We start from the raw sequence: 54016 nt of genomic DNA, 5'->3' as shown, positions 1-54016 counted from the left end.
GATAATGAATACACTCACTCCGTAACCACACAAATTATCGTAAACGCTTCAACACCCGGCACAGTGCGTCGAGCGCGCCGGCGAACGCGTGCTCGGGCGGGGTCCCGTAGCCGACCACCACCCCCTCGCGCCGTGCGTCCGCGGTGTCGGGGTGACGGAACGCCGACAGTGCGCCGAGCGCGAGGCCCTCCTCGGCGGCCGCAGCCAGGGCCCGCCGCTCGGTCCCCGGCGGCACCTCGACGACGGCGTGCAGCCCCGCCGCGATCCCGGATATCCGCACGTGCGGTGCCCGCTCGGCGAGGGTCGTCACCAATTGATCTCGGCGCCTGCGGTATCGCGTCCGCATCAGCCGGATCTGGCGGTCGTAGCCGCCGCGGGCCACGAAGTCGGCGAGCGTCAGCTGGTCCGGCCCGCTCACCCATCGCTCCCACACGCCCTTGGCGGCGAGCACCGGGTCGACGAGCCGGTCGGGCAGCACCATCCAGCCCAGCCGCAGTGCCGGGGACAGGCTCTTGCTCACCGACCCGAGGTACGCGACCCGGTCGGGGTCGAGGTCCTGCATCGCACCGACGGGCTGCCGGTCGTAGCGGAACTCTCCGTCGTAGTCGTCCTCGAGGATGGTCCCGCCGGTGTCGCGCGCCCAATCCACCACCGCCGCACGGCGTTCCGGATGCAGCGGACCCCCGATGGGGAACTGGTGAGCGGGCGTGAGCAGTGCACCGGCGACGGCGACCGAGGCGAGCTCGGCGACCCCCGCGCCGTTCTCGTCGACGGGTAGCGGCACGGTGCGCACGCCCGCCGCGGCGAGCTGGTCCCGGTGCACGTGCAGGCCGTACGACTCGACCGCTATCGGCCCGCCGAGCACCGGTCCGAGCAGCGAGATCGCATGTGCGGTGCCCGCGCAGACCACGATGCGGTCCGGGTCGGCGCGGACGCCGCGTGCCCGGGACAGATAGTCCGCCAACGCGTTTCGCAGCTCCGGACGGCCTCGCGGGTCCCCCGGACCGAAGGCGTCGCTCGGCGCCTCGGTCAACGAGCGGCGGGCGGAGGCGAGCCAGGCGGCGCGGGGGAAGGACGCGGCGTCCGGGGACCCGGGCATCAGGTTGTGGAGGGGCCGCGGCGGCGGGTTCGGCCTCGTCGACAGCCCGACCGTCGTGGCCGCGGCGCGCGCCGCCACCCGGGTTCCGGAACCCTGCCGCGCGGTGAGCCATCCCTCGGCGACCAGCTCCGCATAGGCGTCGGCCACCGTGTTGCGGGCGACCCCGAGGTCCGCGGCCAGCGTTCGGGACGGCGGCAGGAGCACCCCGGGGGCGAGCCGGCCGGTGCGCACGTCCTCGCGGAGCGCGGCCGTCAGTGCCGCGCGCACCCCGGACCTGCCGCGAAGGTCCAGGTGCAGATCCAGTCCGAGATTGGCCCACGATGTCACTGCTCGATTGAACCATTTGCAGGGACCATTTACGTCCTACGGTTGCACCATGACGACAACCGAGACCGCACGACGTGTCAACCTCTTCGAAGCCGCCCCCGAGGTCTACAAGGCGATGGTCGCCCTCGACGCCGCCGCGAGGAAGGGCCTCGACCCCGTTCTCGTCGAACTCGTGCTCACCCGCGCCTCGCAGATCAACCACTGCGCCTTCTGCCTCGACATGCACACCCGCGACGCCCGCGCGGCCGGCGTCAGCGAACAGAAGCTCTACCTGCTCAGCGCATGGGAGGAGGCGACCGGGCTGTACTCGGATCGCGAACGCGCGGCCCTGGCGCTGACCGAGGCCGTCACGGTGCTGACCGACGGCTTCGTCCCCGACGAGGTGTACGACCGGGCGGCCGAGCACTTCGGCGACCAGGAGCTGGCACAGCTCATCAGCGTCATCTTCACGATCAACGCCTGGAACCGGATCGCGGTGAGCACCCGCCGCGTCCCGCCCGTCCGCTGAGGGCCCGGGTCCGGCGCGGTGGCGGAGGTGTCACTCCCCGACCGCGCCGGGCGGCCGACCCCAGTCGGCGCGTCAGCCCCTGAGGCCCTCGTAGTAGCCCCGGATGTGGTCGAGGATCCGTCGCTCGGCCAGCGCGGGATCACCCGCGACGACGGCCTCGACCAGCCCGCGGTGCTCGTGCCGCAGCCGGGTGCACGTGCTCGGCCAGCTCGCGACGTCCACCCCTCCGATCACGTACGACTCGATGGACTCGCGAAGTCCCGCCATCATCGCCGCCACCACCTGATTGCCCGCCGCGTCGGCCATCGCGACGTGGAACTGCGCGTCGAGGACCAGGAACTCGTCGGCGGACAGGGCGCCCTCGTCCATCGAGTCCAGCAGCTCGAGCGCCAGATGCAGGTCCGGCGCCGGGCTGCGGACGGCGAGGGTGCGCATCACCTCCGACTCGAGCACCATTCGGGTCTGCACCACGTCGGACACCGGGAACCCTTGCGCGGCAACCTGCATCCGCATCAGCATCGCCATGCCACCGGTCGGGCGGGCGACGATCATCGCGCCCGCGTTCGGGCCGGACCCCGTCTGCGCCTTCAACAGTCCCAGCGCCTCCATGACCCGCAGGGCCTCGCGCACCGAGGACCGTCCGACCCCCAGGTCCCCGGCGAGCACTCGCTCGCCGGGCAGTCGCTGGCCGGGCCGGACCTCGCCCGAGACCAGCATCTGCTCGAGCCGGCTCAGCACCTGCTCCCACGCGCGGGGGCCGGACTGCGACGACGACTCTTCAGACATGGCACGAGAGCCTATAGTCGCCCGCTCACGGCAGCATCCAGCCCAGCACCGGCGTGGACTGCAGGTAGACCAGGGTGCACAGGATCAGCAGCATGCCGAGGCTGTAGCCGATCACCTTGCGCAGCAGGATCGACTCGCTGCCCGCCAGCCCGACCGCCGTCGCCGCAATGGTCAGGTTCTGCGGGCTGACCAGCTTGCCGACCACACCACCGGAGGTGTTGGCCGCGACCAGCAGCGTGGGATCGATGCCCGCGGTCTGTCCGGCGGTCTGCTGCAGCTTCGCGAACAGCGCGTTCGCGGAGGTGTCCGAACCGGTGACCGCCGTCCCGAGCCAGCCGAGGATCGGGGAGAAGAACGCGAAGATCGCGCCCGTGCCGGCCAGCCAGGTGCCGATCGCCACGGTCTGGCCGGACTGGTTCATCACGTAGCTCAGGCCGAGCACGGTCGCGACGGTGGCGATGGACAACCGCATCTTCACCAGCGTGCGCCCGAAGGTGAGCGCCGCGAGACGACCGCTCATCGAGAACCGGCCACCGCTGGTCCAGGTCGCGTACACGAGGGTGACGACGATGCCGCAGATGAGCAGCAGGGTGCCGGGGTTGGAGAGCCAGGAGAACGTGTACACCGCGCTCGACGACGGGGTCCCGGTGCCGGTGAGCAGGTTGCCGTACAGCCCGGGCCACTGCACCTTGCGGTCGGTACCGGAGAGCCACGCGGGCAGGTCGAACCCGACGGTCCACAGCTTGGCGACGCCGAACACCACGATGACCAGCAGGTACGGGAACAACGCCAGGAACACCCGGCCCGCGCCGAGCTCCTCCGGCTCGACCTGTGAACGCTGCTCGTCCGGAGTGGTCGGCGCCCAGACGCGGAGCATGAGCACGGCGGCGGCGAGGCCGGCCAGCGAGGCGACCACGTCGGTGAGCTCGTAGGAGAAGTGGCTCGAGCACCAGAACTGGGTGAACGCGAAAACGACGCCGGTGACCAGGGCGATCGGCCAGACCTGCCGGAACCCGCGGCGCCCGTCGACCAGGAACAGCAGCAGCAGCGGCACGAACAGGGCGAGCACCGGCGTCTGCCTACCGACGACGGCGGCGATCTCGGTCGCCGGGATTCCCGTCAGGCTGCCCGCGGTGGTGATCGGAATTGCCATGGCGCCGAACGCAACCGGTGCGGTGTTGGCGACGAGCACGGTGACGGCGGCGCGCACGGGCGGCATGCCGAGCGCGATGAGCATGGCGCCCGTGATCGCGACGGGCGCGCCGAACCCGGCGAGCGCCTCGAGCATGCCGCCGAAGCAGAACGCGATGAGCATCGCCTGCACCCGCATGTCGCCGCGGCCGATCGAGTTGAACACCCGGCGCAGGTCCTCGAAGCGGCCGCTGACCACGGTCAGCTCGTAGAACCAGATGGCGGTGACCACGATCCACATCACCGGGAACAGGCCGAACGCGATGCCCTGGGCGGCCGACAGAGCGGCGAGCGTGACCGGCATGGCGAACCCGACGGTCGCAACCACCACCGCGACCGCGAGCGCGCCGAGGCCCGCGTACCAGGCCTTGAGTTTGCAGCCCGCGAGCAGGACGAAGAACGTCAACAGCGGGGTGAGGCCGACCAACGCGGAGATCGTCAGGTTGTGCGCGACGGCGTCGGTAGCCGGGGTGAAGGTCACCGCGAGCAGCTCGGTTGCCACATGTAACTCCTGTGATTGCGCCGCTGGTCGCGGCGGTCTGGACGACCTGTGTGTGGTCAGACCACAGCAAGGTACACCATGACCGGGGTCACAATCGAGACCTGACCCGAGATCCGGGCGGATCTTGCGAAATCGCGCTGACCGTGGGTTACTGTGGTCAGACCACAACGACGATTGCGGAGACACCATGCGAATCGCGCTGTTCGCCACCTGCCTCGGGGACACGATGTTCCCGGAGGCCGCCAAGGCCACCGCCCTGCTCCTGACCCGGCTCGGCCACGAGGTCGTGTTCCCGCCGGGCCAGACCTGCTGCGGCCAGATGCACGTCAACACCGGCTACCAGCCGGACGCGCTGCCGCTGGTCGCCAACTACGCCGACGAGTTCGGCGACTCCTCCTTCGACGCGATCGTCGCGCCGTCCGGCTCCTGCGTCGGCTCCGTGCGGCACCAGCACGAGATCGTCGCCTCCCGCTACGGCACCCCCGCGCTGTGCGATCGGGTCGAGACGGTCAAGGCAAAGACCTACGAGCTCTCCGAACTGCTCGTCGACGTCCTCGGCGTCACCGACGTCGGCGCCTGGTACCCGCACCGCGTCACCTACCACCCCACCTGCCACTCGCTGCGGATGCTGCGGGTGGGAGACAAGCCGCTGCGGCTGCTGCGAGCGGTCCGCGACATCGACCTCGTCGAACTGCCGGAGGCCGACTCCTGCTGCGGGTTCGGCGGCACCTTCGCGATCAAGAACGCCGAGACCTCCACGGCGATGCTCGCCGACAAGATCCGCAACGTCGTCGACACCGGAGCCGAATCCCTGTGCGCCAGTGACTCGTCCTGCCTCATGCACATCGGCGGCGGCATGTCCCGGCTGCAGACGGGCACCCGGACGGTCCACCTCGCCGAGATCCTGGCGTCCACCGAGTCGACGGTCGGAGCCCGCTCGTGAGCCGCGTCGCCCTGGGCCTGCCCGCCGTCCCGCCGCGCGCGCCCCAGGGGGTCGGGTTCCTGCGCGGGACCGAGACGTTCCCGCGGGCCGCGCACCACGAACTCGCCAACGCCCAGCTGCGCCGCAACATCGGCAAGGCCACGCACACCATCCGCGCCAAGCGGCTCCACGTGACCGGCGAGCTGCCGGACTGGGAACAGTTGCGCGACAGCGGGTCCGCGATCAAGTCCGACGCGATGAACCGGCTGCCCGAGCTGCTCGAACAGCTCGAGGCGGCCGTCACCGCGCGCGGCGGGGTCGTACACTGGGCCGCGGACGCGACCGAGGCCAACGCGATCGTCACCGACCTGATCCGCGCCACCGGGTCCACCGAGGTCATCAAGGTCAAGTCGATGGCAACCCAGGAGATCGAACTCAACGAACACCTCGAGACCCAGGGCATCACCGCCTACGAGACCGACCTCGCCGAGCTGATCGTCCAGCTCGGCCACGACAAGCCCTCGCACATCCTGGTGCCCGCGATCCACCGCAACCGGTCCGAGATCCGCGAGATCTTCCTCCGCGAGATGTCCGGCGTCGACCCGCAGCTCGACGACAACCCCGCCCACCTCGCGGCCGCGGCCCGAAAGTTCCTGCGGCACAAGTTCATGACCGTTCCGGTCGCGGTGTCGGGCGCGAACTTCGGGATCGCCGAGACCGGCACCCTCGGTGTCGTCGAGTCCGAGGGCAACGGCCGCATGTGCCTGACGCTGCCGCAGACGCTGATCACGGTGATGGGTATCGAGAAGGTGCTCCCCCGGTTCGCCGACCTCGAGGTGTTCCTGCAGCTGCTGCCCCGCTCGTCGACCGGCGAGCGGATGAATCCGTACACCTCGATGTGGACGGGCGTCACCCCGGGCGACGGACCGCAGTCGTTCCACCTGGTGCTGCTCGACAACGGCCGCACGGCCGCGCTCGCCGACGAGATCGGCCGGCAGGCGCTGCACTGCATCCGCTGCTCGGCCTGCCTGAACGTGTGCCCGGTGTACGAGCGCACCGGCGGGCACGCCTACGGCTCCACCTATCCCGGGCCGATCGGCGCGGTGCTCACCCCGCAGCTGGCGGGCATGGACGCCCCCGACGACCCCAACGCCACCCTGCCGTTCGCGTCCAGCCTGTGCGGGGCCTGCTTCGACGCGTGCCCGGTCAAGATCGACATCCCGTCCCTGCTGGTCGAACTGCGGCACCAGAAGGTGGAGAAGGCCGGGCTGACGGCGGAGCGGGCGGCGATGAAGGCGGCGTCCGTCGCGATGTCCTCCGCCCGCCGATTCACGCTGGCGCAGAAGGCCGCCGGGCTCGGCCGCCTCGTCGCCGGCCGGAAGGGGAAGATCGAGGTCCTGCCGCCGCCGCTCAACGGGTGGACCGCCGCCCGGGACATCCCGGCGCCGCCGAAGCAGACCTTCCGCCAGTGGTGGGACTCCGAGGAAGGGCGCGCCACGATCGCCACCGCGAGTTCGAACCCACAGCCCGAGAGGCCGGAGGAGGACCGATGAGTGCACGGGAGACGATCCTGGGCCGCATCCGCGACGCCCAGACCCTGGCCCCTCCGGCGCCGCAACCGATTCCGCGTGAGTACCGGACCGGCCGCGACCTGCCCGACGACGAGCGGGTCGAGCTGCTGGTCGACCGGCTCGTCGACTACAAGGCCCACGTGCACCGGTGCTCGGCCGCCGAGCTGCCCGGCACGATCGCGCGGGTCCTGGACGGGATCGGCGCCCGCACCGCGGGAGTTCCTGCCGGACTGAACGATTCGTGGACATCGGTTTTCGGCGGCGACGTCGTCGTGGACTCGTCCGACGTCCCGGCCCCCGAGCTGTCGCGGCTGGACGCGGTGGTGACGGCGTCGACCGTCACCTGCGCGGAGACCGGCACCATCTTCCTCGACGGCGGCGCCGACCAGGGCCGGCGGGCGCTGACCCTGGTCCCGGACACCCACGTGTGCGTGGTGCCGCTGGACACGATCGAGGTGGGGGTGCCCGAGTCGCTGGCCCGGCTGGTCCCGCAGCGGCCGACCACGATGATCAGCGGGCCGTCGGCGACATCCGACATCGAGCTGGAGCGGGTCGAGGGCGTGCACGGCCCCCGCAACCTGCACGTCGTGATCGTCGACCAGGCGGTCGGCGGCGGCCACCTACCCTGACGTCCAACCCGAGAGCGGGGCCCGTGAAAGTCCAGGCACGACAGCCTCGTAGCCTTCCGGTGGCCGAAGCCTGGCGCTGGCAAATGCATGCGCAGTGCCGGTTCTTCGGCAGCGAACTGTTCTTCGCCCCGGACGGTGAGCGACACGGCGCCCGGGTCAGGCGGGAACGCCAGGCCAAACAGGTCTGTATGACGTGTTCTGTGCGGATCGAGTGCCGCGGCTTCGCCTTCGACGGCGCCGAGATGCACGGGGTGTGGGGTGCGATGTCGGAACTGGAGCTTCGTCGTAGCCTCGGGCAGCACTCGCCGGGGCCGACCGAATCGTCCGTGTGATGCGGATTCGGCGGCTCGTGGGCGAGATGACCTGACCGCGTGAGGGCCGGGCGTACACACCTCGGACCTAGCCGGGTCACCAACCCGAGCGGCTTCGATCACGCCGCGGCGAGTTCGTCGAACGGCCTTGAAGTGCAACGCCATACGGGGGTGACGCGAAACCGTCCCCTCGTCGTCCGCGTCGATCAGAGCGGTCGACGAAAAGTTGCATACGAGCACAATTCGGATGAATCGGGAGTTACTTCCCGATTCATCGACAGGCCATCCCGCGGCCATCTGTCGGTGTCGTCACGGACCTACGGTCCTCGCATCCCTGACCACCACATGGAGGTATCGCGCGTGACTTCATCACCGCTCAATCGCCGCACTTTCCTTGGGCGCACTGCCCTCACCGGGCTCGGGATCGGGCTCGCGGGCAGCGTCGACACCCTGTTCCGGCCCGCGCTCGCGTACGCGGCCCCCGGCCAGGCGATCGGTTACGGTCCGCTCGTTCCCGACCCCGACAAGATCCTCTCGCTGCCCGCCGGATTCTCCTACACGGTCGTCTCCCGTTCCGGCGAGACCAAGCTCGACGACGGATCCCCGGTCCCGAGCGATCCCGACGCGATCGGCGTGTTCGCGAACCGCAACGGGTCCACGCTCGTCACCAACCACGAGGTCGGCAGCAACGAACCCTTCGGCGTCCCGGTGGTCGACGGGCTCACCTACGATCCCGGTGCGCGCGGCGGCACCACCACGACCACGATCGGCCCGAACGGGGACCGCCAGGGCCAATACGTCAGCGTGGCAGGCACGGTGAACAACTGCGCGGGCGGCGTCACCCCCTGGGGCACCTGGCTCACCTGCGAGGAAACCGAGGTCCGCGCCGGGTCGAACGGCTTCACCCGCGACCACGGCTACGTCTTCGAGGTCGACCCGGCGAGCCAGGCCGCGAACACCGGGAAGAGCCCGATTCCGCTGAAGTTCCTCGGCCGGTACCCGCACGAGGCGGTCGCGGTCGACCCGAGGTCGAACGCCATCTACCTCACCGAGGACGCGGGCAGCCCCAACGGCCTGTACTACCGCTGGACACCGCCGACGGGCTTCCGTGGGGGTCCGGGTGCGTTGCACGCGCTCGCCCAGTCGCCTGGCGGGGACACCGCCGGCACCCTCCAGGCGATGAAGTGCTTCTCGGGCGGTGTCCACGTGCCGGACCTGGCGCAGGCCAAGGAGCCGGGCATCCGATACACCGTGCAGTGGGTCGACGTCCCCGACCGCGACGCGAAATCCAAGTCGGTGCGCAAGCAGTTCACGAACGACCAGGTGACCCGCAGTCGCAAGCTCGAGGGGCAGTGGTGGGGCGACGGCGGCGTCTACTTCGTCGCCAGCTTCGCCCGGACCAGCGACGGCAGCGTCGCCGAACACGACGGTCAGGTGTGGTTCTACGATCCGGCTACCGAAACCGCCGAGCTGAAGACCCTCTTCGGCGTGAACCCGGACCCGGCCGCCGACACCGGTAACTACGACGGTCCCGACAACATCACCGTCTCGCCGCACGGTGGCGTGATCCTCGCCGAGGACGGCGAGGGAATCAGCCACCTCATCGGGGTGGCGGACAAGGGCGATCCGTTCCCGATCGCCCGAAACGAACTGAACGACAGCGAGTTCTGCGGTCCCGCGTTCAGCGCCGACGGGAAGACGCTGTTCGCGAACATCCAGACGCCGGGACTGACGCTCGCGATCCGGGGGCCGTGGCGGCGCCCGACGAACCTGCCGTTCGGCTCGTCCGCCGGGTCCTGACTTCCTTGGCGCGTGGGGTCGGCATTGGCGATGCCGACGCCAGGCGCGAGGGACCGCATCGCGGATCGCGTTACCGGCGAAGCACTTTGACGCGCTGTGAGTGATTTTCACCCCGGTTGGGGTGAAAATCACTCACAGGCTGCGGAGCCACGGTCAGCGGAGGGTGACCTGGCGTCCGCGCAGTCCGTCGCGGCTGCGCCGCTCGTCGGAGGTCAGCGGCGCGTCGACCGCGAGGGCCTGGACCAGACGCTCGCCGAGCTCGGCGGTCGCGGCCGCCCACTCCTGGGCGTGCTTCTCGGGGTCGAGGTCGAACACCGGCACCAGCAGGCCGTGGGTGCGGAACGAGCCCGCGTAGCGCGACCCCTCCCCCAGGTGCAGACCGCCGGCCGCGTGCACGCGGGCCAGCGCGAGCATCAGCTCGTCCTCGTCCTCGGGACGCACCCAGCGCAGGTGCGCCTTCTCGCCGGCGTCCACCCACCAGGCCGCGACGACGCCCTCCGCGTCGAGTCGCGCGGACGGCATGATCACCGAGTTGGCCTGCTCGACCGTCGCGGCGACCTCCGGCGCGGGCGTGACGCCCTCCGGGATCCACCAGTTGAAGTCCTGGTGCACGGTGATCTCGAGCTGCGCGGACGCGTCGATCACGTCGACGAGCCGGGCGCCGTCGGCGGCCTCGGCGGCCGTCAGCGACTGCCCGGGCTCGGCGGAGACGGCCCAGTTCACGGCGGCGGCGAGGTCGGCGGACAGGTCCGTCGACGGGGCCTGCACCTGCAGGCCGACGAAGCCGGTGGCCGCGTCGGTCTCGGCACGGACCAGCGCCGCGACCGCGCCGGGCAGCACGGTGGCGGCGACCACCGGACGGTCGCCGGCGCCGGTCAGCGGCAGCGGCGCCGTCGCGGACGGGACGAACTCGCGCAGCGCGACGATGTCGCACTCGGCCGCGAGGCCCTCGAACGGCCGGGGCAGCACGGTCGCCGCCGCGGTGTCCTGGGCGGCACGCCGCTCGGCGAGCTTGGCCGCGCGGTTGCTTCCGGGCTTGGGACCACTGTTTCTTTTGCTCTTACCCACGACCGGAAAACCTACACGCACCGACTAGACGGCGAGCCATTCCTTGGTCCGGCCCGGGTGATTGGTGGCGATCCAGCCCACCCCGAGGTCGCGGCACAGCTCCACGTCCGCGCGATCGTCGACCGTCCAGCAGTAGGTGGCCCGACCGGACGCCGCCGCCCGATCCACCACCTCGGGGTGCTCGCGCAGCGTCTTGATCGACGGCCCGACCGCCGTGGCTCCGACCGTCGTCGCCGCGCCGCCGCCGAGGTACCGCGACGACTCGCCGAGCAGCACCGTCGGCAGCAGCGGCGCCGACCGCCGGATCCGCCACACCGCGGTCGCCGAGAACGACATGACGACCGCGCGCGAGTGGTCGGCCGAGGCGGGCGCGGACAGCCCGAAACGCGCCAGCTCGGCGAGCACCTTGCTCTCGACCAGCCCGCCGTAGCGCACCGGGTGCTTGGTCTCGATGAACAGCTTCGTCGGGCGGGCGGTGAAGCCGAGCACCAGCGTGATCAGCTCGGCGAGGGTGAGCACCGGCTCGCCGTTGCCGCCGAAGTCGAGCTCGCTCAGGTGCTGCAGCGTCATCTCGCTGACCACCCCGGACCCGGAGGACGTGCGGTCCACGGTGCGGTCGTGCACGCACACCAGGTGCCCGTCCCTGGTGAGCCGGACGTCGCACTCGAGCCCGTCGGCGCCCTGCTCGAGGGCCAGCTCGTACGCCGCGAGGGTGTGCTCCGGCAGCGCGGCGGACGCGCCGCGGTGCGCGACGACCAGCGGTCCGCGACGGTCGGGGCTCACGGCGCGACCACCCACCTGGTCAGCTCCCGCGGACGACCGGCGAGTCCGAGACCGTCGACGCGGCGCATCACCGCCAGGGTCAGCCCGGCTACGGTCGCCGCGACCAGATCGGTCAGCGCGGCGATCAGCACCGCGTTGGCACGCGCCTGCAGCGAGTCGTGCGAACGCAGCGCCAGGTTCAGCACCAACAGCGCGCCACCGACCACCCACGTCGCCCACCACAACCGAATCAGGTTGCGCGTCTTGGCATCCGACTCGCCCAGTTCCGCGAGGTACAAACCCGGCAGCACCAGGTTCACCACCGGGACGAGGCAGCCGAGGATCAACTCGGCGGGCCGACGGGGGTCGGTTCGCCCGGTGCGCGCGAACGCCGCCGCGCGCGCCCCGACCAGCCAGGACGCGGACGCCGCGGCGGCGCAGACCGCGACGACCGGGGCCATCACCCCGGCCGTGGAGACCAGCGCGTCCGAGACGGCGAGCACGGTCGGCGAGATGAGGCTGGTGCGGTTGCGCACCAGCAGCGCGTACCGGATCAGTTCGGCAAGGGCACCGACCGCGAACAGCACCGCCGTCGCCACGAGCAGGGTGGGCGCGAGTTCGGCGAGCCGTTCGGTCCTGCTGCTCGCCGGTTCACCGTCCGCCTCCGGCGGTGGGTCGAGCAGCCCCCAGCGCGGCATCTCCCGGTAGGACGGCGTGGGCGACGGGCCGGGGGCGCCGCGCCCGGCCGACACGATCCGCCCGCCGGGCCGACGGGCGACCCAGCGGAAGTTCCGGCGCGACCGTGGTTCGGGCCGGGACGGGTCGGTCGGGGACAGCAGCACCCCGTGGCAGCCGGGGCACCATTGGCCGGGCGCGGTGCGCACCGGCCAACTCGCGCCGCACCGGGCACACATCTGCACGGCCGCCATCTAGTAGATCTTCGCCGTCACGCCGGGAGCGGCGGTCAGCGGCAGGCCCGACTGTTGCCAGGCCACCATGCCGCCGCTGACCATCACCGCCTCGAAGCCGATCCGGTTCAGGTACTCGACGACGGTGACCGACCGTCCACCGGACCGGCAGATCACGTACACCTGGGCGTCGATGTCGATCTCGTCGAGCCGGGCCGGCACGTCGACCATCGGGACGTGCCGGGCCCCGGGCGCATGCCCGAGGTCCCACTCGTCGTCCTCACGGATGTCCAGCAGAATCACCGACCCGTCCAGGTCGGCGGGTACGTCCCCGACCGGCACCGACGGCACGTCACCGAAGCTCACGCCTCGATACTGTCACGTTCGCCGCCGACCCGTCACCGGTCGCCGGTCGGCGATCCCCAACCCGCATTCCACAGGCTGGGGAAACTCGGTCCGGGGGTTATCCACAGGCCAGGGCCGGACGAATCCCAGCACTTGTGACGTGGACCACAAGTTGTTCACCGAGTTATCCACAGTATCCACAACGTTGTCCACAGATAGTGCACAACGCTACGTCCACTGCTGTGAGCTCGCCGATAGGGCACCATTGGCGGTCATGGAGCTGAGAATCTTCACCGAACCGCAGCAGGGCGCGACCTACGACCAGCTGCTGCGCGTCGCACAGTCCGCCGAACAGCTCGGGTACGGGGCGTTCTTCCGCTCCGACCACTACCTCGCGATGAACACCGCGGGCCTGCCCGGGCCCACCGACGCCTGGATCACCCTCGCCGGCCTCGCCCGCGAGACGTCGACGATCCGGCTCGGCACCCTGGTGACCTCCGCGACATTCCGCTACCCCGGCCCACTGGCCATTGCGGTCGCCCAGGTCGACGCCATGAGCGGCGGCCGCGTCGAGTTCGGCCTCGGCGCCGGCTGGTACGAGGAGGAGCACCTCGCCTACGGCATCCCCTTCCCTTCGGTCAAGGAACGATTCGACCGGCTCGAGGAGTCCCTCGCGGTGATCACCGGGATGTGGAAGACGCCCGTCGGCGAGAGCTTCTCCTACGACGGCGCCCACCACCGGGTGGTGGACTCCCCGGCGCTGCCCAAGCCGCACCAGCACGCGGGGCCGCCGATCGTGATGGGCGGCATGGGCAAGCGGCGGACCCCGGAGCTGACGGCCCGCTACGCCGACGAGTTCAACCTTCCGTTCGCCTCGCCCGAGGACACCGCGGTGCAGTTCGACCGGGTGCGCGCCGCCTGCCTGGCGATCGATCGTGACCCCGCCGAGCTGATCTACTCGAACGCCCTGGTGCTGTGCTGCGGCCGCACCGAGGCCGAGATCGCCTCCCGCGCAGGGCGGATCGGTCGCGAGGTGGACGAGCTGCGTGCCAACGGCGCCGCCGGCTCCCCCGCCGAACTGGTCGACAAGATCGGCCGCTACAGCGAACTCGGGACGACCCGGATCTACCTTCAGACCCTCGACCTCGACGACCTCGACCACCTGGAACTGGTGGCCTCGGAGGTCATGCCACAACTGAGCTGACCGCGGGGGTGGTCGCGGGGGGCCCTCGACCTACCTCGCGGGCGCGGTGCCCAGGAACTCGGCCAGCTCCCGCGACCACTGCCCGTCGCGCCTGCGATTCAGCAGTGCCCGCGCCGAGGCGACCACGGCCGCGGCCGCCATCATCGCCGACGTCCAGGCGAACAGGCCGACGACCACCGCGGACGTCGCGGCGGCGGAGGCGGTGATCGGCGCCGCGGCCTTGTCGCCGTGCGCGTCCACCCAGATCTGCACCTGGGTGCCCGCGGGCGCGTCCCGGTCCACGCGGACGTCGCCGCGCCGGCTCTCGTGGCCCCACGACCAGGTCGCGGGCGCGGTCTCGACGGGTACCGCCACGTAGTCGGTCGGGGCGGACGCGCTCGCCGCCGCGCCGACGGTGGTCGCGGTGACCATGCTGTACTCACGGGCCTGGGCCCGGGCCAGATCGCGTTGGCTCTCGCCGGACCGGCCGCCGAGCCACACCGCGACCGGGATCAGCACGATCGCGAGGACCAGCAGACCCACGACCAGCAGTGCCTCGACACGGTCCGACCGCCGCAGCAGCGGATCGGCACGCGGTCGCAGCGACCGCCGCAGCAGTGCCGTGTGCCCGTGCATCTCTCGCCACATCCGCATTCGCCCCTCACCCGACGCAGGTCCTCCACCCCCAGGTTCGTCCGCGCGGGGGTCGAGATCAAGCCCCTGCGGCCACCGTCACAGCCCGGACGGCGGCAGCGTCACTGGGGCGGCAGCACGTCCGTCTGCGCGGGCACCTCGTCTTGCGGGAGGAGACCGACCGGACAGCTGACCCCGGTCGCGTGCACCGGGCAGTATCCGCCGGGGTTCTTGGCCAGGTACTGCTGGTGGTAGTCCTCGGCGTAGTAGAAGGTGCCTAGCGGGGCGATCTCGGTGGTGACGGCGCCGTACCCGGCCTCGGTCAGTCGCGCGCCGAAGGCCTCGGCGGTGGACCGGGCGGTGGCGACCTGCGCGTCGTCGGTGGTGTAGATCGCCGAACGGTACTGCGTGCCCTGGTCGTTGCCCTGCCGCATGCCCTGCGTCGGGTCATGGTTCTCCCAGAACTGTTGCAGCACACCGGCGTAGGGGATCACCTTCGGATCGAACACCACCAGCACGACCTCGGTGTGCCCGGTGCGACCCGAGCACACCTCCTCGTAGGTGGGGTTCGGCGTGAAGCCGCCGGCGTAGCCCACCGCGGTGCTGTACACGCCGGGGAGCTGCCAGTACTCCTTCTCCGCACCCCAGAAGCAGCCCATCCCGACCACGGCGGTCTGCATGCCGTCGGGGAAGGGCGGGGTCAGCGGGTGTCCGTTGACGTAGTGGGCCGGGGGCACCGGCATGGCCCCGGCGCGCCCGGGCAGGGCCTGTTCGGCGTCGATCAGGGTGGACTTCGCGGATGCGCGGCCGAGGATCTCGTCGTACCAGGACATGCCCCGATGCTACGCGCGGCCGGTGACCTCGACCGCTGCCTCGCGGTCGGCGGCCGACCTGCCCATCCGCGCGGACCTCGCCGAGATCCACCGTCCGGCCGGGACCTCCACCGCCCGGTAGAGCAGTTCCGCGGCCACCGCGGTGACGGCGAGGAACACTCCGATCGCGGCGGTCTTGCCGACGTAGCCGACGGTCAACTCGTACGTCCGGTACAGGATCAGCGTGTGCAGCAGGTAGATGGCGTAGCTGCGGGTCGCCAGCCAGCGCACGAGCGGCCACCCGGACACCGGGCCGTCGTAGCGGGCCAGCAGCAGAACCGCACCGGCGACCACCACCATCGTCCACATGTAGCGGTCCCCGGCCCAGTAGGCGCGGACGTCGGTCGCCAGGCGCACCACCTCCGCCTGGGCGATGCCGGCCACCACCACCCAGCGCCAATCGGCGAGGCGAGCCCACCCGAGATAGATGATCTGTCCGAGGAACACCGCCGGCAGCGTCGCGGCGACCTTGCTGAGCATCGGAACCGAGAACGGCATCGGGACGAAGCGGTTGTAGAGCAGGATCGCCGCGCACAGCGCCGCGCCTGCGATCGGCACGGCGATCGGCGTGGTGCGCAGCAACGGGCGGGCCGAGACGCAGTACAGGTAGAACACCACCTGCACCACCAGGGTCCAGGTCACCCCCAGCACCGCGACCTCGGGGGTGAGGAAGAAGCCGCCGAGCACGAAACTCAGTGCCGACTGGGCGTTGGTGATGCCCTGCTGCGGGCCGAACATGCCGTTGACCCCGAGCTTGACCAGCACGATCGCCAGCGCGATGGCCACCCACAGCGCGGGCAGCAGCCGGCCGATCCGGTTGAACAGGAAGCGGCCGGGCGTGTGCCGCACGGCCGAGGCGGTGAGCATGAGCCCGGTCAGCATCATGAAGACCGCGACACCGAGGAACGACAGGTGCTGGTTGAGCCCGGCGCCGACGACGAACACCTGGTAGACACCGTCGATCAGCCACCACCCGGTGTGCAGGTCGTCGATGAAGTACAGCGAGATGTGCGAGTAGAGGACCGCGAGGACGGCGAGCGCCCGCAGCAGATTGGCTCCGCCGAACTCCATCCGCGACGCCGGTGCGGCCGTCTTCGCGGAGTCGTGTCGGAGGTCGGGCACGCCGCAATATTAAGGTTTCGTTCACCGGTCGGACGAATTCCCGTCATTCGCGGGGCGCCCTGGAAACGAACCGGCGGCGCTGTTGCGCGTGCGCCCGCCTGCTTACATCTCTTGCGGACGGTGTACCAATGAGATTGGGTTATAGCCCGAGAAGGATCAATCAAGGTACACGCCGGGCGCACTCCCGCCCGTAAAGAAGGGACCCTCGTGTCTGTCTACTCGCTGCCTGAACTGCCCTACGACTACGCAGCCCTCGAGCCGCACATCTCCGGCAAGATCATGGAGCTGCACCACGACAAGCACCACGCCGCCTACGTCGCCGGCGCCAACGCCGCCCTCGACAAGCTCGCCGAGCTGCGCGCCTCCGACGCCCTGGCCCCCGTGGTCAACCTGCACGAGAAGAACCTGGCCTTCCACCTCGGCGGCCACACCAACCACAGCGTGTTCTGGAACAACCTGAGCCCGAACGGTGGCGGCAACCCCGAGGGCGAGCTCGCCGCCGCGATCGACGACCAGTTCGGCAGCTTCGACGCCTTCCGCAGCCACTTCTCGGCGAACGCCAACGCCATCCAGGGCTCCGGCTGGTCCATCCTCGCCTGGGACTCCATCGGCCAGCGGCTGATCATCGTCCAGCTCTACGACCAGCAGGGCAACATCTCCATCGGCCTGACCCCCCTGCTCATGCTCGACATGTGGGAGCACGCCTTCTACCTCGACTACCAGAACGTCAAGGGCGACTACGTCAACGCCTTCTGGAACATCGTGAACTGGCCGGACGTCGCGGCACGCTTCGACAAGGCCCGCACCCAGACCGCCGGTCTGATCGTCTAACGCGGCTCCGCCGCCCGTGCGCGGTTCGCACCCCGACGGGGTGAAAATCACGCACAGTCCGACCCACTCCGCCGCGCCCGGCCTCCGGGCGCGGCGGAGTCGTTTCCGGGCATGATCGCGGGGCGCTCGGCACTGGGTCATTTCCCGGAACGGTCGTATCGTTGGAGGCGTGACCATGACCGTGGACACGCTCGTCGACGGACTCGCCTTCCCGGAGGGCGCGCGCTGGCACGCCGACCACCTGTGGTTCTCCGATGTGTACGCGGGAGCGGTGCTGGCCCTCGAGCCGATCGGCGGGGCGGTGAACACCGTCGTCGAGGTGCCGGGCATGCCCTGCGGGCTCGGCTTCCTGCCCGACGGCCGGCTGCTGATCGCCTCTGTGCAGGACCGCACCGTGCTGCGCCGCGAGCCCGACGGGTCGCTGGCCGTGCACGCCGACCTGTCCGGGATCGCGACCTCCCTGCTCAACGACATGTGCGTGGACCGCCGCGGGCGGGCGTACGTCGGCAATTACGGCGACGACAGCACGCCCCCGGCACCCCCGCAGCCCGCTGACCTGGCGATGGTCGAGCCGGACGGGACCGTGCACGCCGTGGCGACGGACATGCTGTTCGCGAACGGGATGGTGGTGACCGCGGACGGGTCCACCCTCGTGGTGGCCGAGACCCGCGCCACGCCCGGCCGGCTGACCGCCTTCACCATCGAACCGGACGGCAGCCTCGAGCAGCGTCGCGCGTTCGCCGAGTTCGAGGACGGCGTGGCCCCCGACGGCCTGACGATCGACGCCGAGGACGGCATCTGGGTCGCCTCCCCGCTGGGCGGCGAGCTGATCAGGCTGAACGCCGAGGGGACGGTCACCGACCGGCTTGCGGTCGCGAACCCGTACGCCGTCGCGCTCGGCGGGGCGGACGGTCGCGACCTGTTCGTGTGCACCTCGGGTTCGTGGATCGTCGAGGACGCGCTCGACGAGCAGTCCGGCGCGATCGTGCGGCTGCGGGTGGACGTCCCGGCACCAGGGCACTGACCGGCGTCGGCACTCGACCCGGGTTGTCTGCCAGCGCTGTTCGGCGCATCCTGGAGGTATCCGGGGCGGAACGCACCGGATACCTCCACGGGCGGGGGCGGACATGGACAGGAACGGATACATCGGGGTCTCGCCCTTCCACGCCTCGGGCGCGTTGCGGGGATTCGTCATCTCCGGCCGGTGGCCGGACACCACCAGGGAGTGGACCCAGCTGCTCGTGCTCGCCGTCCGGGTGGCCTCACTTCCCGGATTGCTCTCCACCTCAACAGTTTTCGGCGCACACGAGGAACTTCCCGACGATCCCCCGCCGGACACCGTGGGACTGGTGCTCGCGGAAGGTCCGATCATCGGCGAATCTGCCGTCACCCCAGGGTGTTTCGCCGACCATCAGCCGCCCGCCCTGCTGGTGCTGCATCCGCCGTCCGAGACGGTGCCCTCGCTGCCGGAGTGCACCGGGGCCGCGTCCGGCTGCGTCCTGCTGCCCGGACTGCCCTACCTGGGGCTCGACCACCGGGCCGCCTGGGTAGAGGCGGAGGCCGACGGGACGGTGACCTCTATGGTCAGCCGGGTTCGCCTCGACCCAGCCTGCGATCCCGACACCGCGATTTTGGCGATGCTGCTCACCGCCTGAGCGGTGCCGCAAGAACAAAGTTCGGTTCGCCAAACTTGTTGTGCGCTTTGCTATCTCGCAGATTCAGGGGTAACCTTGCGCACAGCGAAGGGGAGTAGCCCCCAATCGCGCAGTCGACATACTGGCCCGAACCGCACACCGCGGTCGGGCCCGGCTGCGCGAACCGGCGATGTCGATCGTGACGATCGACCCCGGTGGGCGAGACCTTCGGCCGTCGACGCACCCGCGTCGGGGGCCGGAGGAAGGTTCCCCGACATCCTCCGAATCGACGAACGGAGGATCCACGTGTTTGCCGCCCTACTGCTGAGCTTCGGCGTCATCTTCGTCGCCGAGCTCGGCGACAAGTCCCAGCTGATGGCCATGACCTTCGCGCTCCGCTACAAGTGGTGGGTCGTGATCGGCGGCATCACCGTGGCCACCACCGTCGTGCACCTGGTGTCGGTCGGCGTCGGCCACTACCTGGGTGTCGCGATCCCCGCGAGCGTCATCAGCATCGTCGGCGGGGTCGCGTTCCTGGTCTTCGCACTGTGGACCCTGCGGGGCGACAGCCTCAGCGAGGACGAGGAGAACAAGGCCGCCCGCGTCGGCACCTCCGCGTTCCTGGCGGTGGCCTCGGCGTTCTTCCTCGCCGAGCTCGGCGACAAGACGATGCTCGCGACCATCACCCTCGCCGCGGACAACGACTGGGTCGGGGTGTGGATCGGCTCGACGATCGGCATGGTCGCGGCCGACGCCCTCGCGATCGTGGTCGGCGCGGTGCTCGGCAGGCACCTGCCCGAACGGTTCATCCAGCTCGCCGCCGCGACCCTGTTCCTGGTGTTCGGCGTGATGCTGCTGCTCGAGGGCCTGTTCCCGGGCAGCGTCGCCGCACCCATCGCGGGCGGGTTGATCCTGGCGGTCGCGATCGTCGCGGGTGTCGTCCACTACGTACGGTCCCGGCGGGCCGCCGCCCTACCCGCCGAGGCGGACTCGGCATCCCTCGGAGATCAGGCGCTGTAAACAGCGGCCGAACGGAACGAGATCTGGAGCGATGTCGGAGGTCCCGGTGGGCACAGCCACCGGAACCTCCGGCACCCCATCCGACCCGCACCCCACTAGCTGGAACCGGCGCCACTCCGCAACCAGTCCAGGAAGACCTCCTTGTAAGTGGGTATCGGGGAAGGGCAGTTCGGCGGCATACAGCCGACGAAGGAGAGGTCCTCGGCGTCGATCGACCCGCTCTGAAATCCCCCGACGAGTAGGGCGCCGAAGACGAGCTGCTCGACGGTGCCAACGGGGTCCTTGGCGGAATCCTGGACGGAGCCCGCGAAGTCACCCCGAGTTTCCTGGTCGGCCGACGCCGTGCCCCCACCGAGGGCCAGACCGCCACCGAGCAGAGCCGTCGCGACGAGGACGGACGCGCCACGGCTCGCCAGAGTTCGAAACATGCAGATTCCTTACGTTCGAGGTGTGACGGGAAGACCGCACACGGCAGGTCACAGCGTTGAACGAGACGAGATCGACGGAAGCCACCCCACTCGGCGAACCCCGTTCCGCGTCGATCAGCCCCTCCGAGACCGGATCCGGTCGAGGAGTCTCGCGAACCCCTCGACCGGCAGGAGCCGCCGGGCTACGAGCCACCACCACCGGGCATGGGGTACTGCTCGTCCGAGTCGTACTTGCACGGAGCGACCACAGTGGTGTCGTTGCCGTCGAGCACCGGCCAGTCCTGGGGTGCGAGACCCGTGACGGTGACCCCGAAGCCACCGTCGAGCACCGAGCCGGCCTTCGCCGTCAGGGGCAGGCTGTACTGGACGATGAACCGGCTGTGGACCGGCCAGCTCCCGGTAAAGGTCACCGCCCCGGTCGTCTTGTCGACGGACGTCACGGGCTCGGGTCCGGGGATCACCCACGGGGTGCCCGCTTCGATCCACCCGGCGTTCACGGACAGGAACTTCGACCCCGCCGGGAGGTACGCGGTGACCCGTTCGACCGTTTCGGAGTCGGCGACCGATTCGATGCTGATCGTCGACTGGACGACTTCACCGGGGAACGCCCTCATCTTGGCGTACCGCTTCGCCGTCACCCCCGAGAACTCCCGGACTGCGATGCCGTACGCACTGTCACAGGTCGGCAGCTCCGCACCCACCGAGCCCGCCGCCAGTCCCGGGACGAGTCCCGCGAAGGCGGGCAGGTAGTCGGCCGATCCCGCGTCGGCCGCGGCTGTGCCTGCGCCCATCGTCAGCCCGCCGATGGCGACGGCGGCGAGCAGGGCGGCACTCCGCCGGATCCGGTTGTTCGAGCGTGTTCGCATTCGTGTCTTCTCCGTTCATCGAGGTTGCACACCCGTCGCGTGGTCGTCACGGGCGTGGTCAGGAACCGGAACTTCCGCTGGTCCCGAGGCCCCAGGACGCGGGGAGGACGCGGGTGTTCCCGGTCGCCACCCATCCCTGCGACGCCGGCACGCCGGTTCCGGTGAAGGTGAATCCGCTGGCGCCGTCGAGGGCCTCGTCGGGCGCCGTGTACTCGAGGGCGAGGGACACGGAACCGGTCGCGAACCTGCCCCCGTTCCAGCCCGGCCGGATCGGCCAGCCGCCCTCCGGCGCCGTGACGGTGACGTCGCCGGTGACGGGATCCACCACGGCGGTCGAGTCGAAGGTCACAGCGGGCCAGGGTGTGATCGGCTGGGGTGTCCGGCCGGTGACCTTGACCCCGACGAAGGTGAAGCCCTTCGGCGCGTGGTGGGTGACGCTGGTGACGTCCACGTTCGCCTCCGGGTCGGCAACCCGGAATGCGGCCTCGTTCGCACCGACCGTCGCGTAGAAGGTGGTCCTGGCGCCCGCACCGGCCTCCTTGACACCGCTGTACACGCCGAAGTAGTTGCCGAGCGTCCCCGAAGTCGCGAAGGTGTTGCGGTAGCAGGGGCGTTGATCGGGGAACTGCCCGCTGTAGTCCTCGCAGGGCGGCAGCAGGTTCTGCAGCAACTCGTCCGGCAACCACGACGCTCCGGCCGCGCTTCCCGTCGACGAGGCGCCCGCGCCTCCCGCACCCGCCAGTGCACCACCGGTGACGATGGCGAGTGCCGCGAGCACCGCCCCACCCCGGCGCACAAGTCTTCCGTCCATTGAGAGTCTTCCTTTCGGATTGCCGAGCCCACAGCCCTGATCGGTCCGCGGCGGAAAGCAGCACGGGCGCGAGGTGGGGCACCGGGAAACAGTTCGTGGCGGCGGGTCAGTCCCGCCCGTTGACGGACCCCCCTCGGCGACTGGCAGGCAGGGCGAGGATCGTGCTCAGCTACCCGAGCTGCCGAACCCCCCGAGACCCTGCGGGCCCGCGTCGACCCGCGTGGTCCCCGTCGTGACCCAGCCGTCCGAGGCCGGGACATCGGTACCGGTGAAGGTGAGGTTGCTGACGCCGTCGCTCACCGACTTGGTGGCGCTGTACCGGAGTTTCACGATCACGCTGCCCGTTCGGGTGGTACCGGGCTCGGTGGCGTCCGCGATTCCCGGGATTGCCCAGCCGCCCTCCGGCGCGGTGAGCGTGAGGTAACCCGTGACCGGGTCGACGGTGACAGACGCGTCCAACGGGGTCATCGGGTACTTGCCGGGAGTCCAGTCGTAGGCGGTCACCTCCGCCCCCGTGAACTCGAATCCCTCCGGTGCCCGGTGCGTGACCGTGGCGACCTTCACGTCCGGCATCGGGCCCGGGCCGAAGTGCCGAGCCACGAACTCGGCCGTGAACGCGACCTGCTGGCCCACGACGACCGAGCCGGGCCCGCGATAGTCCACCAGGATGTCGCCGCGGTACTGGTAGTCGCGGAAGCTGTCCTGGGTGCAGGTCGCACACGCTGCGCCGGAACTTCCCATCCCCGCCGCGCCGGCACTTCCCACACCCGTCACCGCACCGGCCGCGACGATGGCCAGCGCAGCGAGCACCGCGCCGCCCTTGCGCACCCGTTGTCCGACCATTGGCAACACCCCCCTCTATGGAGCCGACCCCATGCCCGCCCCAAACGCTCGCCAAGAATAGGGCGGGAAGCGGCGCGGCATCGCAGAATCGAGTACAGAGTTTGCGCAGTTCAAAGCGTTAAACGCCCGCGGGTGCGGTCCGCCGGCATCACAGCCTCGATTCGGGTATCGGAACCGCGCGGTTTCATGTTGAACCGTGCATGACGCTTCCTGAATCGGGCACCGCCTCGCCGCGTCAGCGGATCGCCGCCGAGCGGGCCGAGGCCACGCACCGCATTGACTTCCTCACCGCCAAGCTCGCCGACATCATCGAGGGGTCTCACCTGACCACCGACGACGACGAACACGACCCCGAGGGCGCGACCGTCGCGTTCGAACGAGCCCAGGCGGCGTCACTGCTCGCCGAGGCCCGACGAGACCTCGACGAACTCGATGCCGCAGAACGCCGCCTCGACGCGGGCGCCTATGGCGTCTGCGAGAAGTGCGGGCGCCCTATCGGCCCGGAACGCTTGGAGGCCCTCCCCGCCGCGCGACGGTGCATCGACTGCGCGTGACAGCGTCGCTGCGGCCCCCGCCGACGGGGACCGTGCCGACATCTCCCGATCGGACAGAACACCGCTACGTGCGAGCGCGGTGGTGGTCACGGCCGTCCCGGGCGGCGACAACCACCGGTTGGTCAGGAGCCGGTGCTGCCGCTGGCGCTGCCGAACGGGTCCTGGATCGGCGTCACCGTCGTCGTCCCCGTCGCCAGCCAGTCCCGCGTTTCCGGGACACCGGTCGCCTCGAACGTGATGCCGCTGATGCCGATGTCGAGAACCCCGTGGACCTGGTAGGTGAGGTCCGCATTCAGCTGGTCCGCAACACCGAGCGGTTGCCCGGACGAGGGCCGGAGTGTGACCACCCCGCTGCCGGGATCGACCTCGGGCGTGAGCTCGACCGGGACGAATTCGTTGCGGTTCGTAGCCGGTACGTACCTGTACGTATAGCCGTTCACGTTCTTCAGCTCGAAGCCCGCGGGGGATGGTGGGCAAACTTCGTGGGGCACCGATTCGGGTCACCGAGTTCTGGATGGTGGGCGTAGCACTTCGCGTCCTCGTTGGTGGCGACCGTCTTCGGGCCACCCTGTGCGACGGTGAAGTCCGCACTCGTTGCGTTCACCCACCAGTGACTGACATTCAGGCAAGGGGATTTCGCGATCGACTCGAGTTGGGACAGGCCGCCGCTGCAACTGCATTACGCACTCGCGGTGCCCGCACCGATCGTGAGCCCGCCGGCGGCGACCGCGGCGGCGGCGAGGATCGATGCGCCGCGGCGCATCCCGTTGTTGGACAAGCTGTTTCTGCACCTCGACTTGTGATCGGAACGGTGGCCGCCACCGGACACCCGGCAGCGACCACCCCCGGGGTTGATCAGGAACCGGAACTACCGAAGACATCCGCGGGCTGGTTGAAGACCTTGGTCGACGCCCCGTCCATCGGCGACCATCCCTGAGTGCCGGTCAGCCCGGTCGCCTCGAACATGACGCCGGAGGGAAGGAAGTCACCGTCCTTGACATTCAAGGGAACTCGGTAGAAGACAGTGACCTTGATGCTCGGGAAGGTGGTGTCATTGCTGTGAGGTATCGGCCACCCCCCGCCCCCGGGGGTGATCGTGACGGCACCGGTGGACGAATCCTGAACGACGTGGCCCACCTCGATCGGTGTCCTCTGGTTCACACGGTCAATCCACTCGTCCAGAACGACTTCGACGCGCGTCATCACGAAACCGGTCGGCGCATGATCGACGACCTTCGTCAGACTCCTGTCCGGATCTCCACCCAGGACGAAGCTGCTGGTATAGGGCACCACGTCACCCGGCGACACCTCCATCTTGACCACCCGCCCCACGTCGACATTCTCGACCGATCCGCGCGCAGACTGAACTGCCCCTGGGCAGTACCGGCCAATCGACTCGACATCGAGCGGTTCGGTGATCGAGTTGATTCGCGACAGGTCACCCTTCGCCTGGCACGACGCACTCGCGGTGCCCGCCCCAACCGTGAGCCCACAGGCGACGACCGCCGCGGCGGCGAGGATCGATGCACCGCGACGTATCATTTTGTTGGACAAGATGTTTCTCCATTTCGACGCGTGATGACTGGGCGCCACAGCCAATGGAACGCCCCCCGACCGCGCCAGCATAGGAGGAATCGGCCAAGCCGGGCCCCGAAATGGGCATCGAATTTCCGCAGGTCAAAGCGTTAAACGGGAACCCGGGCCAACGTGCGTGGACGACACCGAACACGACAGCGGCGGCCCGAAGACCAGCACACGAAACCGCCCGCCCAAGAGTCCTGAGCGGGCGGCATCGCGGTCGACTGGGTGCTCCAGCGGAATGACGAGGTTCTCGTCAGGACCCGAGGCCCCGAAGCAGGGCTTTCACCATCTGGTTAGCGATTTGGACATTGCAGGGTACGTTGCTTTGTACCGCGTTACAACCGAAAGTCTGGACGGAACCGCTCGCGCCGCCGGGTGCTTCCTCGGCCGACGCCGTGCCCCCACCGAGGGCCAGACCGCCACCGAGCAGAGCCGTCGCGATCAGGACGGATGCGCCACGGCGCAGCAGATTTCGAGACATGAAGATTCCTTCGTTAGAAGTGGAGTGACGAGGCGGTCACACCTTTCGGACGCCCCCGACCGGGCCAGCATAGGAGGAATCGGCCAAGCCATGCGCCGAAATGGGAATGGACTTTCCGCAGGTCAAAGGGTTAAACACGACCGGGCAACCCTTACCGTCTACCACGACGAGCATGACCGCGAAGACTCGACGATCAACACACGACACCACCCGCCCAGAACTACTGGTCGGGCGGCGCCACCGTCGACTGGGTACGGCTACGGGCTGTCAGGGGATGGTGTGAGGATCGCGCCCCTGCAACAGGGCGATCAAGATCTCGGAGGGGCTCGGGAAGTCACAGTCCGCGCCCTGTTTGGCATTGCACCCGAAAGTGATGGGGTCGACCGAGCCGACCGCCTGCCCGGCGGCGAGCACTCCCACGGCCGCCCAATCGAGCGGGCTGCCGAACATCTCGACGGAGCCACTCGCGCTACCGGAGGCCTCGGCGGCCGACGCCGTGCCCCCACCGAGAGCCAGACTGCTACCGAGCAAAGCCCCCGCGACAAGGACGGAGGCGCCACCGCGCACCAGATTTCGCAACATGCAGATTCCCTCGTTCGAAGTGATATGACAGGGCAACACAATTCGAAACGCCCCCCGCCCGCGCCGGCATAGGGACGGCAGGCCACGCGCGCGGCCCAAGTCTGGAGATCATCACTGCAGATCCAAGAGTTGAACGGGAACCTGGGGAGTGGCATCAGTCGACGAGCCAGCCGATCCGCAGACGCCACAGGGACTCCACTACCTGCTTGTGACACCGCCCGTCCAGAGATCCCTGGACGGGCGGTGGGTCGAACGCGTGATCGGCGATCAGTTCATGAAGGACGACCGACCCGACGTCAGGAAGACGAACCCGCGCCCGAGCCGTGCTTCTGCAGCCACTGCATGAAGATCTCCTTGCTTGTGGGCCGTTGGGCCGGACAGGACTCGGGGACACAGCCGAGCCAGATGTCTTTCTTGTCGATCGACCCGGCGCCGATGCCCCCGAAGATCAGGGCGTTGAATGCAACGTCCTCGACGGAGCCGACCGCACCGCTCGGGGCTTCCGCGGCCGACGCGCTGCCCCCGCCGAGGGCCAGACCACCGCCCAGCAGAGCCCCCGCGACAAGGACGGAGGCGCCACCGCGCACCAGATTTCGCAACATGCAGATTCCCTCGTTCGAAGTGATGTGACAGGGCGCCACAGTGCGAACGCCCCCCGCCCGCGTCAGCATAGGACGAATCGGTCAGGCCGACGGCCGAACGGAAATTCGACTTTCCACGGCTCAAAAGCGTTGAACACCAACGGGTGACAGCTCCCCATGCCGATGGGCATGACCGCGAAGGCTCGACGGACGGCACACGAAACCCCGACGGCGTCACTGCATTCGGTGTGGGGGGCGGTCAGGAACCCTGGGCGGGCGGAAGCGCGGGCAATTGGGATGACTATCCGAATGGGCAGTCCCCGACGCCCTGCTTAGGGGAACAACCATTGGCGACGCTGTCGGAGTCTGACGAGGTGGCAGCCAACTCCAGCGGGCCGAAGATCATCGCGAAGATGCCGCTGGAGACGCTGTTCACGATATCGGCAGAGCCACTTACGAGCACGTTCCCGACGTCGGGTGCCTCCGCGGCCGACGCCGTGCCCCCACCGAGCGCCAGACCGCCACCGAGCAGAGCCCCGGCGACAAGGACGGAAGCGCCACTGCGCAACAGATTTCGCAACATGCAGGTTCCTTCGTTCGAAGCGGGGTGACGGGACGGCCACACCCGTCAGGGGCGCCTGGCCGCACCGGAATAGCAGGACCCATGCTGGGCCGGCGGCGCCGGCTCGGTTGTTTCGACTGGCCGGCCTCCGGGCCGAACGGATCGACGCGCTACGGGCGAGTTGCGCTGTGTCGCGGCGCCTCACTCGGCGACCGCCGCCAGCTGGACCGTGCTAGATGGGAGCGGGAACTATGGAGGTCCCGGGCGGGTTCCCCATCAACCAGTCGAACAATGACAGGGTTCCGACGGGTGTTCCGGGCGCAGGGCAGCTCTTCGCACATCCCGTCCACATGTATGCGCGATCGGCGGAGCCGCCCTCAACCAACACACCCAGCGTCAGCATCGAAATGACGTCGGCGGGGCCCAGCTCCTCAGAGCCGACCGAGCCGCTCACGCTCCCGGGGGCGGCTGCCTCGGCCGACGCCGTGCCCCCACCGAGGGCCAGACCACCGCCCAGCAGAGCCGTCGCGATCAGGACGGACGCGCCACGGCGCACCAGATTTCGAGACATGGAGATTCCTTCGCTAGAAGTGGAGTGACGGGGCGGCCACACCATTCGGACGCCCCCGACCGCGCCAGCATACGAAGAATCGGCCAAGCCGGGCCCCGAAATGGGCATCAACTTTCCGCAGGTCAAAAGGGTTAAACACGACCGGGCGACACCTCACCGTCGCCCACGACGAGCACGACCGCGAAGGCCCCCCGATCAACACACGACGCCGCCCGCCCAGGCCTACCGGTCGGGCGGCGCCGCCGTCGACTGGGTACGGCTACGCGCTGTCAGGGGATGGTGTGAGGATCGCGCCCGCGCAACAGGGCGATCAAGATCTCGGAGGGGCTCGGGAAGTCACAGTCCTCGTCCTGTTTGGGATTACCCCCGAGAGTGATGGGGTCGACCGAACCCACCGCCTGCCCGGCGGCGAGCACTCCCACGGCCACCCAATCGAGCGGGCTGGCGAACATCTCGACGGAGCCACTCGCGCTACCGGAAGCCTCTGCGGCCGAAGCCGATTGGCAATTTCCCCTCCCGTGAGCCCGAGCCCATGCCCGCGCCCAGGTGCTCGCCGAGGGTACGGCGAGGCGCGGTGTTCCGCCGCGGTATCGGTAGAGATAACTTCGCGGGTCAAAGCGCTATACGCCGTCAGCTGCGGATCGCCGAACTCGACTCGCCGCCCCGAACCGGAGCTGCGTCCTCGGCGCACGAAACCGCCCGCCCAGGAACCCTGGGCGGGCGGAAGCGCGGGCGATTGGGGTGCTACTAGAAATGGATCGGGCACACCGCGTCCTGCTTGGCGTTGCAACCAAACCAGCTGACGCTGTCGGAATCCGACGAGCCGGCGAGAACCTTCGTCAGACCAAAGAACATCACAACGGGGGCGCTGCTAGCCGCGTTCAGGATATCGACGGACCCGCTGACGAGACCGTCCACGCCGCCGGGTGCCTCCGCGGCCGACGCCGTGCCCCCACCGAGCGCCAGACCGCCACCGAGCAGAGCCGTGGCGACGAGGACGGATGCGGCGCGACGCACCAGATTTCGAGACATGCAGATTCCTTCGTTCGAAGTAATGTGACAGGGCGCCACAGTTCGAACGCCCCCCGGGCGCGCCAGCATACGGCGAATCGGACAGGCCGGTAACCGAATTGAGCCTCGACCTTCCACGGGCCAAGGCGTTGAACACGATCGGGCGACAGCTCACCTCACATAGCGACGAGCACGTCCGCGAAGGCGTGACTCAGCACGCGACACCGCCCGCCTGGGAACCCAGGACGGGCGGCTTGGCCGTCGATTGTGTGCGACTACGGACCCATGGGGATCTCATGCGGATCGTGCGCGGCAACAAACGCGGGAAGCTCCTCGCCTAAATCGGGCAATCATAGGTATTGGCGGTGCACGTGAACTTCTGGCTGCCAGTGTCTATCAAGCCGTTGTCGATCCAGGCGTCCAATAGATCTCCAACGCTGATCAGCACGGAGCCGGTCGCCTCGGCCGACGCCGTGTTCACGTCGCGCAACAGCGGGACATCCTCGGCCGACCCCGCACCAAGAGAACTGAAGTCCAGACTGTTTTGGAGTTCCACGGCCGACGCCGTGCCCCCGCCGAGGGCCAGACCCCCGCCGAGCAGAGCCCCGGCGACAAGGACAGACGCCCCACGGCGCACCAGATTTCGCAACATTCAAGTTCCTTCGTTCGAAGTGTGATGACCGGGGCAGCACACCCACGGAACGCCCCCCGACCGCGTCAGACTAGGGCCGGCCGGCTGCCGCCGTAGCGAAATCGAAAATCGGCATCTTCGCAGGTCAACCGTTATACGCAACGACTAACGCCGGCTGGATCAGCACAGCTGGCACACTGTTCGGTGAACCGTTGTTAACCAGACTCACGACCGGGCGCTATCGTTCAGGTCACTACCGGTCGGCCAACGGTGGCCGCCAGAAAAGAGGATCGAACAGTGGAACTCCAGGGAACCGCGGCACTGGTCACCGGTGCGGCCTCCGGTCTCGGCGCCGCCACCGCCAAGCGCTTCGCCGACGCCGGCGCGACCGTCTTCGGGCTCGACCTCGCCCAGTCCATCGAGCGCGCGGGTGACAGCGTCCCGGCCGGCATCACCCTCATCCCGACCGACGTCACCAGCGGCGACGAGGTCCAGGCCGCCGTCGACCAGATCGTCGGCTCCGGCGTGCCGCTGCGCACCGTCGTCAACTGCGCCGGCGTCGGCTGGGCCGGCCGCATCCTGTCCAAGAACGGCCCGCACGACCTCGAGCTGTTCCGTACGGTCATCACCGTCAACCTGCTCGGCACCTTCAACGTGATGCGCCTGGCCGCCGACGCGATCGCCAAGACCGACGCCGTCGACGAGACCGGCCAGCGCGGCGTCGTCATCAACACCGCGTCCGTCGCCGCCTTCGAGGGCCAGATCGGCCAGATCGCGTACTCCGCCTCCAAGGGCGGCGTGCACGGCATGACCGTCCCGGCTGCCCGCGACCTCGCGCAGTACGGCATCCGGGTCAACACCATCGCCCCCGGCATCATCGACACCCCGATGCTCGCCGGCGTCACCGACGAGTACCGCAAGGGCCTCGAGGCGGGCGTCCCCTTCCCGTCCCGCCTGGGCAAGCCCGCCGAGTACGCGCAGCTCGCGCAGATGATCGTCGAGCACGACTACCTCAACGGCGAGACCATCCGCATGGACGGCGCCCTCCGCATGGCACCGCGCTGAGCGACGAACAGTCGGGCGCGGGCGTGCAGCCAGCCGGGTGCACGCCCGCGCCTCACCGCTCGTCGACGAAGAAGAGCACCAGCGCAATACCGAGTGTCGCGGCCGGAATCCACGCCGCCGGACCACCCAGGACCCTCGTGCACACCGCCCCGATCACCGCACCGGCGGCGAAGCTGCCGATGATCGCGGCATAGACCGCGGTCGACCTCAGCGATTCGCGGTCCCGGTCGACGAGGCCCGCGTACGCGGCTTCCGTGAACCGCATGAGGTTTCCGGTCGTCGCGATCGCGATGTACGACAGCGTGCCCACGGTGCGGAAGAGTCCGATCTGCATCGCGGCCACGAAGGCGATCGGGACCGTGACCAGGGCGTCCGGCACGCTCCCCGGCACGAGGCCGACCGCCACCAGTACCACGATCTGAGCGGCGACGGCGAACCGGATCGGGTACCGCACAACACGTTCCGCTCGCGAACTCTTGAGCAGATTCGCGAACGCGACACCCACCACGAACGCGAGGATCGGCCACACATGAGCCAGCGCCGCGTGCCAGTGCCGGTCCGACAGGTCGATGCCCATCAGGATCACGTTGCCGGTCTGCGCGTTCGCGAACACGCCACCCCGACTGACGTAGGTGTAGGCGTCGAGGAACCCGCTCGCGACCGTCAGGAGCAGGGCGAACCGCAGCGACGTCGAGGTCTGGGTCGTCACGCCGCACTCCTTTCCGTCGCCGGCCGCGCGCTCAGAGCTCCGAAGCGAGCGGTACCTCCACCTCGGCTCGGTCGGTCATCCACTCCCGCAACACCTTTGTCGCCCGCACGTCGTCCTCGTTGTAGACGAACAGCCGTTCGCGCTGGTCGAGGTTCGGCTCCCCGTCGTAGCCGACCGCCTCCCGGTACCAGCTCATCGACGCCTCGCCGCCGGCCTCCGCGTCCCGCCAGTGGAACCCCGCCACCGGCGCGATCTTCTTGAGCCCCTTGCCGTTCGGGCAGATGAACTGCTCGCTGACGGCCTGGTAGATGTCCACCCAGTGCGGTCCGTTGATGAAGGCCTTGACCTGTGCGACGGTGGGGATGCCGGGCATCCCCGCGAACCGGGTCGCGGAGTCCAGCAGCCACTTGTCCTCGGCCGACCGCGAATAGCAGTAGGCAGCAAAGGTTTTCCCCGCAGCCAGGGTGGACTCGAGGGTGTCGGTGAGCCAGGTCCAGAACTCGGCGAACGACCGGGCCTCGTCGAGCGTGGGCACCGGGTCCCAGGTCACGAACGGGCGGTACGGCTGCGTCACGCCCGCCTCGGTGAGCAGCGTGCCCCACAGGTACGCCCCGTGCTCCTGGTAGCTCTCCATGTCCACGTCGACCTCGACGTCCGCGCGCACCACCGTCACCTCAGGCTGGCGCCGCACCAGCGGGACCCCCGCCAGCCAGGCCTTCGCGAGCACCACGGTGTCCTCGAACCCGTTGCCCTGCCACTCCTCCGGCGCCGGGCCTTCCCAGGCGGCCAGCGCCTCGATGGTCCGCACGCCGACGCCGCGGAGCACCTCCGCCCGCGACCCCGTCGCCACCAGGCTCACGTCCCGCGCCTCGGTGAGGAGCGCCCTGCACTCCGGCCACCACGGACAGGACCGGCACTCGCCGACCTGCGACGGCGCGGTGGCCCGCTCCCCCCGCGCGACCGCGAGGCGGTCCTCGAACCGCTCGTCGTACTGGTCCATGATCGCGGCGAGGTCGTGCACCAGGATGCACTCGCCGCCGTACCCGATCGCGCCGCCGAGCGCGGCCGGGCTGGCGTACCCGTGCGTCTGCAGCATCCGGTAGATCTGGGCGAGCCGGAACTGGTCGCGAAGCTGGGCGCGGACCTTCCGGTCCGGGTCGGTGGCGGGGGCCCACTCGTCGAGCCCGGACGTCACCGCGCCGCTGCCCGGATCGGTGACCTTGTGGTTGACCACGATCACCGGGATGTACCCGCCGCGGGCGGCGTCCCGGAGCAGCAGTTCGGCGCGCGCGCGTCGGCCGGTGTCGAACTCGAGCGGCAGCACCGCACCCCAGATCCGGTCGACGCCGTCCGCGCACGCCCGCATCGTCGCGTCGGCCCGCTCGCGCGCAGGCGCGTCCTGGTCGACGCTCACCCAGGTGTGCGTGCCACCCGACATCAGCCGCTCGCGGGTCGCCTCGCGGTAGGCACGGGCCGCCTCGCGACGTTGCTGAACCCCGATGTCCTCGGGGACGTTCGCCACCGCGGCCGGATTGCCAGTGTCCAGGTGAACCCGGTGCCGGCAGCCGGTGAGGGCCCGCGGGTCGATGAGCACCGGTCGCCGCGTGCCCTGGGTCGCGGGCAGATCGCCGCCCGCGACGCCGGTCTGATCCCGCGACGCCTCGTCCCGCCCGTCTTGCCATGTATTCACGATGACGAGATTATGGTCCGCCGGACCGACAGCCCGCATCGTGGCGGCGGTCTCGACTCCCCCGCTGGCCCCGGCACCGGCGCAGATAGGCTGTCCGAGGCAGTGTGCCGGCGCTCGAGCACCAGACTTAAGGGGCCTATCGCATGGGTTTGTTCAGGAAACGCAAGACACGCGCGACCCGCCGTGCCGAGGCGAAGGCGCTCAAGCACAAGGCCAAGGTGGAGGCGAAGCTCGGCGCCCGCAACGATCGCAAGCGGATGCGCAGCGAGGAAAAGTCCGCCAAGAAGATCGAGAAGGCACAGCTCGCGACGCTGAAAGCGCAGGAGAAGGCGGCCGAACGCACCGGGTTCAGCGTCGGCCAGCTCCGCCGCTACCTCGGCATCGCCCGGCTGCTGACCCCCGTGCTGGCACCGCTGGCGTACCGCGGCGCGGTGCTCGTGCGCGGCCAGCTCGACCAGCAGCGCGCCGCCAAGATGGGCATCGCGCCCGAGGAGCTCGGCAACTTCACCGGTCACGGAGCGCAGCTCAGCGCCCGGATCGCCGGGGCGGAACGCTCCGCCAACGACATCTCGGCGCAGTTCGACGACGCCGAGACCGCCCGCTTCACCGCCGCGATCCGGGGGAGGCTCACCGAACTGACCACCGCGGTTCGCGCGGCCGAGCAGATGCCCACGCCGCGCCGCAAGTCCGCTCACCAGGCCATCTCCGCCGAGCTCGACGGCATCGAGGCCGACGTCCTGGCCCGTCTCGGCGTGCGCTGACCCCGGACCACCCCGCCCGATGCCGACCGCCCGCACCGCACCGACCGCCGCACCGGCGCGTCGGCCTGCGCGGCTGCGCGGCGCCGCGGTCGGCGCGCTGACCGCGGCGCTGGCCGTGGCCGGGCACGGTGTCGGCGGCGGGGGTTACCCCAGCACCGCCGCGTTGACCCTGCTCGTGCTCGGCTGCGCGGGGGTCGGGGGGCTCACCACCGGCCTCGGCTCCGGTCGTGCCGGCGGCCGCGCCGGACTGCTCGGGGCGCTGGCCGCCGGGCAGCTGGTCGGACATCTCGCCCTGTCCAGCGCCCTGAGCCAGGCCACCGCGGGCGGCCACCAGCACGCCGGCACCGACCTGTCCTCGCGCGGACTGTCGATGCTCGCCGGTCACGCGGCGGCGACCGTCGTCTGCGCGGCGGCGATCGTCGCGGCCGAACGCCTGTACGGCCCGATCACCCGCGTGCTGCGGGCCGTCCTGCGCGGACCGTCCGCGGCGGTGCGTGCGTCAACCGCCCGTCCGGCGAGCGGGTCGCGCGCCGCGGCGCGGCGCGACCTGCTCGCGTTCGCCATCTCGAGACGGGGACCGCCCGCGGCCGCGCCCGCGTGACCGCAGTCCCCACCCCTTCATCTCGAGAGAAACGACAACCACACATGAAGACCTCCCTTTCGCGTGCCCTGATCACGGTCGGCGCGACCGGCGGCGTCCTGCTGCTCGGCACCGGCGTCGCCTCCGCACACGTGACCGTCGGCGCGCCCGGCGCCGCGCAGGGCGGCTACACCGTCCTCACCTTCAAGGTGCCCACCGAGTCCGAGACCGCCGGCACCACCAAGCTGACGGTGACACTGCCCAACCTGAAGTCGGCGCGCACCGAGCCGATCCCGGGCTGGACCGCACAGGTGACCAAGGACCCCGCCTCCGGCGAGGCCACCGCCGTGACCTGGACCGCCGACCCCGGAGTCGCCGTCGGTCCCGGCCAGTTCCAGCAGTTCGCGCTCTCCGCCGGACCGCTCCCCAAGCAGGACGAGGTCTCGTTCCCCGCGGTCCAGACCTACAGCGACGGCCAGGTCGTCGACTGGAACCAGCAGCCGGCCGCCGACGGCAGCGAACCCGACAAGCCCGCGCCCAGCCTGACCCTGACCGCCGCGGGCGAGACCGGCGACGCACACGGGGCGGCGCACGATGCCGAGGCCTCGGACAGCGACTCGGGCGATGCCACGGACACCACCGCCCGCTGGCTCGGCGGCATCGGCCTGGTGCTCGGCGCCCTCGGCGCGGCCCTTGGCATCGGCGCGACCGTCCGAAGCCGGCGCTCGTGAGCGCGCGGTTGCGGCTGCTCGCCGCCGCAGTGCTCGCGGTCCTGGCCGCGCTGGTCGGTGGCGGCGTCGCCGGCGCGCACTCGGTGGTGACCGGGTCGGTTCCCGACAACGGCGCCTCCGTGGCGACCGGCCCGGCGCAGGCGTCGGTCACGTTCAACGAGCCGCTGCAGTCCAGCTTCGCCACCATGACGGTGGTCGGACCGGACGGGAACCTGTGGTCGAAGGGCGACCCGACGGTGCAGGGGCAGACGATCAGCGTCCCGGTCGGCGACCTCGGCCCCACCGGCGAGTACACGATCGCCTTCCGGGTCACCTCCGCGGACGGGCACCCGGTCAGCGGCACCCGGACCTTCACCCTGACCGCCGCGGGCACCGGCACACCCGGCGCCAAGGCGGGCGGGTCGAGCACCTCCGGCGGCGAGGGGTCCGGCGGCGTGCCGCTGTGGCCGTTCATCGCGGGAGCGGTCGTGGTGTTCGGCGGCGGGCTGGCGTTCGCGCTGCGCCGGCCGCGCGACAAGGGCTGACGACGGTGAGCGGCACGGTCCGCCGGACCTCGCCGGGCCTGCTGCTGCTCGCCGCACCGGCCGGGCTCGCCGGGGTGGGGCTCGCGTGGCTGTTGGCCACACCGGACGGCCCGGAGGCGTCGAGCCTGATCCGGGTGCTCTCGGACTGCCTCGGTGCGACGGTGCTCGGGGTGACCGTGCTCACGTGGCTGCAGCGCTCGCAGCGCCGACCGGTGGTCGACCGTTCGTCGCTGTGGCGCCCCCTGGCGGCGCTGGCCGGCGCCTGGACGATCGCCGAGGCGGCGCTGCTGGTCGCGGCGGCCGCCGAGACCAGCGAGGTCGGCGCGTCCGCGTTGTCGTCGACGACGTTCGGCCGGTTCGTCGGGCAGATCAGCGCCGGCCAGATCGGCGCCGCGGTGGTCGGCTGCACCGCCGCGGTCACGGTGGTCGCCGCGGTGGCGTTCCGGCGCGATGCGGCGTGGCCGCTGACCCCGGTCGCGGTGCTCGCGACGGTCGCGCTGCTCGCCCGGCCCGTCACGGGCCACATGTCCGCGCAGGCGCTCGGGTCGGTGTTGGTCGCCGCGCACGTGCTGGCCGCGGCGCTGTGGCTGGGCCCGCTGGCCGCGATGGCGCTGCTGCTGCGGGCCCGGGGCGCCTGGGCCGTGCTGCTACCGCGCTACTCGGACCTGGCGTGGCGTTGCGTGGCGGCGCTCGCCGTGACCGGGGTGGTCGACGCGGCCGTCAAACTCGGCGACGTCGAGGCGCTGGTCCTCACCGGATACGGCCGGATCCTGCTCGCCAAGGTCGCCGCGCTGATCGGGCTGGGTGCGCTCGGCTGGTGGTGGCGCCGCAACTGGGTGCCCGCCGCGGGCGCGCACCGCGTGACGGCGGACGACTCCCTGCGCCGCGCGGTGGTCGAGGTGGTCGCGATGGCGGTCGCGTTCGGCCTCGCGGCGGCGCTGGCGACCACCGCGTAGCGCTGCGCGCCCGGGCGCGATTTCACCCCACCCGGCTACCGGTCGCGCACCGGCGCGAAGCGCTATAAAGAGCACATGCCTTCGGAGAAGTTCGCGCGCGAGCTGATGTTGGCCCTACCCGAGGTCGAAGAGGTGGTGGTCGCGAATTGGGGCGACCAGCCCACCTTCCGGGTGCGCAACAAGATGTTCGGACTCCTCGGACACGGGGCGCCGACGGTCTGCCTCAAGGCCACCCTCGCGGACCAGGCCGGGCTGATCGACGAGAACGCCGACGTCTTCCGGGTGGCACCGTTCTTCGGGCGGTGGGGCTGGGTCGACGTGGTGCTGGACATGGTGGACCCCGACCTGCTGGCCGAACTCGTCGAGGAGGCGTGGCGGCTGACCGCCCCCAAGCGGGTGGTCGCGGCGTTCGACCGCGCGCGGGAGGGGAACTGAGCAGCCGCCGGCCGATCGGCTACCTTCGGCGGGTCCGCGCGCTCAGGGCCACCGAGCTGGCGAGGCCCAGCGCCAGGAACCCGGCAGCGACGAACAGCGAGGTGCGGGTGGCGTCGCCGAAGCCCTCGGACAGCGCGGTGGTCACCTCCGGGCCGGCCGGCCCGAGCTTGCCCTCGTCGCCCTGCTCGCGCAGACCGGAGATGGTGCCACCGGCCGAGTCGCGGGTGGCGGTCACCAGCTGCTCCTGCACCGGCGGCGGCACCGCGGTGACCGGCTCGAGGCGATCGGTCAGGTTGTGCGCCAACGCGACCGAGAGCACCGCGCCCAGGATCGCCGAGCCGAGCGCGGCGCCGAGCTGCCGCACGGTGCTCTGCGTCGCCGAGCCCTGGCCCGACTTCTCGGTGGGGATGTCCGCCAACACCGTCCCGGTCAACTGCGCCGACGCCAGACCGAGTCCCGCGCCGTACACGGCGAGCAGCACGGCGAGCAGCCACGGGGACACCGTGGAGGAGATGAACAGCGCCACCACGACCACGCCCACGGCCTCGAGCGCCAGGCCGAGGATCACCGTTCGCGGCGCCCCGATCGCCCCGGCGATGTGCCGTGCGGCGGCGCCGGATCCGAAGGCGCCCAACGCCATCGCCGCCAGCACCAGGCCCGCGCCCATGGTCGACAGGCCGAGCGCGTTGACCAGGAACAGCGGCAGCACCAGCAGCAGGCCGAACTCTCCGATCGCGACCGCCAGGGCGGTGAGGTTGCCCCAGGTGAAGGTCGGCACCGAGAACAGGCTCAGATCGAGGAGCGCGGACCGGTGGCTGCCTCGGGCCCGGTGCCGTTCCCACACCACGAACAGCACCAGGCACACCAGCCCGATCGCACCGACGACCGGGACCACCGACACCGGAGCGTCGGCCGGCCAGTCGAATCCGAACACGCTGAACTCGGCGATCGGCTTCCACCAGCCGAGGCTCTGGCCCTCGATGAGCGCGAAGATGACGCCACCGAACCCGATCACGCTGAGCAGCAGACCGTCGACGTCGAGGCCGGGCTCGGTGATGGTGGCCTTGGTCTCCCGGACCGCGAACAGCGCACCCACGACCACGGCGAGCCCGATCGGGATGTTCACCAGGAAGATCCACGGCCAGCTGAAGTAGGTGGTCAGCCAGCCGCCGAGCAGCGGGCCGACGGCCGCCATGCCGGAGATGACCGCGCCCCAGACCGCGAACGCAACGATCCGGTCCTTCCCGCGGAAGGTGGCGTTCACGCTGGAGAGGGTGGTCGGCAGCACGAACGCGCCGCCGACGCCCTGCACCACCCGCGCCACGATCAGCGAGGTCGCACTGGTCGCCATCGCGGCGAACAGGCTGCCGGTCAGGAACACCAGGACGCCGAGGATGAACATCCGGCGCCGGCCGAGCCGGTCACCGAGCCGGCCCGCGGTCAGCAGCAGCGCCGCGAACACCACCGAGTAGACGCTGTTGACCCACTGCGCGTCGGTCAGATCGAGGTTCAGGTCGGTGATGATGACGGGCAGCGCGACACCGACGATGGTGCCGTCGATGACGATCATCGACAGGCCCGCCGCGAGCACACCGAGGCCGATCCAGGCGCGGCGGTCCGCCCTCGGCTCGGCGTCGATCTCGCTCGACTCGGTCGACATTTGGTCCTCCCTGATGGAATCGCGGCGCCGAACGCAATTTCGGCGCGACGCCTCGAGTCCACCAGGAATTCGCCGACACCGCAGCGCGACTCACTGACGGCGGGCGGAGTTCAATCCTTCGATTGATCCCGCCCGCCGGGGGTCAGGCCTCCAGGTACCGCTTCATCTTCTCCAGCGTCGTGTGCATGCCCGACTGCATCAGATGGTCGCGGTCCCTGCCGATCAGCTTCGACCGCTGCACGAGGCGCACGTACCAGGCCGGTGTCCCGTAGATCTCGCGAGTCTCGGTGAGCCTGGTGCCGGTGTCGGACGGTTCGAGCAGGTACGTCCAGCGCGCCTTCGGTTCGTCGACTTCGAACGAGAACCTCTGTCCGGCAACGGCATCGACGACGGTGCAGTGAGTGGTCCAGCGCACCGGGCCGTGCCGGTTGCTACCGGTGAAGGTGGCACCGGCCGTCCCCGGTTCACCTCCGGTCCACCGACCGCCGGTGTTCTCCGGACTGAACCGCCGGTAGCCGGCGATGTCGGTGACCACGTCCCACACCCTCTCCGGCGGCGCCTCGACGTGGACGCTCGCGGTGTCCACCGGTCAGCGACCCGGCAGGTACTGCATGGTCTTGATGAACGGGGCCAACAGCTTCGCCCACACCTTCGGCGGCATGCCCTTCGGCCCGCCGAGGTTCAGCAGGCGGGTGGTCGCGATCGTCTGCGACTCGGTGTACTTGAGCAGCCCGTCGACGCCGTGCCGGCGACCCACGCCCGAGACACCCATGCCGCCCATCGGCGCGGCGGTGCTGCCCCAGGCCGGACCGTAGCCCTCGTCCACGTTGACCGTGCCGGCCTGCACTCGAGCGGCGATGGCCTCGCCCTCGGCCTTGCTGCCCGCCCAGACACTGGCGTTGAGGCCGTACTCGGTGTCGTTGGCCTTGGCGACGGCCTCGTCGACGTCGGCGACCGGGTAGATCGACACCAGGGGACCGAACGTCTCGTTGCGCGCGCACTCCATCTCTTCGGTGACGCCGGTGAGCACGGTCGGCTCGTAGAACAGCGGGCCGAGGTCGGGGCGGGCCTTGCCGCCGGCGACGACGGTCGCGCCCTTGACCACGGCGTCGTCGACGTGCCCGGAGACGGTCTTGACCTGCGCCTCGGAGACGAGGCTGCCCATTTCGACGCCGAACTCGTAGCCCGGCGCGAGGGTGATCTTCTTGACCCGCTCACCGAAGATCCGGGTGAACTCCGCGGCCACCGGCTGCTCGACGTAGATCCGCTCGATGGAGATACACAGCTGGCCCGAGTTGGAGAAGCAGGCCCGCACCGCGGCGTCGGCAACCTCGCGCAGGTTCGCGCCCTTGGTCACGATCATCGGGTTCTTGCCGCCGAGCTCGGCGGAGAAGCCGATCAGGCGGCGGCCTGCCTGCTCGGCGAGCAGCTGCCCGGTCGCGGTCGAGCCGGTGAACATCAGGTACTCGGTGTTCTCGACGATCGCGGTGCCGACGACCGAACCCTGACCGGGGACCACTGCGAACAGCTCGCGCGGCAGTCCCGCCTGGTACAGCAGCTCGACACAGGCCAGCGCGCAGTAGGGGGTCTGGCTGTCCGGCTTGATCACCACGGCGTTGCCGGCGAGCAGCGCGGCGATGGCGTCGGAGACGGCGAGGGTCATCGGGTAGTTCCACGGCGAGATGACGCCGACGACGCCCTTCGGGTGGTGCCGGACCACGGTCTTGGTGAGGCCGGGGAGCATGCCCTGCACCCGCTTGGGCTTGAGCGCCTTGGGGGCCAGCTTCGCGTAGAACCGGGAGGTCATCGAGATGTCGAGCACCTCCTCGAGCGCGGAGGCGCGGGACTTACCGGTCTCGGCCTGGGCCATGTCCATCAGCGCGTCGCGGTTCTCGAGCACCAGGTCGCGGTAGCGGTGGAAGATGGCGGCGCGGTCGGCGGGCGAGCGCCGGGCCCACTCGCGCTGGGCGACGCGGGCGCGCTCGATGGCGGCCTTCGCGTCGGCGGCGGTACCGACGGGGACGGTGGCCAACTCCCGCCCGGTGAAGGCCTCGACGACGGGGCGCGTCGGCCGGTTCGCCGCGTCGGGGATGGCGATCAGTTCGGCGAGCCGTGCGAAGGTCGAGGCGGACGGAGCAGGCATTTCTTACCCCTACTGGTTAGTAGTTTTCGTGGTTACAGACAACCTACCGCGTCCGTGGTCGCGGTCACAGAGGATGGGCGAGAGCCGGGACCGGCGGATCGGCGATCACACACCTTCGGACAACGGCACACCCCTGCTGCGCCCGCAATACCTGTGTGCGGTCGCGAAAAGATGTGTGCCGCCGCCCCGGTCACGCCTGTGCGACGCGGCACCGCGACTAGCCTGGAGCCATGGACCCGCCGGGGACCAGGTACGTCGAGCGTGACGGGCACGCGCTCGCATACCAGGTGGTGGGCGAGGGCGGCGTCGACGTGGTCCTGTTCCTCGAGATCGGCCTCCACCCCGACCTCATGTGGACCGACCCGCACATCCACTACCTCTTCGAGCGGATGTCCACGTTCGCTCGGACCGTGTACTTCCAGCGGCGCGGCCTCGGCCTGTCCGACCCGGTCGACCACATCCCCACCCTGGAGCAGCAGGCCGACGACGTCCTCGCGGTGATGGACGAGGTCGGCATGCGCGCGGCCACGATGGTCGGCATCGGCAGTACCTGCGGTCCGCTCGCGCTGATCGCGGCCCGCGCACCGGACCGCGTCACCGGCCTGGTGCTGCAGCAGCCGTTCGTCGAGGGCGTGCTCCGCGAGGGCCCCGACCTTCCGCACGGCTGGGACCGCGCGTCCCGCGATCGCTTCGTCGACGGCTGGCGGGCCGTCTACGAGAACTGGGGTTCGGGCCAGCTCATGTCCATGTGGGATCCCACCGAGGATTCACCGTTCAATCGGCGGCTGATGGCGATGCTCGAGCGCTGCTCCGCCACCCCCGCGACCGCCCGCGCCCACCTCGAGTGGCTGTTCCGGATCGACTGGTCCGACGCGCTCCCCTCGATCCAGTGCACGACCCGAGTCCTGCATTTCGCGGCGAGCCCGGTGCCCGAGGAGGTCTCCCGGTACGTCGCGGACACGATCCCGCACGCGACGCTGCACACGTTGCCCACCGCCCAGCCCGGCTCCTCGCTCGGCGAGGCGTGGGTGCCGATCGTCGACCACATCGAGGTGCTCGCCACTGGTGTCAGTCGGCCCGTCGACGCCGATCGGTTCCTCGCGTCGGTCCTGTTCACCGACGTCGTCGGCTCCACCGAGCGGCTCGCCCAGATCGGCGACGTCGCCTATCGCGACCTGCGCGCCACTCACGAACGCCAGGTTCGCGACGAGGTCGAGCGCGCCGGGGGCCGGCTGGTGAACGTGACCGGGGACGGCACCTTCAGCGTCTTCGACGGCCCGGCGGCGGCGGTGCGCTGCGCCGCGCGGATATGCCACGACGCAGCCACCCTCGGGCTCGACGTGCGGGCAGGGGTGCACGCGGGCGAGGTGGAACGTACCGGGTCGGAACTGACGGGCATGACCGTGCACATCGGCGCACGCATCGGGGCCACGGCCGGACCCGGCGAGGTGCTCGTGTCTCGGACCGTGCGCGACCTGGTCGTCGGGTCCGGGCTCGGCTTCGTCGCCCGCGGTGAGCGCCCCCTCAAGGGCGTCCCGGGCCACTGGCCGCTGTACGCATTGGCCGACACCGAGCCGGAGCAGACGCCCCTCCCCCGAAAGGCGCCGAGCCTGACCATGATCGACCGCACCGTGCTCCGCACGGCCCGCCGGGCGCCGCAGATCCTGCGGGCCGCGGTGACCATGGCGAACGCGCATCAACGCCGGCAGTCCCGAAACGCGAACTAGGCCGGGGAAATGGACCCGCGGGTAGTGCGCGCGGCCGGCCGCGTCGCGGCCTCCTTCCAGCACCACCGCGCCCGATGACGGGCGGCGGACCGCTGCGAGCGGCACGATGGGTGCGGACTTGACCCTCACGTGGCGGGAGGCTGCACGGTGGTTGGTGTGAGCGAGAACAGGGAGTCCCGGCTGACCGTCGGCGAGGTGGCCCGGCTCGTCGGGGTGAGCGTGCGGACGCTGCACCACTACGACGAGATCGGGTTGGTCACCCCGTCGGGTCGCACGCCGTCCGGCTACCGCAGCTACTCGGCGCCGGACGTCGAGCGCCTGCACCGGGTGCTGACCTACCGGGAACTCGGCTTCCCCCTCGAGGAGATCGCGACCCTCCTCGACGATCCGTCCGCGGACGCGTTGGCGCATCTGCGACGGCAGCGCGAGTTGTTGGCGCAGCGGATCGATCGCTTGCATCAGATGGCCGCGGCCGTGGAGAAGATGATGGAGGCGAAACAGATGGGTATTCAGCTGACCCCCGAGGAACAGCGCGAGATCTTCGGGGACGACTGGCTCGGCGAGGAGTACGCGGCCGAGGCCGAGCAGCGCTGGGGCAACACCGATGCCTGGAAGCAGTCCCAGGCGCGCTCGGCGACGTTCAGCAAGGACGACTGGAAGGCCGTCAAGGCCGAGGCCGACCAGCTGAACCTCGACCTCGCGGCGGCCCTGGCCGAGGGCGTGGCGGCGGACTCGGACCGGGCGGCGGCGCTGGCCGACCGGCACCTCGAGAGCATTCGCAGGCATTACGACTGCGGCTACGACATGCAGGTGTGTCTCGCGGAGATGTACGTCGCCGACGAGCGGTTCCGGCAGCACTACGACGACGTCGCGGCCGGCCTCGCGCAGTACCTGCACGACGTGATCGTCGCCAACGCGGCCCGGCACGGCTGACCCCGGACTCCCCGCACGCTCGTCGGCCCCGCGCACCGTCGGGGCCGACGGGTGTCCGACGGCTCGGCAGCCCTACCCTTGAGGCATGCCCGACCAGCGCAAACCCAGCTTCGGCCAGTACCTCGGCTACCTGTTCGGCCGGACCCTGCCCGACTCCATGCAGGACTGGGTACGCAACGACCTGGTGGGCCGGGGCGCCTCGGTGCGCTACGTGGTCCGGTTCACGGTTCCCCTGATCCCGCTGTTCCTGGCGTTCTACCTGCTGATCCCGGGCGAGCGCTGGATCCCGCTGGCGATGATGGCGCTGCTGCTGTTCCCGGTGCTGTACTTCGCGATCGCGCTGATGAACATCTATCGCCGGCATCGCCTGCTCGCACACGGCCTCGACCCGGAACTTCTCAACGCGAAGGCGCAGCGCCGGGTCGAGCGCACCCGCGAGGACTACGAGCAGCGGCACGGTCGCGGCTAGCTAGGCTGTTGCCCGTCCGTAGACGAAGGGAAGACACATGAGCGAGCAGGTAGCCACCGCCGATCTGGCCGACGAGATCGGCCCCGACATCCGCAGCTGTGACACCCAGTTCATCCAGTTCGGTGGCAACGCAGTGTTTTCCGGCCGTATCACCACCATCAAGTGCTTCCAGGACAACCTGCTCGTCAAGCAGACCCTCGGCGAGCCCGGCAACGGCGGGGTCCTGGTCGTCGACGGCGACGCGAGCGTCCACACCGCGCTGGTCGGCGACATCATCGGCGGCAAGGGCGTCGCCAACGGCTGGGCGGGCGTGATCGTCAACGGCGCCGTTCGCGACTCGGCGATCCTGCGAACCCTCGACATCGGCATCAAGGCTCTGGGCACCAACCCCCGCAAGAGCACGCAGACCGGCTCCGGCGAGAAGAACGTGCCGGTCTCCTTCGGCGGCATCACCTTCAACCCCGGCGAGATGGTCTACAGCGACCACGACGGCGTCGTCGTCCGCGCCGAGGACTGACGCTCGAGAGTGCAGCGGGACACCGCTGCACTCTCACCGGCGGCGGACCGGTTCAGTCCACCACGGTGACCAGGTCACCGACGCTGACGTGGTCGAAGAACCACTCGGCGTTCGCGGGGCTCAGGTTGATGCACCCGTGACTGACGTTCTCGTAGCCCTGCTGCTCGACCGACCACGGCGCGGAATGGACGAAGATGCCACCCCACGTGATGCGCACCGCGTACTCGACGTCGAGGCGATAGCCCTCCGGAGAGTCGACGGGAACGCCGTAGGTCGACGAGTCCATCACCATGCTGCGGAACTTCTCGAGAACCTGGAAGGTCCCGAGCGGCGTCTCGTGTCCGGGCTTGCCCATCGACGCCGGCATCGTCCTGACCTCGCCGCCGAGGTCGACGGTGAACTGGTGCGTGGAGACGTTCGCGACTGCGACGGGACTGCCGGCAACCTGCGTTCCGGGGCCGTCGGCGGGGGCCGCTCGAGCCGCGTTGCCGACGCCGAACAGCACCACCGCGGCGACCGCGACGAGCACCCGCGCACTCTGTTTCGACCACATGGCTTACCCGCCCTTCGGAAAGACGCGGCTAGCCCTATCAGTCAAGCACTCCCGTCTCCCCGGCAACAGAGCCGAGGACAACTCGCCGGGCCAGCGTCCGCCCGGCACGGCAACGGGGTAGCTACTCCCGCGCGACCCGGGCGCTCATGCCGCCGATCTCCACGACGTCGCCCTCCCGCAGCTGTCGGCCGCGGCGCACCTCCGGCTCGCCGTTGACGCTGACCAGACCGTCCGCGATGACACCCTTGGCCTCCGCGCCGGAATCGATCAGGTTGGCCAGTTTCAGGAACTGACCGAGCCGGATGGACTCGTCGCGGATCGGGACGTCTTCGGGCGCTGGCATACCCCCATCCTCCCCCACCCCCACCCGGAACCCTTCACACTGGGTACATGACGCCGACCACGACCAGCAAACTTCCCGGGGGTCCGGCCCGGCCACCGGTCCGCGCTCTCGGCAAGCCGCCGAACGGTCGCCTCAGCCAGGTGCCGCACATCGCGGGGCTCGTGGTCGGGATCGTCTCGATCCTGGTTTTCCTGTGGAGCCTGTCGCCGGTGCTGCGTTTCCTGACCCGGGTGCCGCGCGAGTACCTCGACGCGTACTACCTCGACGCGCCGGACACCAGCTTCGCCTGGGCCCTGGTCCTCGCCCTGCTCGCCGCCGCTCTCGCCAGCCGCAAACGGATCGCCTGGTGGTTGCTGACGATCTACCTGACGCTCTTCTCCATCGTGAACGTCGCGCAGGTCGCGATCGACCGCGACCTCAACGCGGTCGGCGCCCTCGTCGTGCACGTGGCGATGGTCGCCGTGCTCGTCGCCGCGCGCCCGCAGTTCTACACGCGGGTGCGTCGCGGTGCCGGCTGGAAGGCCCTCGGAGTCCTCGTCGCCGGGCTCGCCATCGGAACCCTGCTCGGCTGGGCGCTGGTCGAGCTGTTCCCCGGCACCCTGCCGCAGAGCCAGCGACTGCTCTGGGCGGTCAACCGGGTGGCCGGTGTCGTGGTGGTCGGCAACGAGCAGTTCGACGGTCGCACACACGGTTTCGTCAACACGGCGCTTGGCCTCTTCGGAGCCCTCGCGCTGCTCGCCGCGGTCATCACGCTGTTCCGGTCGCAGCGCTCGTCGAACGCACTCACCGGTCACGACGAGTCGGCCCTGCGCGGCCTGCTGGCCCGCTACGGGGCCGACGACTCGCTCGGATACTTCGCCACCCGACGCGACAAGGCCGTCGTGTTCGCGCCGAGCGGCAAGGCCGCCGTCACCTATCGCGTGGAGCTCGGGGTGTGCCTGGCCAGCGGCGACCCGATCGGCGACGAGGAGGCGTGGCCGCACGCCGTCGACGCGTGGATGGACCTCGCCTCGACCTACGGCTGGACGCCCGCCGTGATGGGGGCCAGCGAGCTCGGCGCAACCGCCTACAACCGGGCCGGGCTCAACGTTCTGGGGCTCGGCGACGAGGCCATCCTGCACACCCGCGACTTCAATCTGAACGGCCGGGAGATGCGCCAGGTCCGCCAGGCCGTGAATCGTGTTCGCAAACACGGCATCTCGGTCCGGATCCGACGGCACCGGGACGTCCCGCCGGAGGAGATGGCGCAGGCGATTACCCGTGCGGATGCGTGGCGCGACACCGAGACCGAGCGCGGCTTCTCGATGGCACTCGGCCGGCTCGGCGACCCCGCGGACGGCGATTGCCTGCTGGTCGAGGCGATCGACGAGGAGGGCGGCGTCCAGGGCATGCTGTCCCTGGTGCCGTGGGGAACGACCGGTGCCTCCCTCGACCTGATGCGACGAAACCCGTTGGCGCCCAACGGAGTGGTCGAGCTGATGGTCACCGACCTCGCGACCGGCGCGGACAAGTTCGGCGTCACCAAGATCTCCCTGAACTTCGCCGTCTTCCGGGCCGTGTTCGAGGAGGGAGCCCGCATCGGCGCCGGACCGGTCCTGCGCGTGTGGCGTTCGGTGCTGGTGTTCTTCTCGAAGTGGTGGCAGCTCGAGGCGCTGTACCGCTCCAACGTGAAGTACCAGCCCGAGTGGGCGCCGCGATACCTGTGCTTCTCGGACAGTCGCGTGCTACCGAAGGTCGGGGTGGCCTCGGCGGTGGCGGAAGGATTCGTCACCCTGCCGCGGCTGCGCAGGCGCGACGTCAGCAAACACACCGGCGTGTACGAAGCCGTGCCTGCCGCGGTGGCCGCGGCGGTGCTTCTGCACGAGGACGGCAGCGCTCCCGACGTCCCGATCACCGAGGCCGCCGAGGCGGCCGGACCCCGGCGGCCGGAGCAGGTGCGGGTGCGGATGGACAAGCTTGCCCGGCTCACCGAGGCCGGAATCGACGGCTACCCGGTCGCCTGTCCGCCGACCCACACCGTCGCCGCGGCCGCCGGTTCGCCCGAGGGCACCCAGGTTCGCATCGCGGGCCGGCTCGTGCGGATCCGCGCGTACGGCGGCGTCGCGTTCGCCGTGGTGCGGGACTGGTCGGGCGACCTCCAGGTGCTGTTCGACCGCACCACCGTCGGGGACCGTCTCGACGAGTTCACCTCCGACTTCGACCTCGGCGACCTGATCGAGGTGAGCGGCACCATCGGCCGCAGCCGCAAGGGTGAGCTGTCCCTGCTCGCCGTCGAGTGGCGGATGAACGGCAAGTGCCTGCACCCGCTGCCGGACAAGTGGAAGGGCCTGTCCGACCCGGAGACCCGGGTGCGCCAGCGGTACGTGGACCTCGCGATCAACGCCGACGCCCGTGACTTGCTCGTCGCGCGCAGCGCCGTGGTCAAGTCGCTGCGCGACAGCCTGACCGCGCGCCAGTACCTCGAGGTGGAGACGCCGATCCTGCAGCGGGTGCACGGCGGCGCCAACGCGGCGCCGTTCCTGACCCACATCAACGCCTACCACCTCGACCTGTACCTGCGGATCGCGCCGGAGCTGTACCTCAAGCGGCTCTGCGTGGCTGGCATGGAGCGGGTGTTCGAGATCGGCCGTGTCTTCCGCAACGAGGGCGTCGACTTCAAGCACAACCCCGAGTTCACGATCCTCGAGGCCTACGAGGCGCACAGCGACTACGAACAGATGATGGTGCTCTGCCGCGAGCTCATCCAGGCGGCCGCGGTCGCGGCACACGGCCGCGAGATCATCCTGCGGCCGGATCCCGACGGCAAGCTCGTCGAGGTCGACATCTCCGGGCAGTGGCCGGTCAAGACCATGCACGGGGCCGTCTCGGAGAAACTGGGCGTCGAGGTCACCGCGCAGACCCCGATAGAGGAGCTGCGCCGGCTCTGCGACAAGCACGAGATCCCGCACCAGGCGGGCTGGGACGCCGGCGCGGTGGCGCAGGAGATGTACGAGCACCTGGTCGAGGGACAGACCGAGTTCCCCACCTTCTACACCAACTTCCCGACCTCGATGTCGCCGCTGACCAGGCCGCATCCGACCATTCCCGGAGTTGCGGCAAAGTGGGACCTGGTGGCGTGGGGCATCGAGCTGGGCACCGCGTACAGCGAACTGACCGACCCGATCGACCAGCGCGCCCGGCTGACCGAGCAATCGCTGCTGGCCGCGGGTGGTGACGAGGAGGCAATGGAATTGGACGAGGACTTCCTGCAGGCGCTCGAGCACGCGATGCCCCCGACCGGTGGCCTCGGGATGGGGGTGGACCGCGTGGTCATGCTGATCACCGGCGGCAGCATCCGCGAGACCCTCGCCTTCCCGCTCGCGAAGCCGCGCCAGTGATCGGCGAGATGACTCCCGCGTCCACGGTCGCCACCGAGGATCCGCAACGACGGGGCCGGGCGGCGCTGGTCGCCCTGCTCGTCCTAGGCCCGATCCTCTACTCGACGTGGCTGCTCGGATGGTTCCTGAGCTCGCACCTCGACCAGTCCCGGGCCTACGCCAGCGAACTCGCCGCGCTGGACCAGCCGTGGGGCCTGTTCTACCGCACCGGCGACCTGCTCACCGGCATCGTGCTCACCGTCGCGGCGGTGCTGGCGGTGTGGCTGCGCCCGCGACGACTGCTGACCACGATCGGCTGGATCGGCCTGGGGGTCTTCGCGGTCTCGACGATCCTGGACTCGCGTATGCCGCTGGACTGCGCGGCCCACGCCAGCGCGGCCTGTGCCGCGCGGGAGCAGGCCGGCCTGCTCGACGAGTCCCGCTTCCTGCACGCCTCGACCAGCACCATCGCCGCGACCGCCGCCGCGGTGTCGGTGTTCGCCTTCATCATCGCCGCCTTCCGCTACGGCTGGCCGCGGTGGACGCGATGGTCCGGGCTGGCGGTGGTCGTGGTGTACATGATCGGCAACGCGTGGACCCTGTTCGCCATCGACATGGACGGCCGCGGCGACGAAGTGTGGCTGCTCGGCTACGCACAACGACTGCAACTCGTCGCCGTCACCGGATGGATCGTGTACCTGGCCGCGATCGCCGCGAGGGAGTGGCGTCGAGGTTCCACGTGAAACCGGCCGGAAGATCATTGCAGGTCAACGGGTCCGAACTGCACGTCGTGGTGGACGGGGGCGGGCCACCCGTGCTCCTGTGCGGCGGCCTCGCCGGCAACTGGTTCGACTGGGACGCGGTCACCCGGGCACTCGAACCCGACCACACTGTGATCCGGTTCGACCGGCCCGGGTTCGGGCTCAGCGCCCCCACCGGCCTGCCGCCGACGGCGCGCGGCGAGGCCGCGCGGATCTCGGCGCTACTCGATGCGCTCGGGGTCGTCGACCCGGTCCTGATCGTCGGGCACTCGATGGGCGGCTGGTACGCGGAGACTTTCGCCAGGCTGCACCGCGACCGGGCCGCGGGTCTGGTGCTGCTCGACGCGAGTGTGGAGCCACCACGACAGCCTGCGCTGCCGTCACGCTGGCGGTACGGACTGGCCGCGGCGACCGCCGGGCTCGTGTCCGGACTCGGCTTGCAACGACTGTGCGGGCCGACGGTGCACCGGCTCGCCCACCAGTCCGAGCCGGACGCCGCGACCGCCGCGCTGATGGAGCGGATCGTCACCCGGCCGAGCTACCTGCGCGCGGTGCTGATCGAGAACGCCGCCTACGCGGATCTGCCCGCCGAGATGGTGCCGATCCGCGGCGAGGGTCCCCTGCCCGACACCCTGGTCGTCGCCGCCGACCCGGGCCGGCCGTGGTCGGGCGCGTGGCTCCGTACGCAGCGCGGGCTCGCCACGGAACTCGGTGCGCATTTCGAGGTCCTGCGGCCCGCCCGGCACACCGCCATGATCGACCGGCCCGCCGCCGTCGCCGCCCTGATCGCGGGCATGACAGGGTGAACCGGTGCAACTGCTGCTGATCCGCCACGCTCTGCCGGAGCGCATTCTCACCGCCGACGCACCCGCAGGCGCCGACCCCGCCCTCACCGCCGAGGGTCGGGCCCAGGCGGCGAGGTTGCCCGGGGCCCTGGCCCCGTACCCGATCTCGGCGATCGTCAGCAGCCCGCAACTCCGGGCCAGGGAGACCGCGGCGCCGCTCGCGACGGCGCTCGAGCTGACCGTCACCGCCGACCCCGACCTGGCCGAGTACGACTACGGCCGCTCGCACTACGTGCCGATCCACGAGGCCAAGCAGATCGCGCCGGACACCTACGCCCGAATCCTCGCCGGGCACCTGCCCGACTTCGTGGACGCGGCGGCCTTCCGATCCCGGGTCCTCGACGGGATCGACCGGGTGATCGCGAGCGCGGAGCACGAGGACACCGTGGCGGTGATCGCGCACGGCGGGGTCGTCAACGTGTACCTACAGCACCTGCTCGGCCTCGACCGGCCGCTGACCTTCCCGATCGACTATGCGTCGGTGACCCGGATCCTGGTGTCCCGTAACGGCAACGCCCGGCCCGCGTCGATCAACGAGACGGGGCACGTGCGGGACCTGCTGGCCCGTCACCGCTGAGGTCGGACCGCTACGAGGACACCGGCGTCAGCGGATGAATCGCCGGTGCGCCCGCCAGGTGCGGGCCGAACGTCGCCAGCGCGGCCTGCAGGTGCGGAGCGGCCAGGTGCGCCTGCAGCGCCTCCTGACCGGTCCACACCTCGATGGTGACGAAGGTTCCTGGCGCCGAGGACGATTCGTACAGGTCGTACGAGACGCAACCCTTCTCCGCACGGCTGGCGGCGGCGAGGGCAGACAGGCCCTCGCTCACCGCCGCTTCCGATCCGGGCTCGGCGACGATGGTGGCGACCACCCTGAGCTCAGACATTCGCTCTCCCAATCGCTCGCGGCCTGACGTCAGGCCTTGCCCCGAAGCCAGCCGGCCAGCCAGGTGCCGGGGGTGTTCCCCGCGGCGTCGACCGTGTAGTGCCAGTAGCTCTGGTGCACCCCGGAGCCGTAGAACTGCTCGAGCTGCCCGATCCGCTGATCGTTCGCCTGATCGCTCAGCTGGTTCTGCAGGGCGGGGATGCCGCCCGCACCGAGCAGGTCGCTCCAGATGGCACCGGCCTGCGGCACGTAGCTCGTCGAGTCCGAGGAACCCGGATCGGAGTTCACGGCCGCCGCCCCCGCCAAACGGGTGACGAAGTCGGTGCGCTCCGTGGAGCAGTAGAGGTCGCCCGGGGCGCAGAACGTCACGGTTCGGTCGCTGATCCACCCGAATCCGCCGAGCCGCGGTCCACCCGCGCCGTTGCCCGGCACCCGCGGACCGATCAGCGCGTCGGTCTCCGAGCGGCGCGGATCCGACAGCAGGCCCACGCCCGCAATCTTTTCGGGCCGGATGGTGCTGGTTCCGGTGCCGATCTCGGCGGCGAGGTCGCCCGCGGCGTCCGCACCCTGGCTGTAACCGATGATCGCGAACCGGGTGCCGGCACACCGCTGCTGCATCGCCTCGAGCATCCCGCGGGCGTTGTCCGTCGCCTGCTTCTTCGACGCCCCGTACACCTCGCCCTCCCAGGGGAAGGCCGTCGCAACGTAGGTGACGTAGTCGGAACGGATGTTCGCCCCGCCGAGGCGGTCCGTCACCTGAGCCAGCATGCCCGGCCCCGGCTGCTTGTCTGCCTTGTTGGACGTCTCCCAGGTACCGGGCACCGCCACCACGTACAGACTCGGGCAATCCCCGGCCGGAGCGGCCTGCGCCACGGCACCGGAAACGAACAATCCGGCGGCGGCCGCGGCACACGCTGCGACGATGGCCGAGAACTTCTTCACACGCATGACTGGCCCCCAAAGTACTTACGAATTCGTCCGACCTACCAGGTGTCGATGGTCGCATCGAAATGTGTCGAAATGATGCACAAACGGTGAAGAAACGTTACCGCAGCGGACCGCCGATTCGCAGCCAACGTCGGCCGAACAATGGACAAATACGGCGCCCGAATCCGGCCGCCTGAGCGTCGCGGGCAGAATCGAGGCATGGTCGACACCCCCGTGCTCCTCACCATCGGTTCGGTCTGCGTGGGATTCGTCCTGTTCGTGACCGCCGCCAGCGGCGCCCGCGGCGGCTGGCACCGCGGGTTGGTCATCGCCCTGTTCGTCGCCGCGGTCTGCTTCCTCACCGCCGTACCGCTCACGGTCGCGCTCACCGCAGGGGTGTAGCGCCCGCACGATCCGCTTCCCGAGAACTGCGGGAATGCAGAGTGCGCCGCCAGACTCGACCGGCGACGCACTCTGCATGTGATCCGGGACTACCTGCCTATCCCGGCGTCACCTGGATCAGGACCCGAAGATGTTCTCGAGGCTGCCGACGCTGCCCGTGCCACCACCGGTACCCGGACCGTCCGGGACCGTCACCGTCCGCACGGCCGCGGCCGAGTCGGTGAAGCCTTCCGCACCGTGGAACTCCGCCGTGACCGCGAACGTGCCCGCGGCGTCGAAGGTGTGCGGGAGGGTTGCAACACCGTTGACCACGGCCACCGGGGAACCGATCGCGACGCCGCCGATCTTGAACTGCACGGTGCCGTTGGCATTGGCCGGGGTGGTGGTCGCCTTCAGCGTCACCGTGTCACCCTTGGCGACGCTGCCGATCGCGTCGAGCGTGGTGGTGGTGACCACGTCGTTGGGCGACGGAGCCGACACCACCACCGACTTCGCAGCCGACACCGAATCGTGGAACCCCGCACCCGCCGTGAACGCCGCCGTGATCGAATGCGACGCCACCGTGTCGAACGTGTGCGCCAACGTCGCCACACCACCCGAAACAGCAACCGGCCCACCGATGTTCACATCGCCATCCTTGAACTGCACCGTACCCACCGCCGCAGCAGGAGCAACCGTCGCAGTCAGATCAACCGACGCACCCGTCAACGCCGTCGCCGGCACCGACAACTCCGTCGTGGTGTTCACGATCGGAGCCGTGACGTCGATGTTCGAGGCCGCCGACGTCGAGCTGACGAATCCCGGGCCCGCGGTGAAGACCGCAGTAATGCTGTGCGCACCGACCGTGTCGAACGTGTGCGGCAACGTCGCGACGCCACCACTGACCGGAATGACCCCGCCGATGTTGTTCGCACCGTCCTTGAACTGCACGGTGCCCACCGCGTTCGCCGGCCCGACGTTCGCCGTCAGGTCCACCGACGTGCCCGTGACGGCCGTCGCCGGCACCGCCAGCGTCGTCGTCGTGGTCGCGTCCGGAGCCGACACCACGACCGACTTCGCAGCCGACACCGAATCGTGGAACCCCGCACCCGCCGTGAACGCCGCCGTGATCGAATGCGACGCCACCGTGTCGAACGTGTGCGGCAACGTCGCCACACCACCCGAAACAGCAACCGGCCCACCGATGTTCACATCGCCATCCTTGAACTGCACCGTACCCACCGCCGCAGCAGGAGCAACCGTCGCAGTCAGATCAACCGACGCACCCGTCAACGCCGTCGCCGGCACCGACAACTCCGTCGTCGTCTCCACGATCGGAGCCGACACCACCACCGACTTCGCAGCCGACACCGAATCGTGGAACCCCGCACCCGCCGTGAACGCCGCCGTGATCGAATGCGACGCCACCGTGTCGAACGTGTGCGCCAACGTCGCCACACCACCCGAAACAGCAACCGGCCCACCGATGTTCACATCGCCATCCTTGAACTGCACCGTACCCACCGCCGCAGCAGGAGCAA

58 protein-coding genes and 1 pseudogene are annotated in these 54016 nt (G+C 70.1%); 28 read left to right on the top strand and 31 right to left on the bottom strand.

Annotation, left to right across the window (positions count from 1 at the left end):
• Positions 1–34: 34 nt before the first annotated feature.
• Positions 35–1426: a PLP-dependent aminotransferase family protein gene (locus tag ACFXGJ_RS08120; RefSeq protein ID WP_378617836.1), complete on the bottom strand. Its 1392-nt coding sequence runs from the start codon at positions 1424–1426 to the stop codon at positions 35–37.
• A 49-nt stretch (positions 1427–1475) separates the two neighbouring features.
• Here ACFXGJ_RS08120 and ACFXGJ_RS08115 point away from each other — a divergent pair, with 49 nt between their 5' ends.
• Entirely contained in the window at positions 1476–1934 is a 459-nt protein-coding gene (locus ACFXGJ_RS08115; RefSeq protein WP_378617835.1) for a carboxymuconolactone decarboxylase family protein, read from the top strand.
• 72 nt (positions 1935–2006) lie between these two features.
• Here the strand turns inward: ACFXGJ_RS08115 and ACFXGJ_RS08110 are convergent, their stop codons facing one another.
• Both ACFXGJ_RS08110 and ACFXGJ_RS08105 read right to left on the bottom strand, forming a co-directional pair.
• Positions 2007–2720, bottom strand: a complete 714-nt coding sequence (locus ACFXGJ_RS08110; RefSeq protein ID WP_378617834.1) for a FadR/GntR family transcriptional regulator — start codon at positions 2718–2720, stop codon at positions 2007–2009.
• A gap of 25 nt (positions 2721–2745) precedes the next feature.
• Positions 2746–4413: an L-lactate permease gene (locus ACFXGJ_RS08105; protein ID WP_378617833.1), complete on the bottom strand. Its 1668-nt coding sequence runs from the start codon at positions 4411–4413 to the stop codon at positions 2746–2748.
• Positions 4414–4600: 187 nt separating this feature from the next.
• On the opposite strand from ACFXGJ_RS08105, the gene ACFXGJ_RS08100 reads away from it, so the two are divergent.
• From ACFXGJ_RS08100 to ACFXGJ_RS08080, 5 genes are all read left to right on the top strand, one after another.
• The gene (locus ACFXGJ_RS08100; RefSeq protein WP_378617832.1) at positions 4601–5356 is read left to right on the top strand and encodes a (Fe-S)-binding protein; all 756 of its coding nucleotides are present in this window, start codon (positions 4601–4603) and stop codon (positions 5354–5356) included.
• A complete protein-coding gene (locus ACFXGJ_RS08095; protein WP_378617831.1) occupies positions 5353–6888 on the top strand; it encodes a LutB/LldF family L-lactate oxidation iron-sulfur protein in 1536 nt (511 codons plus the stop codon). Before ACFXGJ_RS08100 ends, ACFXGJ_RS08095 begins: the two co-directional genes overlap by 4 nt.
• Entirely contained in the window at positions 6885–7535 is a 651-nt protein-coding gene (locus ACFXGJ_RS08090) for a lactate utilization protein C (protein WP_378617830.1), read from the top strand. Before ACFXGJ_RS08095 ends, ACFXGJ_RS08090 begins: the two co-directional genes overlap by 4 nt.
• 59 nt (positions 7536–7594) lie before the next feature.
• Positions 7595–7867 carry a WhiB family transcriptional regulator gene (locus ACFXGJ_RS08085; protein WP_378617829.1) on the top strand — a complete coding sequence of 91 codons (273 nt, stop codon included), beginning with the start codon at positions 7595–7597 and terminating at the stop codon, positions 7865–7867.
• Between the two features lie 339 nt (positions 7868–8206).
• The gene (locus ACFXGJ_RS08080; protein ID WP_378617828.1) at positions 8207–9646 is read left to right on the top strand and encodes an alkaline phosphatase PhoX; all 1440 of its coding nucleotides are present in this window, start codon (positions 8207–8209) and stop codon (positions 9644–9646) included.
• A gap of 153 nt (positions 9647–9799) precedes the next feature.
• Here ACFXGJ_RS08080 and ACFXGJ_RS08075 read toward each other — a convergent pair whose 3' ends face one another.
• From ACFXGJ_RS08075 to ACFXGJ_RS08060, 4 genes are read right to left on the bottom strand one after another with little or no spacing between them, the layout of a single operon-like run.
• A complete protein-coding gene (locus tag ACFXGJ_RS08075; RefSeq protein WP_378617827.1) occupies positions 9800–10714 on the bottom strand; it encodes a DUF5926 family protein in 915 nt (304 codons plus the stop codon).
• A 24-nt stretch (positions 10715–10738) separates the two neighbouring features.
• On the bottom strand, positions 10739–11497 hold the full coding sequence (locus ACFXGJ_RS08070) for a glycerophosphodiester phosphodiesterase (protein ID WP_378617826.1): 759 nt from the start codon (positions 11495–11497) through the stop codon (positions 10739–10741).
• Complete coding sequence (locus ACFXGJ_RS08065; RefSeq protein WP_378617825.1) at positions 11494–12405, bottom strand: DUF4328 domain-containing protein; 912 nt, start codon at positions 12403–12405, stop codon at positions 11494–11496. Before ACFXGJ_RS08065 ends, ACFXGJ_RS08070 begins: the two co-directional genes overlap by 4 nt.
• Positions 12406–12750: a rhodanese-like domain-containing protein gene (locus ACFXGJ_RS08060; protein ID WP_378617824.1), complete on the bottom strand. Its 345-nt coding sequence runs from the start codon at positions 12748–12750 to the stop codon at positions 12406–12408.
• 253 nt (positions 12751–13003) lie between these two features.
• Here ACFXGJ_RS08060 and ACFXGJ_RS08055 point away from each other — a divergent pair, with 253 nt between their 5' ends.
• A complete protein-coding gene (locus tag ACFXGJ_RS08055; RefSeq protein WP_378617823.1) occupies positions 13004–13933 on the top strand; it encodes an LLM class F420-dependent oxidoreductase in 930 nt (309 codons plus the stop codon).
• Between the two features lie 30 nt (positions 13934–13963).
• On the opposite strand, the gene ACFXGJ_RS08050 is transcribed toward ACFXGJ_RS08055, so the two are convergent.
• The 3 genes from ACFXGJ_RS08050 to ACFXGJ_RS08040 all read right to left on the bottom strand — a co-directional run bounded on the left by ACFXGJ_RS08050 (position 13964) and on the right by ACFXGJ_RS08040 (position 16488).
• Positions 13964–14548, bottom strand: coding sequence for a hypothetical protein (locus ACFXGJ_RS08050; RefSeq protein ID WP_378617822.1), 585 nt, complete (start codon positions 14546–14548; stop codon positions 13964–13966).
• Positions 14549–14667: 119 nt separating this feature from the next.
• The gene (gene msrA / locus ACFXGJ_RS08045) at positions 14668–15378 is read right to left on the bottom strand and encodes a peptide-methionine (S)-S-oxide reductase MsrA (protein ID WP_378617821.1); all 711 of its coding nucleotides are present in this window, start codon (positions 15376–15378) and stop codon (positions 14668–14670) included.
• A gap of 9 nt (positions 15379–15387) precedes the next feature.
• Positions 15388–16488, bottom strand: a complete 1101-nt coding sequence (locus ACFXGJ_RS08040) for an acyltransferase family protein (RefSeq protein WP_378617840.1) — start codon at positions 16486–16488, stop codon at positions 15388–15390.
• 258 nt (positions 16489–16746) lie between these two features.
• Here ACFXGJ_RS08040 and ACFXGJ_RS08035 point away from each other — a divergent pair, with 258 nt between their 5' ends.
• The 4 genes from ACFXGJ_RS08035 to ACFXGJ_RS08020 all read left to right on the top strand — a co-directional run bounded on the left by ACFXGJ_RS08035 (position 16747) and on the right by ACFXGJ_RS08020 (position 20024).
• A complete protein-coding gene (locus tag ACFXGJ_RS08035; RefSeq protein ID WP_378616155.1) occupies positions 16747–17370 on the top strand; it encodes a superoxide dismutase in 624 nt (207 codons plus the stop codon).
• A 175-nt stretch (positions 17371–17545) separates the two neighbouring features.
• Positions 17546–18394: an SMP-30/gluconolactonase/LRE family protein gene (locus tag ACFXGJ_RS08030; protein WP_378617839.1), complete on the top strand. Its 849-nt coding sequence runs from the start codon at positions 17546–17548 to the stop codon at positions 18392–18394.
• 103 nt (positions 18395–18497) lie between these two features.
• Positions 18498–19025, top strand: coding sequence for a peptidase (locus tag ACFXGJ_RS08025; RefSeq protein ID WP_378617820.1), 528 nt, complete (start codon positions 18498–18500; stop codon positions 19023–19025).
• A gap of 285 nt (positions 19026–19310) precedes the next feature.
• Positions 19311–20024: a TMEM165/GDT1 family protein gene (locus ACFXGJ_RS08020; RefSeq protein ID WP_378617819.1), complete on the top strand. Its 714-nt coding sequence runs from the start codon at positions 19311–19313 to the stop codon at positions 20022–20024.
• 95 nt (positions 20025–20119) lie between these two features.
• On the opposite strand, the gene ACFXGJ_RS08015 is transcribed toward ACFXGJ_RS08020, so the two are convergent.
• The 4 genes from ACFXGJ_RS08015 to ACFXGJ_RS08000 form a co-directional block, all read right to left on the bottom strand.
• A complete protein-coding gene (locus ACFXGJ_RS08015) occupies positions 20120–20452 on the bottom strand; it encodes a hypothetical protein (RefSeq protein WP_378617818.1) in 333 nt (110 codons plus the stop codon).
• A 182-nt stretch (positions 20453–20634) separates the two neighbouring features.
• On the bottom strand, positions 20635–21318 hold the full coding sequence (locus tag ACFXGJ_RS08010; protein WP_378617817.1) for a hypothetical protein: 684 nt from the start codon (positions 21316–21318) through the stop codon (positions 20635–20637).
• Between the two features lie 58 nt (positions 21319–21376).
• Positions 21377–22129 (bottom strand): hypothetical protein, encoded by a 753-nt coding sequence (locus tag ACFXGJ_RS08005; protein ID WP_378617816.1) that lies wholly within the window; start codon positions 22127–22129, stop codon positions 21377–21379.
• Between the two features lie 165 nt (positions 22130–22294).
• Positions 22295–22972: a hypothetical protein gene (locus ACFXGJ_RS08000; RefSeq protein ID WP_378617815.1), complete on the bottom strand. Its 678-nt coding sequence runs from the start codon at positions 22970–22972 to the stop codon at positions 22295–22297.
• Positions 22973–23172: 200 nt separating this feature from the next.
• Here ACFXGJ_RS08000 and ACFXGJ_RS07995 point away from each other — a divergent pair, with 200 nt between their 5' ends.
• Complete coding sequence (locus ACFXGJ_RS07995; RefSeq protein WP_378617814.1) at positions 23173–23526, top strand: TraR/DksA family transcriptional regulator; 354 nt, start codon at positions 23173–23175, stop codon at positions 23524–23526.
• Positions 23527–23648: 122 nt separating this feature from the next.
• Here the strand turns inward: ACFXGJ_RS07995 and ACFXGJ_RS07990 are convergent, their stop codons facing one another.
• The 7 genes from ACFXGJ_RS07990 to ACFXGJ_RS07960 all read right to left on the bottom strand — a co-directional run bounded on the left by ACFXGJ_RS07990 (position 23649) and on the right by ACFXGJ_RS07960 (position 29547).
• Positions 23649–23966 (bottom strand): hypothetical protein, encoded by a 318-nt coding sequence (locus ACFXGJ_RS07990; protein ID WP_378617813.1) that lies wholly within the window; start codon positions 23964–23966, stop codon positions 23649–23651.
• Between the two features lie 415 nt (positions 23967–24381).
• On the bottom strand, positions 24382–25152 hold the full coding sequence (locus ACFXGJ_RS07985; RefSeq protein WP_378617812.1) for a hypothetical protein: 771 nt from the start codon (positions 25150–25152) through the stop codon (positions 24382–24384).
• A 703-nt stretch (positions 25153–25855) separates the two neighbouring features.
• Positions 25856–26170, bottom strand: a complete 315-nt coding sequence (locus tag ACFXGJ_RS07980; protein ID WP_378617811.1) for a hypothetical protein — start codon at positions 26168–26170, stop codon at positions 25856–25858.
• A 296-nt stretch (positions 26171–26466) separates the two neighbouring features.
• A complete protein-coding gene (locus ACFXGJ_RS07975) occupies positions 26467–26772 on the bottom strand; it encodes a hypothetical protein (RefSeq protein WP_378617810.1) in 306 nt (101 codons plus the stop codon).
• Between the two features lie 280 nt (positions 26773–27052).
• Positions 27053–27334 (bottom strand): hypothetical protein, encoded by a 282-nt coding sequence (locus ACFXGJ_RS07970; RefSeq protein WP_378617809.1) that lies wholly within the window; start codon positions 27332–27334, stop codon positions 27053–27055.
• Positions 27335–28631: 1297 nt separating this feature from the next.
• Positions 28632–28916 (bottom strand): hypothetical protein, encoded by a 285-nt coding sequence (locus tag ACFXGJ_RS07965; RefSeq protein ID WP_378617808.1) that lies wholly within the window; start codon positions 28914–28916, stop codon positions 28632–28634.
• Between the two features lie 316 nt (positions 28917–29232).
• A complete protein-coding gene (locus ACFXGJ_RS07960) occupies positions 29233–29547 on the bottom strand; it encodes a hypothetical protein (protein WP_378617807.1) in 315 nt (104 codons plus the stop codon).
• A gap of 276 nt (positions 29548–29823) precedes the next feature.
• Here ACFXGJ_RS07960 and ACFXGJ_RS07955 point away from each other — a divergent pair, with 276 nt between their 5' ends.
• Positions 29824–30591, top strand: a complete 768-nt coding sequence (locus ACFXGJ_RS07955) for an SDR family NAD(P)-dependent oxidoreductase (protein WP_378617806.1) — start codon at positions 29824–29826, stop codon at positions 30589–30591.
• 52 nt (positions 30592–30643) lie between these two features.
• On the opposite strand, the gene ACFXGJ_RS07950 is transcribed toward ACFXGJ_RS07955, so the two are convergent.
• Positions 30644–31300 carry a YoaK family protein gene (locus ACFXGJ_RS07950; RefSeq protein ID WP_378617805.1) on the bottom strand — a complete coding sequence of 219 codons (657 nt, stop codon included), beginning with the start codon at positions 31298–31300 and terminating at the stop codon, positions 30644–30646.
• Between the two features lie 31 nt (positions 31301–31331).
• The gene (locus tag ACFXGJ_RS07945; protein ID WP_378617838.1) at positions 31332–32894 is read right to left on the bottom strand and encodes a TM0106 family RecB-like putative nuclease; all 1563 of its coding nucleotides are present in this window, start codon (positions 32892–32894) and stop codon (positions 31332–31334) included.
• A gap of 239 nt (positions 32895–33133) precedes the next feature.
• On the opposite strand from ACFXGJ_RS07945, the gene ACFXGJ_RS07940 reads away from it, so the two are divergent.
• From ACFXGJ_RS07940 to ACFXGJ_RS07915, 6 genes are all read left to right on the top strand, one after another.
• Complete coding sequence (locus ACFXGJ_RS07940; RefSeq protein ID WP_378617804.1) at positions 33134–33751, top strand: DUF6474 family protein; 618 nt, start codon at positions 33134–33136, stop codon at positions 33749–33751.
• A 19-nt stretch (positions 33752–33770) separates the two neighbouring features.
• A complete protein-coding gene (locus ACFXGJ_RS07935) occupies positions 33771–34352 on the top strand; it encodes a hypothetical protein (protein WP_378617803.1) in 582 nt (193 codons plus the stop codon).
• A gap of 44 nt (positions 34353–34396) precedes the next feature.
• Entirely contained in the window at positions 34397–35062 is a 666-nt protein-coding gene (locus ACFXGJ_RS07930) for a YcnI family protein (protein ID WP_378617802.1), read from the top strand.
• Complete coding sequence (locus ACFXGJ_RS07925; protein WP_378617801.1) at positions 35059–35586, top strand: copper resistance protein CopC; 528 nt, start codon at positions 35059–35061, stop codon at positions 35584–35586. Before ACFXGJ_RS07930 ends, ACFXGJ_RS07925 begins: the two co-directional genes overlap by 4 nt.
• Before the next feature lie 5 nt (positions 35587–35591).
• On the top strand, positions 35592–36542 hold the full coding sequence (locus tag ACFXGJ_RS07920; RefSeq protein WP_378617800.1) for a CopD family protein: 951 nt from the start codon (positions 35592–35594) through the stop codon (positions 36540–36542).
• Between the two features lie 75 nt (positions 36543–36617).
• Positions 36618–36977, top strand: coding sequence for an MmcQ/YjbR family DNA-binding protein (locus tag ACFXGJ_RS07915; RefSeq protein WP_378617799.1), 360 nt, complete (start codon positions 36618–36620; stop codon positions 36975–36977).
• A 19-nt stretch (positions 36978–36996) separates the two neighbouring features.
• Here ACFXGJ_RS07915 and ACFXGJ_RS07910 read toward each other — a convergent pair whose 3' ends face one another.
• The 3 genes from ACFXGJ_RS07910 to ACFXGJ_RS07900 form a co-directional block, all read right to left on the bottom strand.
• Entirely contained in the window at positions 36997–38637 is a 1641-nt protein-coding gene (locus ACFXGJ_RS07910) for a DHA2 family efflux MFS transporter permease subunit (protein WP_378617798.1), read from the bottom strand.
• Between the two features lie 142 nt (positions 38638–38779).
• A complete protein-coding gene (locus ACFXGJ_RS07905; RefSeq protein WP_378617797.1) occupies positions 38780–39223 on the bottom strand; it encodes an SRPBCC family protein in 444 nt (147 codons plus the stop codon).
• Positions 39224–39226: 3 nt separating this feature from the next.
• Positions 39227–40780, bottom strand: a complete 1554-nt coding sequence (locus ACFXGJ_RS07900) for a succinic semialdehyde dehydrogenase (protein ID WP_378617796.1) — start codon at positions 40778–40780, stop codon at positions 39227–39229.
• 230 nt (positions 40781–41010) lie between these two features.
• Here ACFXGJ_RS07900 and ACFXGJ_RS07895 point away from each other — a divergent pair, with 230 nt between their 5' ends.
• The 4 genes from ACFXGJ_RS07895 to rraA all read left to right on the top strand — a co-directional run bounded on the left by ACFXGJ_RS07895 (position 41011) and on the right by rraA (position 44426).
• Positions 41011–42507, top strand: coding sequence for an adenylate/guanylate cyclase domain-containing protein (locus ACFXGJ_RS07895; RefSeq protein ID WP_378617795.1), 1497 nt, complete (start codon positions 41011–41013; stop codon positions 42505–42507).
• 156 nt (positions 42508–42663) lie between these two features.
• Entirely contained in the window at positions 42664–43440 is a 777-nt protein-coding gene (locus ACFXGJ_RS07890) for a MerR family transcriptional regulator (protein ID WP_378617794.1), read from the top strand.
• A gap of 85 nt (positions 43441–43525) precedes the next feature.
• Positions 43526–43909: a DUF5313 family protein gene (locus ACFXGJ_RS07885; RefSeq protein ID WP_378617793.1), complete on the top strand. Its 384-nt coding sequence runs from the start codon at positions 43526–43528 to the stop codon at positions 43907–43909.
• Between the two features lie 37 nt (positions 43910–43946).
• A complete protein-coding gene (rraA, locus tag ACFXGJ_RS07880; RefSeq protein WP_378617792.1) occupies positions 43947–44426 on the top strand; it encodes a ribonuclease E activity regulator RraA in 480 nt (159 codons plus the stop codon).
• A 52-nt stretch (positions 44427–44478) separates the two neighbouring features.
• On the opposite strand, the pseudogene ACFXGJ_RS07875 reads toward rraA, so the two are convergent.
• Together ACFXGJ_RS07875 and ACFXGJ_RS07870 are read right to left on the bottom strand one after the other, a co-directional pair.
• Positions 44479–44874 (bottom strand): annotated as a pseudogene (locus tag ACFXGJ_RS07875) (L,D-transpeptidase); the annotation flags it as partial.
• A 226-nt stretch (positions 44875–45100) separates the two neighbouring features.
• Positions 45101–45322, bottom strand: a complete 222-nt coding sequence (locus ACFXGJ_RS07870; protein WP_378420763.1) for an RNA-binding S4 domain-containing protein — start codon at positions 45320–45322, stop codon at positions 45101–45103.
• 47 nt (positions 45323–45369) lie between these two features.
• On the opposite strand from ACFXGJ_RS07870, the gene lysX reads away from it, so the two are divergent.
• The 4 genes from lysX to ACFXGJ_RS07850 are packed head-to-tail and all read left to right on the top strand — an operon-like array spanning position 45370 to position 50861.
• Positions 45370–48699 carry a bifunctional lysylphosphatidylglycerol synthetase/lysine--tRNA ligase LysX gene (gene lysX / locus ACFXGJ_RS07865; protein WP_378617791.1) on the top strand — a complete coding sequence of 1110 codons (3330 nt, stop codon included), beginning with the start codon at positions 45370–45372 and terminating at the stop codon, positions 48697–48699.
• 8 nt (positions 48700–48707) lie between these two features.
• Positions 48708–49421 (top strand): DUF998 domain-containing protein, encoded by a 714-nt coding sequence (locus ACFXGJ_RS07860; protein WP_378617790.1) that lies wholly within the window; start codon positions 48708–48710, stop codon positions 49419–49421.
• On the top strand, positions 49418–50245 hold the full coding sequence (locus tag ACFXGJ_RS07855) for an alpha/beta fold hydrolase (RefSeq protein ID WP_378617789.1): 828 nt from the start codon (positions 49418–49420) through the stop codon (positions 50243–50245). The genes ACFXGJ_RS07860 and ACFXGJ_RS07855 overlap by 4 nt, the downstream gene beginning before the upstream one ends.
• A 4-nt stretch (positions 50246–50249) precedes the next feature.
• The gene (locus ACFXGJ_RS07850) at positions 50250–50861 is read left to right on the top strand and encodes a histidine phosphatase family protein (protein ID WP_378617788.1); all 612 of its coding nucleotides are present in this window, start codon (positions 50250–50252) and stop codon (positions 50859–50861) included.
• 10 nt (positions 50862–50871) lie between these two features.
• Here ACFXGJ_RS07850 and ACFXGJ_RS07845 read toward each other — a convergent pair whose 3' ends face one another.
• Positions 50872–51168, bottom strand: a complete 297-nt coding sequence (locus tag ACFXGJ_RS07845) for a putative quinol monooxygenase (protein ID WP_378617787.1) — start codon at positions 51166–51168, stop codon at positions 50872–50874.
• 29 nt (positions 51169–51197) lie between these two features.
• Positions 51198–52115, bottom strand: a complete 918-nt coding sequence (locus tag ACFXGJ_RS07840) for a cutinase family protein (protein WP_378617786.1) — start codon at positions 52113–52115, stop codon at positions 51198–51200.
• A 198-nt stretch (positions 52116–52313) separates the two neighbouring features.
• Here ACFXGJ_RS07840 and ACFXGJ_RS07835 point away from each other — a divergent pair, with 198 nt between their 5' ends.
• Positions 52314–52496, top strand: a complete 183-nt coding sequence (locus ACFXGJ_RS07835; RefSeq protein WP_378617785.1) for a hypothetical protein — start codon at positions 52314–52316, stop codon at positions 52494–52496.
• 117 nt (positions 52497–52613) lie between these two features.
• On the opposite strand, the gene ACFXGJ_RS07830 is transcribed toward ACFXGJ_RS07835, so the two are convergent.
• Positions 52614–53969 (bottom strand): Ig-like domain-containing protein, encoded by a 1356-nt coding sequence (locus ACFXGJ_RS07830; protein WP_378617837.1) that lies wholly within the window; start codon positions 53967–53969, stop codon positions 52614–52616.
• Positions 53970–54016: the final 47 nt, after the last annotated feature.

This window comes from Rhodococcus sp. NPDC059234 (assembly GCF_042754225.1).
In the GTDB taxonomy this organism is placed as follows: domain Bacteria; phylum Actinomycetota; class Actinomycetes; order Mycobacteriales; family Mycobacteriaceae; genus Rhodococcus_G.
The sequence above is the reverse complement of the archived record's forward strand: the minus strand, read 5'-3'. Positions and strand labels throughout refer to the sequence as shown.

Excerpts from the sequence above, each read along its gene's own strand:
- ACFXGJ_RS08115 (WP_378617835.1), top strand. The coding sequence starts at position 1,476 with ATGACGACAACCGAGACCGCACGACGTGTCAACCTCTTCGAAGCCGCC.
- ACFXGJ_RS08110 (WP_378617834.1), bottom strand. The coding sequence starts at position 2,720 with ATGTCTGAAGAGTCGTCGTCGCAGTCCGGCCCCCGCGCGTGGGAGCAG.
- ACFXGJ_RS08100 (WP_378617832.1), top strand. The coding sequence starts at position 4,601 with ATGCGAATCGCGCTGTTCGCCACCTGCCTCGGGGACACGATGTTCCCG.
- ACFXGJ_RS08090 (WP_378617830.1), top strand. The coding sequence starts at position 6,885 with ATGAGTGCACGGGAGACGATCCTGGGCCGCATCCGCGACGCCCAGACC.
- ACFXGJ_RS08065 (WP_378617825.1), bottom strand. The coding sequence starts at position 12,405 with ATGGCGGCCGTGCAGATGTGTGCCCGGTGCGGCGCGAGTTGGCCGGTG.
- ACFXGJ_RS08055 (WP_378617823.1), top strand. The coding sequence starts at position 13,004 with ATGGAGCTGAGAATCTTCACCGAACCGCAGCAGGGCGCGACCTACGAC.
- ACFXGJ_RS08050 (WP_378617822.1), bottom strand. The coding sequence starts at position 14,548 with ATGCACGGGCACACGGCACTGCTGCGGCGGTCGCTGCGACCGCGTGCC.
- msrA (WP_378617821.1), bottom strand. The coding sequence starts at position 15,378 with ATGTCCTGGTACGACGAGATCCTCGGCCGCGCATCCGCGAAGTCCACC.
- ACFXGJ_RS08040 (WP_378617840.1), bottom strand. The coding sequence starts at position 16,488 with ATGGAGTTCGGCGGAGCCAATCTGCTGCGGGCGCTCGCCGTCCTCGCG.
- ACFXGJ_RS08030 (WP_378617839.1), top strand. The coding sequence starts at position 17,546 with ATGACCGTGGACACGCTCGTCGACGGACTCGCCTTCCCGGAGGGCGCG.
- ACFXGJ_RS08025 (WP_378617820.1), top strand. The coding sequence starts at position 18,498 with ATGGACAGGAACGGATACATCGGGGTCTCGCCCTTCCACGCCTCGGGC.
- ACFXGJ_RS08015 (WP_378617818.1), bottom strand. The coding sequence starts at position 20,452 with ATGTTTCGAACTCTGGCGAGCCGTGGCGCGTCCGTCCTCGTCGCGACG.
- ACFXGJ_RS08010 (WP_378617817.1), bottom strand. The coding sequence starts at position 21,318 with ATGCGAACACGCTCGAACAACCGGATCCGGCGGAGTGCCGCCCTGCTC.
- ACFXGJ_RS08005 (WP_378617816.1), bottom strand. The coding sequence starts at position 22,129 with ATGGACGGAAGACTTGTGCGCCGGGGTGGGGCGGTGCTCGCGGCACTC.
- ACFXGJ_RS08000 (WP_378617815.1), bottom strand. The coding sequence starts at position 22,972 with ATGGTCGGACAACGGGTGCGCAAGGGCGGCGCGGTGCTCGCTGCGCTG.
- ACFXGJ_RS07995 (WP_378617814.1), top strand. The coding sequence starts at position 23,173 with ATGACGCTTCCTGAATCGGGCACCGCCTCGCCGCGTCAGCGGATCGCC.
- ACFXGJ_RS07985 (WP_378617812.1), bottom strand. The coding sequence starts at position 25,152 with ATGCTGGCGCGGTCGGGGGGCGTTCCATTGGCTGTGGCGCCCAGTCAT.
- ACFXGJ_RS07980 (WP_378617811.1), bottom strand. The coding sequence starts at position 26,170 with ATGTTGCGAAATCTGGTGCGCGGTGGCGCCTCCGTCCTTGTCGCGGGG.
- ACFXGJ_RS07975 (WP_378617810.1), bottom strand. The coding sequence starts at position 26,772 with ATGTTGCGAAATCTGGTGCGCGGTGGCGCCTCCGTCCTTGTCGCGGGG.
- ACFXGJ_RS07970 (WP_378617809.1), bottom strand. The coding sequence starts at position 27,334 with ATGTTGCGAAATCTGTTGCGCAGTGGCGCTTCCGTCCTTGTCGCCGGG.
- ACFXGJ_RS07965 (WP_378617808.1), bottom strand. The coding sequence starts at position 28,916 with ATGTCTCGAAATCTGGTGCGTCGCGCCGCATCCGTCCTCGTCGCCACG.
- ACFXGJ_RS07960 (WP_378617807.1), bottom strand. The coding sequence starts at position 29,547 with ATGTTGCGAAATCTGGTGCGCCGTGGGGCGTCTGTCCTTGTCGCCGGG.
- ACFXGJ_RS07940 (WP_378617804.1), top strand. The coding sequence starts at position 33,134 with ATGGGTTTGTTCAGGAAACGCAAGACACGCGCGACCCGCCGTGCCGAG.
- ACFXGJ_RS07935 (WP_378617803.1), top strand. The coding sequence starts at position 33,771 with ATGCCGACCGCCCGCACCGCACCGACCGCCGCACCGGCGCGTCGGCCT.
- ACFXGJ_RS07930 (WP_378617802.1), top strand. The coding sequence starts at position 34,397 with ATGAAGACCTCCCTTTCGCGTGCCCTGATCACGGTCGGCGCGACCGGC.
- ACFXGJ_RS07915 (WP_378617799.1), top strand. The coding sequence starts at position 36,618 with ATGCCTTCGGAGAAGTTCGCGCGCGAGCTGATGTTGGCCCTACCCGAG.
- ACFXGJ_RS07910 (WP_378617798.1), bottom strand. The coding sequence starts at position 38,637 with ATGTCGACCGAGTCGAGCGAGATCGACGCCGAGCCGAGGGCGGACCGC.
- ACFXGJ_RS07900 (WP_378617796.1), bottom strand. The coding sequence starts at position 40,780 with ATGCCTGCTCCGTCCGCCTCGACCTTCGCACGGCTCGCCGAACTGATC.
- ACFXGJ_RS07895 (WP_378617795.1), top strand. The coding sequence starts at position 41,011 with ATGGACCCGCCGGGGACCAGGTACGTCGAGCGTGACGGGCACGCGCTC.
- ACFXGJ_RS07885 (WP_378617793.1), top strand. The coding sequence starts at position 43,526 with ATGCCCGACCAGCGCAAACCCAGCTTCGGCCAGTACCTCGGCTACCTG.
- rraA (WP_378617792.1), top strand. The coding sequence starts at position 43,947 with ATGAGCGAGCAGGTAGCCACCGCCGATCTGGCCGACGAGATCGGCCCC.
- ACFXGJ_RS07870 (WP_378420763.1), bottom strand. The coding sequence starts at position 45,322 with ATGCCAGCGCCCGAAGACGTCCCGATCCGCGACGAGTCCATCCGGCTC.
- lysX (WP_378617791.1), top strand. The coding sequence starts at position 45,370 with ATGACGCCGACCACGACCAGCAAACTTCCCGGGGGTCCGGCCCGGCCA.
- ACFXGJ_RS07860 (WP_378617790.1), top strand. The coding sequence starts at position 48,708 with ATGACTCCCGCGTCCACGGTCGCCACCGAGGATCCGCAACGACGGGGC.
- ACFXGJ_RS07845 (WP_378617787.1), bottom strand. The coding sequence starts at position 51,168 with ATGTCTGAGCTCAGGGTGGTCGCCACCATCGTCGCCGAGCCCGGATCG.
- ACFXGJ_RS07840 (WP_378617786.1), bottom strand. The coding sequence starts at position 52,115 with ATGCGTGTGAAGAAGTTCTCGGCCATCGTCGCAGCGTGTGCCGCGGCC.
- ACFXGJ_RS07835 (WP_378617785.1), top strand. The coding sequence starts at position 52,314 with ATGGTCGACACCCCCGTGCTCCTCACCATCGGTTCGGTCTGCGTGGGA.